Consider the following 55,502-nt stretch of genomic DNA (forward strand, 5'->3'; position numbering starts at 1 on the left):
TCATCTTGACGGGGCGGCCGGTGCGCATGGCGAGCATGGCCATGTGTATCTGCACGGACAGATCCTCGCGGGCGCCGAAGGCGCCGCCGATGCCGGCCATCGACAGGTGGAGGCGTTCGGGTTCGAGGCCCAGGCACGGGGCGATCTGGTCGAGGTCGGAGTGGAGCCACTGGGTGGCGACGTGGAGGACGAGGCCGCCCTCGACGGGGACGGCGACGCCGGACTCGGGGCCGAGGGGCGCCTGGTCCTGCATGCCGACCTCGTATTCGCGGGCGACGACGACGGCGGCTCCGGCGGTGTCGGGGTCGCCGATGCGGACGGGCTGGTAACGGAAGTACTCTCCTGCGGCGGCGGCTTCGTCTGCGTCGCAGCGGGGTTCGAGGACCTCGTAGTCGACGGTGACGAGATCGGCGGCGCGGCGGGCGAGGTCGAGGGTCTCTGCGGCGACGATCGCGACCGGCTCGCCCTGGTAGTTGACCTGGTCGGGGGCGAGGACGGGCTGGTCGGCCTCGATGAGTCCGTAGTGGAGCTTCCCGGGGACGTCGGCGGCGGTGAGCACGGCGGCCACGCCGGGGAGCGCGAGCGCCGCGGCGGTGTCGATCGACCGGATCAGGGCCCTGGGGTGGGGGCTGCGGAGGGTGTTGCCCCAGAGCATGTCGGGGAAGGCGAGGTCGGAGGCGTAGTCGAAGGCGCCGTTGACCTTCGCCTCGGACTCGGGCCGGATCGGGGACTGGCCCACGGTGCCGCTGGGGACGCGTCCGGTGCCGCCGATCAGCCGCCCGGAGCCGCGGGTCGGCCGGACGGCGTCGTGGTCGGGGGCGCTCGATGCGTCCTTTTCGGATTGTGGTGCGCCGTCGCGGATTCGCGCGGCGGTGTCGCTGCGGCCGGGGGCCGGTCCTGCGACCGGCCGATCCTGCGGGCCCGGAGTCGTTGCGGGGTCAGGCATCTCGCGCCTCCCTCAGGTCGGTGCTCGCGGCGGCGAGGTCCTTCGCGAGCGTCTCGGTGTCGGCGGTGCGCAGCTCCCCGTCGGCGACCACCGCGGTCCCCGCGACGGTGAGGAGCCGCAGGGGCGCGGCCGGGCCGAGGACGAGGGCCGCCACGGGGTCGGCGATCCCGGCGTGGCCGAGGCCGGTGAGGTCCCAGAGCGCGACGTCGCCCTGCTTGCCGGCCTCGAGGGACCCGATCTCCGCCTGGCGGCCCAGGACTTCCGCGCCGCCGATCGTGGCGAGGCGCAGCGCGGTGCGGGCGTCCATCGCGTGCGGGCCGTGGAGCTGCCGCGCGGTGTAGACCGCCTGCCGCAGCTCCTCCCCCAGGTGCCCGGCCTCCTGGCTCGCGGCGCCGTCCACACCCAGGCCGACCGGGATGCCGGCGGCGAGCATGCCCGGGACGTCGGCGAGGCCGGTCCCCAAGCGGGCGTTGGAGGACGGGCAGTGCGCGACCCCGGTGCCGGCCGCGCCGAGGCGGGCCCGCGAGCGCTCGTCGAGGTGGACGGCGTGGGCGAGCCACGAGTCCGGCGCGATCCAGCCGACCCGGTCCATGTACTCGACCGGGTCGCAGCCGTGGACCTCGGCGCAGAACTCGGCCTCGTCCACGGTCTCGCACAGGTGCGTGTGGAGCCGGACCCCCTTGTCGCGGGCCAGTGCCGCCGATTCGCGCAGCAGCTCGGTGGAGACGGAGAACGGCGAGCAGGGGGCGACGGCGATGCGGAGCATCGACCCGGGCGAGGGATCGTGGTGGCGGTTGACGGCCGCGGCGGTGGCGTCAAGGGCGGCGTCGAGGGCTTCGACGATGTTGTCGGGCGGCAGGCCGCCGTCGGAGGCGCCGCGGTCCATGGACCCGCGGGCGAGGTGGAGGCGGACGCCGATCCGCGCGGCGGCGGCGACCTGGACCTCCACGAGCTCGGCGGCCCGGCCCTCGGGGTAGACGTAGTGGTGGTCGGCGGCGGTGGTGCAGCCGGAGAGGGCGAGCCAGGCGAGCCCGGCGGTGTTGGCGGCGGCCACGTGGTCGGGCCGGATGCGGCCCCAGGTGGGGTAGAGGTCGACGAGCCATTCGAAGAGCGTGTGGTCGGTGGCGTATCCCCTGGTGGCCCACTGGTAGAGGTGGTGGTGGGTGTTGACCAGGCCGGGGGCGGCGAGGCAGCCGGAGCCGTCGATGCGCTGGGCGCCTTCGACATGCGGGGCGGGGCCGGGGCCGACCGCGGTGATCAGCCCGTCTTCGACCACCACGTGGCCGGTGGGGTGCTCGGTGCCGGCGGTGTCCACCGTGGCCACATGTGCGTTCTCGATCACTATCGCGGTCATACGGCACGCTCCGGGGTCGGATTGTCACACTCGGTGGGCAGGCTTGGCAGCACTGCCGGAACAGGTGCGAGGGGAGGTGAGGCGAAGGAGCGGTTCATCGGGGTTCACCCGCCAGGGTCGCGGCGGCCGTGTGGACGGCGTCGATGATCTTCTCGTAGCCGGTGCAGCGGCACAGGTTCCCCGCGAGTGCTTCCCGGATCTCCGGATCGGAGGGGTCCGGCTCGCGGTCGAGGAGGTCGGCGACGGCGACGAGGAGCCCTGGGGTGCAGAACCCGCACTGGACCGCCCCGCATTGAACGAACGCGTCGCGGACCGGGCGCGGTACCGCGCCGACGACGGTCTTGACTTCGCGGCCTTCGCACTGGGCGGTCGCCACGAGACACGCGCAGACGGGCGCGCCGTCGAGCAGGACCGTGCAGGACCCGCATTCGCCCTGCTCGCAGGCGTTCTTGGAGCCGGTGAGCCCGAGGCGGTCGCGCAAGGTCGAGAGCAGGCTCTCGCCGGGCCTGTCGATCTCGGCGACGGCCTCGGCGCCGTCGATGTGCAGGTTCACGCGCATCGGAACCTCCTGGCAAGGGTGGACGGCCCGGGAGCAGCGACCGGCTCGACCGGTCTCGCGGTCGGGGCGGTTCGGCGGACCTCTGACAAGATTCGGCCCTGCTGCCGGGATGGGTTGGCGTCGGTGGTTCGGTAGCGCCCTGCGGCGGTCGGCCCGGCCGGACTCGCTGTCGGGGCGGATCGGCGGACCTCTGACAAGATTCGGCCCTGCTGCCGGGATGGGTTGGCGTCGGTGGTTCGGTAGCGCCCTGCGGCGGTCGGCTCGACCGGTCTCGCGGTCGGGGCGGTCCGGCGGACCTCTGCCGAGGCTCGGCCCTGCTCCCGGGATGGGTTGGCGACGGTAGTTCGGTAGCGCCCTGCCGCGGTCGGCCCGACCGGTCTCGCGGTCGGGGCAGTCCGGTGGACCTCCGCCGAGGCTCGGCCCTGCTGCCGGGCCGAATTGAGGTTGGTGGTTCGGTAGCGCCCTCCGGCGGTCGGGCGCGGGCGGCGGGGCGCAGTGCGCTGGGCGGGGTTCATCGTCCTGTCCTCTCGTGGGCGGCGGTCCAGACGCGTCGCAGGGCGCGGGCGGCGCAGACGGCGAGGGCGTGGCGGCGGTACTCGGCGGTGCCGCGGACGTCGTCGATGGGGCGCGCGGCGGCGGCGACGCGGCGGCCGAACTCGGCCGCGAGCGTGTTGTCGAAGCGGGCCGGCGTGGACCAGGGCAGTTCGATCGCCTCGGCGTGCGGCGCGGTGAGCGGGACGGGTCCGGCCGAGCCGATGCCGGTGCCGAGGCGGCGGGCCTCCGGGTCGAGCGCCAGCGCGAAGGAGCAGACGGCGATGACCATCGCGTTGCGGGTGCCGACCTTGAGGAACTGCTGCGGGCCGGTCGCCTTGGGCACGGTGACCGCCGTGATGAGCTCGCCCGGCCGGAGCGCGGACCGCTTGGGGCCCAGGTAGAACTCGCTCACGGGCACGTACCGGACGCCCGCGGTGGTGGCGATCTCGACGCTCGCGCCGGTGGCGAGGAGCGGCGGGTGGCCGTCGCCGGCCGGGGAGGCGGTGGCGAGGTTGCCGCCGAGGGTGCCGCGGTTGCGGATCTGCGGCGACCCGACGGTGCGGGCGGCCGCGGCGAGCCCGGGGAGGACCGTGGCGAGTTCGGCGGTGATGCGCGCGTACGGGACGCCGGAGCCGATGCGCACGGCGTCGCCCTCGTCGGACCATTCGCGCAGTTCGGCGAGGCCGGTGAGGTCGAGCATCGCCTCGGGCCGGGCGAGCCGGTAGTTGACGGCGACCATGAGGTCGGTGCCGCCCGCGACCGGGACGGCTTCGGGGTGCTCGGCGAGGAGGCGCACGGCCTCGTCCACCGCCGCCGGGCGATGGAAGCCGAACCGGGCGGGGGCCGCGGCGGTCATGGCGCCTCCCTTCGGACCGCGCCCTCGATGAGCCCGTAGGGCAGGTCTCCCGCCTGGAAGACCACGCCGGGGTTGTCGAGGCCGAAACGCCCGAGGTCTTGCAGGTAGTGGTGCCGGTTCGGCAGGGACAGGCGCACTTCGCGGGCCTCGGGGACCGCCTTCAGTATGCGCTCGCCGAGGGCGTAGAGGGTCTGTTGCAGCGAGAGCGAGTAGGTGCCGGCGAACGCGTCGAGCAGGGCCGCCCGCGCCGCGCCGAAGGCCGCGTCGGCGTCGGCGGGGGCGCTCGCGTAGTCCCAGGCCGCGGTGACGGCGGTGGCGAGGACGCGATCGTCGGTCTCGGGGAGGGTCGTGTACTCGTCGGCGAAGAAGCCGCTGAACTCGGAGTCGGTGGTGTTGAGCAGCAGGAGGTCGCACACGCCCGCAGTGATCGCGGCGTCCCGGCCGTCGTACGCGGCCTCGGCGGTGCGCCGTTCGCCGCCTTCGCCGCTGGCGAAGGAGTGGTCGCCGATGCGGGTCCACGGGTGCTCCTCGATGCGGACCCGGGCGCGGGTGATCGCGGGCGCGGTGTCGACGAAGTGCCTGGCGAGGCGTTCGGCGAAGCCCTCGAGAGTGCCGATGCCGTCGCGGGCGAACGCGTAGACGGTGTTCTTCTGCGTGTCGGTGGGGAGGACGCCGGTGTTGTCGCCGGTGTAGTGGGTGGCGTCGAGGTCGCCGGCGAGCGCGGTGTGCACGGTGAGGTCGCGGATCGTGTGGCGCGGCGTGTCGCGGTCGACGCGCACGAGCCGTACGCCGGACTTGCCGTAGCTGTTGGGCCCCAGGGTGAACCCGGGTGAGGGTGCGGTCATCTAACTGCCTCGGTACGTGGAATAGGCGAAGGGGCTGAGCAGGAGCGGGACGTGGTGGTGGCCGTCGTCGGCGGTGAAGGCGACCTCGACCTCGGGGTAGAACGTGTCGACGCCCTTGGCGGCGAACCAGTCCCCGGTGTCGAAGCGGAGCCGGTGGAGGCCGGGCGCGGTGTTCCAACCGCCGACGCGCCCGTCGGCGTCGGTGAGCCCGGAGTGGACGACGGTGAACGCGCCGTCGGCGTCGAGCCGCGACAGCGTCAGGTGGACCCCGGCGGCGGGCCGGCCCGTGGTCGAGTCCAGGATGTGCGAGGAGACGCTGCTCATCGGTCCTCCCAGGGTGCGGTTGGCGCGGTGGGAGCGGAGGGGGCGCCGCTCGGTCCGGTGGCCTCCGCCCGGGTCGTCTCGGGGGGTTCCGAGGGGGAGGAAGTCCCCGGATCGGCACCGGTCCCGAGCGCAGCCGCAGCCGGGTCGGCGCCGAACGCCTTGTCGAGGCGGAGCGCGACGATCTTGCGGAGTTCGGCGCGGGACTCGGCCCGCTCGGTCGCGTCGTCGTTGCCGAGGCGGCGCCGGGCGGCGGCGAGGATCGCCTCGGCGGTGAGGCCGGTGGCGCAGATGAGGAAGACGCGGTCGAAGCGGCGCTCGTACGCGGCGTTGGCCTCGGCGAGTTCGGCGCGGACCGGCTCGTCGGCGGTCATCGCCCGGGACTGCTCGCCGCGGGACCAGTCGGCCTCCCGGCCGCGCCCCGCAGGGGGTCCCCCGATGCGGGGGTGGGCCGCGACAGCCCCCGCGATCTCGGCCTCGCAGAGGTCGTCGAAGGCCGCCAGCGCGGCGGTCTTCAGGGCCGCGAGCGTGCCGTAAGGCCGTCCGGCGACGAGCTTCTCCGCCCACGCGCGCGAGGCGCAGCAGGCCGTGAGCGCTTCGGCCGCGGTCGCGGGGGCGGCCGTGTCGAACCCTGCGAGCGTCCACATCGGCGCCTCCCGTTCACGTCCGGTTCTCCGCGTCGTCCCCTCAGGGTGGCAGGTTTGCCACCCTCAGGGACAGTGAAGCCGAAACGCGAGGCAGAAGGCATTGTCACCGGCTATGAAACCTTCGTTTCCCGCCCGTTAAATGCTGGAGGATCGTCCAAAGTCGGATCATGCGCGGGGTTATGGTGGCTGTATCCACCGCGTCCCGAACCCGCCTGCGAAGGCCGGACCCCCTGGGGGCCACCATGCGACTCCGAACCCTGCTGCAGATGCCCGGACTGGGCCTGACCCTGGTCTCGGGCGGGCACCATCTGGACCGCGAGGTCCGGTGGGTCGTGCCGACCGACCTGCGCGACCCGCGCCGGTACCTGTCCGGCGGGGAGCTGGTGCTCACCGGGATGATGTGGCGCCGGGCCGAACGGGACTCGGACGCGTTCGTGCGCAACCTGACCGCCGCCGGGGTGACCGCGCTCGGCGCGGGCGACCACCCCGAGTTCCACACGGTCCCCTCGGATCTGGTGGACGCGTGCGCCCGCCACGACCTGCCGCTGTTCGCCGTGGACGCCGAGGTCGCGTTCGCCGAGATCACCGAGCGGATCGTGCAGCGGCTCTCGGTCGGCCGCTCCGGCGACCTCGCCTCGCTCCTGGACCGGCACCGGCGGCTCATCGCCGCCGACGGGATCGGCCAGATCCTCGAACTCATCGACCGGGAACTGGGCATGGAGTGCCTGGTGCTCTCGCCGACCGGGCGCGCCCTGCGCGGGAGCCTGGACCTGGCCGAGGACGAGCGGGCGGCGGTCGTCGCCCGTGCGCACGCCGCGGACCGCCTGCCGCAGAAGGTGACCCTCGACCGGCACCGCGCGTGCTCGGTGTTCGGCATCGGCTCGACCATCCACACCGGACGGTTCCTGGTGATCGGCGACGACCACACCCGGTGGCCGCCGGAGCGCCGGCTCGTCGCCGAGCAGCTGTCGGCCCTGCTCATGCTCGAACTCGACGACCCCTCGCAGCGGCCCGCCCCGCACGTGGAGCTGGTGACCGCGCTGCGCGAGGGCCGCGCCGACGAGCACCTGATGCGCTCGGCGGGCCTGGCCTCCGAGGGCCCGACGACCGTGATCGTGGCGACCGGCGGCCCCGAAGCGCTGCGCGAGGCGGCCGTCGCCGAGACGCTCCAGTTCGACACGTGCGCCGAGGACCCGCTGCGCCCGCCCGCCGCGGCCTGGGCGACCTGCGGGAACGAGACCGTCGCGGTCCTCACCGGCCCCGGCGCCGCCCCCGAGGAGCGCGGACGGCTCGTCGCCTGGGCCCGGCGCTGCGCCGCAGCGCTTCAGGCCGCGCACCCGGGCGGGCCCGGCGCCGTCGGCATCGGCCTCGCCGACCCCGTCCACTCCCCCGCGGGCCTGCACGGCGCGCTGGAGCAGGCCCGGCACACCGCCGCGCTCGCCCAGCCGCGGCCCGGCCGCATCGAGGTCGCCGAACCCGACCACCTCGTCTCGCACCGGATGCTCCTGGCCGCCGTCCCCCCGGACGTGTCCAGGGCCTTCCGTACCCGCGTGCTCGACCCGCTCCTGGAGTACGACGCCCGGCACCGCTCCGACCTGCTGCCGACCCTCCGGCGGTTCCTCGAATGCGACGGCTCCTGGCGCCAGTGCGCCGCGAGCCTCCACGTCCACGTGAACACCGTCCGGTACCGCATGCGCCGCGTCGAAGAACTCACCGGCCGCGACCTGCGCAATCCCCTCGACCGGATGGACCTCGCACTGGCGGTCAGCCTGGACTGACCGCCCCGCCAGCAGGCGGCGCAGGGGGCGCCGCCGCACCTCCCGCCGCGAGGCGGGACCATCGAAGGGGGAGCAAGACCATGGGGAACACCGCGGGGCTCGTGCTCGCCGCAGGCGCCGGAAGGCGCTTCGGCCAGCCCAAGGCCCTCGTCCAGTACGACGGCCGCAGCCTGCTCGACCGGGCCGTGGCCACACTGCGCGACGGGGGCTGCCGCCAAGTGCTCGCCGTCCTCGGCGCGGGAGCCGAGCAGGCGCTCTCGGCGGCCACGGAGGCGTTCACGCCGGTGCTCAACCGGCGCTGGGGGCAGGGGCTGTCCACGTCGCTGAAGGCCGGGCTCGCCGCCGTCCCGGCACGGTACGAAGGGGTCGTCGTGACCCTCGTCGACCAGCCGCGCATCGAGGCCGAGGCGGTCCGGCGGCTGGTCGCCGCAGCCGCCGAGGGGGCCGCGGTCGCGATCGCCACCTACGAGGGCCGGCGCGGCCACCCGATGTACTTCGCGCGCGAGCACCTGGACGCCATCGCCGACGGGGCGACCGGCGACCGCGGGGCCCGCGACTTCATCACCGCGAACCCCGGCCTGGTGCGCGAGGTCGCGTGCCCGGGCGACCCGATCGACGTCGACACCCCGGCCGACCTGGCGGCGATCCAGCACCCGAGCCCCGCGTAGCGCACGGCCCGGACCGCACTGCTGCCAGCGTCGTCAGCGGTGCGTCAACACCTCCGGAAGCGGTGCCCCCGGATCGGGCGGTCTAGAACCAGAGGTCGATCTCGCGCTTCGCGGACTCCTCCGAGTCCGAGGCGTGCACGAGGTTCTGCTGGTTCGACAGCGAGAAGTCGCCGCGGATCGTCCCCGGCTCGGCCTTGCGGCCGTCGGTGGCCCCGGCGAGCTTGCGCACCACCGGGATCGCCTCGTCCCCGGCCACGACCAGGCTCACCAGCGGGCCGGAGGTCATGAAGTCCTTGAGGCCCTCGTAGTAGGGCCGGCCCACGTGCTCGGCGTAATGCGCGTCCGACAGCGCCGCGTCCATGGTGCGCAGCCGCAGCTCCTCGACGCGCAGCCCCTTGCGCTCCAGGCGGGCGAGGACCTCGCCGATGAGCCCGCGCCGGACGGCGTCGGGTTTGATCAACACGAGCGTGCGCTGCTCGGCCACGGGAACTCCTTGAAGGCGTGTGTCGGATTAGTGGCTGCCATCGTAAGCGATGTTGTGTCTGTTGCCTCCCCCACGTACGATTCACATTGAAACCCGGTTACCCAGTTGCGGATGAGGTGTCCCAGATGCCCTCGAGACAGCCACCCCGTCCCGCCCCGCGGCCTACCAAGGCCCCCAGCCGGGGCGGTGCCAAGGGCGGGGCCGCCCGCGGCGGGGCGAAGGGCGCCGCCGTCAAGGGCGGGGCCAAGGGCGCGGCCGGAGTGCGCAAGGCGGCGCCGCTGAAGGCGCAGCCGCGCGGCAACGGGAGGCAGCAGGCCCGGGGCATGACCGCGGAGCAGCTGCGCCAGCAGCGGCTCCTGATGGACCAGCAGCGGCGCCAGAACCAGGCGCGCTGGTGGGCGATCAACCAGCACGCCATGAAGGACCTGCACTCGCGCCAGCACCACGCGGCCGGCGGCGAGGCGATCGGGACGGTCCTCAACGCGGACAGGCGGATGCGGTGGCGCACCTCCCGCGCGATCGGCGCCATCACTTTACTGATCCTGGCGTTCTTCTTCACCTCCATGGCGATCGGCGCGCAGAGCGTCGGCATCGCCGTGCTCGCGTTCCTGTGCCTGGCGGGGACGATCACGTTCTTCACGGTGGAGCACTCGGCCCGGCGCTTCCCGCAGCCGGTCCCGGCCCCGCCGCTGATCGGGCAGCACCGGCTCGAAGACCTCATCGTCGAGGACGACCCGCCGCGCGGCGCGGCGGTGAAGGAGCCCGAGCGCGGTTCCCTTGACGACCTGTTCGAGCCGAACCGGCCCGAGACCGCGCCGCTGGCGACGCCTCCTCCTGCGCCGCAACCGGAACCGTCGCGGCCAGCAGCCGCGGCGCCGATCGCGGTGGTGACGCCCGCGACCGTGATCGACGAACCCCTGGTCGCTGAGCGTGCGCCGCAGGCGGCCCCGGTAGTCGTAACGGCCGCCGCCGAACCGGCCGGCTCCGAAACGGCCGCTGCCGAACCTGCCATCGCCGAGCCTGCCGAACCCGACTTCCCCGTGTCGGAACGCGTCGCCTCGGAGCCGGTGGCGGTCGAGCCGAGCACGCTCGAAAGAGGCACGGTCGAAGCAGGCACGGTCGAAACCGGTACAGCCGAACCCGTCGTCTCCGATCCCGTTGCGGTCGAACCGGTCGAGGAGCATCCGAAGTGCGAGACGGCGCAAGCCGCCGCTGCGGCGGCGCCCCCGCTCGGGGTGGTGCCGGTGGCGTCTGAGGCGCTGAAGGCCGCGTCGCAGCCGCTGAATGAACCGAAGGCGGCCGAGACCTATCCGGTGGAGGAACCGCCCGCCACCGAGACCTACCCGATCGAGGAGCCGTCGCCCACGACCTACGTGGTGGTCGAGACCCAGGCCGCCCGGGAGTCCGCGGTCGAACCGGCCGCCGCCGAGGCGCCCCTGTTCAGATCGGAAGCCCAAGCGGCCGAAGCACCTCCGGTCGCCGACGCGCCCGTGGACTCCGCGTCCTCGGAGTCGGCACCGCTGCCCGCGGACCCGCCCGCCGCGTTCACGCTGCCGAGCGAGCAGATCGGCGGGGCGGCCGTGGTCGCGGGCACGGACGAAAGCTCTGCTGTGCGCGCCAACGAGAACAGCGTCGAGATCGTCGACATGCCGCTCGACGACCCCCTCGACGCACCTCTCGTCACGCCGCTCGCCGCGCCGCCCGCCGAACCGCTCGACGAACCGTCGCCCCCCAAGGGCCCCATCGCCGAAGCCGCGTCGAAGCTCCGCTCGCCGTCCGCGGAGGGGAGCAACCTCGCCCGGGACCTCGCCGAACTGCTCCTCTCGGAGGAGCGCCTGGGCGGCACCGACGTCACCGACGTGGCCGCGACACTCGTGGTCACCGACCTCCAGCGGTCAGTCGAGTTCTACACGGACGCACTGGGTCTGGCGATCTCCGACCGCACCCCCGAAGCGGCCGTGCTCGACGCCGGGTTCGGGAAGATCCTGCTGTGGGAGCGGCCCGACGCGCCCCCCGGCGAGACCGGGATCATGCACCTCACCTTCGAGGTCGGCGACATCGACGCCGCGTTCACGCAGATGAACGAGGCCGGCGTCCAGTTCCTGCACCTCCCCCGCACCGCCCTCCTGGGCCAGAACTACGAGATGCGCGCCGCCGCCTTCCGCGACCCGGACGGCCACGGCCTCGCCATCACCGAGCACCGGGAGCGCGACTAGCAACCGGAACCCGTTCCCGCCCTTGCGAAGAGGAGTGCCCATGCTCATCGTCGGCGAGATCCACACCGCGCTGCTGCCGCATTCGCGGCCGCTGACGCCCGAGGAGGCCCGCGCGGCCCTGTCGCTCGCGGTCGGCGAGACCGTCGTCCAATGGGCGCGGCCGGTCCCGCACACGGCCTCGCCCGTGCTCCTGCACGGCGTCGACTGCAAGCTGCCGCTCGCGCCGAAGCAGGACAACCCGCACGCCGACGACCGGTCCGCGAACGGGTCGGTCCGCGCCGTCGGCACCGTCTGCTCCCGGGCGGTCCTCACCGGCGGGCACCTGCTCCAGGGCTCGGCGTGGACGTCGGTGTCCCCGCCGACCCGGCCGCGGCGCATGCCCTGGTCGTACTACCTGGCCCGGCCCGGGACGCTGGAGACGATCGGGAACTTCGAGGTCGAACGCCTCGCGCGCGCGTTCCTCGTCGCCGAGAACCGGCGCGACCGCACCGAACTGCTCGACACCGCGGCCATCGCCCGCCACTCCATCCACGACGTGCTCGCGCGGCCCGTCCTCGACCAGCGCCCGCCCGTCAAGACCGGGTCCACCCGGCTGCGGTGGGCGGCCATCGCCGACCCCGGCAAGGGCCGGGCCGTCGCGTTCCGCCTGGTCGGCGGCGACCGGCGGCGCATGAGCATGGTGACCGGCGTGGTCGAGCCCGAGCAGATCGCCGCCGCCGCCGAAGACCTCGCCGTCCACGACTGGCTGCTCACGGCCGTCGCCGCGCGGATCGCGCTCGCGAAGATCGGCGAGGACCCGCGGCACACGCTGCGGACCCTCCGCCCGGTCGTCGACCACCTGATGCACCTGTGGGCGGCGGGCGCCCGGACCTCCCGGGACCTGGAGTTCCTGTGGGACTCGCTGGAGCGGCGCCCGGGCCTGTCGCGGCAGTGGGCGACCATGACCGAGCGGGTCAGGTCCCAGATCGACTACGGCGCAGCGGATCTCGCGGCGAAGATGCTCGACATGATGGAGCAGGGCCAGCGCCGGGGCGGCGGCGGCACCGACCACTTCCTCAGGTAGGCCCTAGATCGGGCCCTGGAAGATGTAGGAGAGCCGGTCGACCAGTTCGGCCGGGAGCGCCATGCCCTCGCGTTCGGCGGACTTGCGGATCGACTCGACCGCGCCCGGGTCGGGGCGGATGCTGCCGCAGATGACGCGGACCGCGTGCTCCACCTCCAGGAAGTCCGTCGACAGCACCGACACGGTCCGGTACGCCGGGAACGGGAACGCCTGCGCGTTGAGCTGGAGGATCGGCGGCATCTCCGCCCACCGGTCGGGGAAGCGGCTCGCGGTCCGCCGCCCGGGCGCGTGCCCGTGCTCGGCGGGCACCACGGACTCGACGGGCTCGGGCACGCCGATGCGGCGGCCCTGGTCGCGCAGGACGCCCAGGCGCAGCAGCTGCCAGACCGCGGCGAGCATCGGGCACGACCAGCGCCGTCCCTGCGGGGTGTCGTTCCACAGCTCGACGTCGAGGAACACCGAGTGCTCGCGGCGCGCGTTCTGGCTCGGCGGGACCCACCGCAGCGGCGCGCCCATGGCGATGCCGCGCGGCTTCGGCGTGGGCACGCCGTTGGGGAGCCAGCCGAGGTCGGAGACCGGCGGGCGCGCGCCGGTGGTGCCCGGCGGCGGCTCGAACACGATCCGGTCGGCGACGAGGCCGGCGAGGTCCAAGGGCCCCATGCGGTCGCACGAGGACTCGCGGGCGAGGTAGTCGATGCGCAGGCCCGCGTCGGCGGCGGCCTCGGCGACGGTGTCGATGAGCCGTTCGGGTTCGGGCAGGTCGTGGTGGAAGTAGTCGTCCACGAGGTAGCAGGTGGAGACGCGGGGCGTGCGGCCGCCGAGGCGCCGCGTCAGCGCCTCGGTGGTGCCGTGGACCCACGCGGCCGCCGAGGCCATCTCCTCCTTGAGCGCGTCGGGGCGGGCGAGGTCGTCGGCGTACAGGTGCCCGACCTCGATCGACAGGTGGGACATGCCGAACCGCTCGGTGCGCTGCTTGGCGCTGGTCTCCTCGTAGGTCATTCGATCCCCCGCACGCTCGCTTCGAGTCCGGGCACGAACAGCTCCTCGGCCGAGCGGGCGGCGAGGTCGGCGAAGGCCCGGACGGTCTCCTGGTTCGCGATCCGCAGCGTCACCGTGTCGGCGTCGGTGATGATCTGCTCGCGCCACTGGAGGACCGGGTCGAGGGGGACCGATCCGAGGAGGTTCATGCGGCCGAGCTTGAGGCGGGCGGCCATCTGGTGCAGGTCGGCGTCGATCTTGCGCAGCCACCGGATCTGCGTGGCCTCCAGGCCCGAGAGGTCGGCGCCGTCGGGGTCGACGACCGCGGTGCGCACGTAGCGGATCGAGGCGAGGAGCTTGCGCTGGTAGTCCTCGCCGTACGACTTGGCGGTCTCCACGAGGCCGCGCTCGCCGTAGACGAGGGAGTGGGCGGCGATGACGTGCTGCTTGGTCCAGCGGTGGTAGACGATCCAGCGCCACGGGAGGTTCGCGAGCTCGGGGCGGGCGGTCGCGGCCATGACCATCTCGGTGGCGTGGGAGCGGCCCGCGGAGAGGTCGACGATGACGAGGTCGTATTCGCGCGAGAGCTCCTGCAGGAGTGTGACGCAGCGGTCGACGGTGTGCGCGTCGCCGGGGAACTCGGAGCCGTCCGCGTCGCCGGGGCACAGGACGAGCTCGCCGGCGCCGTCGGGGCGGGCCTGGAGTTCGGCGCGGTCGCTGACGGCCCACACCGAGTGCCGCTCGGTCTCGGAGGCGAGGTCCTGGAGGTACTCGTGGACGCCGCTGCCGTGCGTGCCGTGCTCCAGGTCGTCGATGCCGAAGATCGCACCGGCCGTGGGGGACCCGAAGTCGAAGTCCACATAGCACACGTTCATGCCCTGGACGGCGCGCCGGTACGCGAGGTTGCACGAGGAGACCGACCGGCCCGTGCCGCCCTTGTCCGAGGTCGCGAACAGCAGCATCGTCACACTCCGGTCTCGGCGTCGCGCCCGGCCGAGATGAGCCGGTCGAGGTCGATGAGGGCCTTGACGCCCAGGGAGAACGCGGTGCCCGGACGCTCGTCCACGACCTCCTTGGCGTGGCGGATCGTCAGCCCGACCGAGCGGATCTCCTGCGCCAGCGCCGGTCCGGCGCTCCCCGAGCCGCGCAGCAGCTCCTGGTCGTAGATGTGCTCGGCCTCCACGAGCAGTTCGTGCGCCAGGTCCTCCAGGCTCCGCGAGCGGGCGGGCTCGGACCCGGCGAACTGGGCGGCGAGCACCATCGCCTCGACCACGCGGATCGTGAAGTGCCAGGACGGGTCGGTGAAGACCTTCTCCAGCTCGGTGAAGACCTGCTGCGGCTGGTCCCACAGGCGGGCGGCGCCGCCCTCGCGGATGCGCCTGCGCGCCAGGTGGTCCCACACGAGGTCGGCGACCTGCAGGAGCTGGGCGCGGGCCTCGATGGTGACCAGGAGGCCGGCGGCGTCGTAGATGCGCTTGAGGAGCAGCGGCGCGAAGTCGACCATGTTCCAGATCATGGCCGGGCCGTCGAGCTTCTCGATGCCGGCGAGCTCGGCCGTCACGCCGGGGTAGTGCATCTCGACGGCGCGGTCGCCGACGAGGGGGCGGCGGGTGATGCGGCCGCGGTTGGCGAGTTCGACCAGGACGTTCGCGAGGCGGATGAGGTCGTCGTCGCCGCCGCGCTGGGAGCCGAAGGTCTCGGTGGCGACGGCGCAGACGAGGAGGCTGTAGTAGTCGTACTCCAGGCCGTCGGTGGTGCGCCAGGGGACGTCTTCGAGGGGCCACTTGGAGCCGCCGCCGAAGGAGGCGACCATGGCCCAGTAGCGGCGGGTGACGTCGAGGCGGATCTGGAGCGACTGGGAGAGGCGGCGCTCCTCCTCGGTGAGGAGGTTGCGGCGCATGACGCGGTCGGAGAACAGGGTGGCGATGGCTTCGAGGGCGACCACGGTGAAGTACAGGTAGGGGGCGTCCTCGGCGCGGCCGACGCGCTGGGTGGAGGTGTCGGAGACCTCGGGGATGTCGGGGGCCTTCTCCACGACCGACCAGGACCAGCCGATCTCGAAGAGCTTCGTGGGGGCCTCGACGCCGGCGGTGCCGCCGGAGCCGACAGTGATGGTGCGGAGGGTCGCGATGATCTCCGCGGCCGCCTCCCGGAAGCGGCGCACGATCTTGCGGTCGGGCTGGCCGTCGACGTTGATAAGGGCGATGAGCTGGCGGCCGAAGTCGTCGTCGGCGTCGAAGGTGGAGACGGCGAAGGAGCGCAGGAGGCCGGTGATCGCGCCGAGGAGGCGGCGGTGGACGACGCGCTCGACGTGGTGGAGCTCTTCGACGAGGTCGGCGCGGCCCATGCGGTCGACGGTGGGCGAGAAGTCGGCGAGGAAGGTGAGCGCGGTGAGGCTCAGGGGGATCGCGAGGGCGAAGCCCTCGGTGACGTCGATGGCGCGCTGCTCGGCGGTGGCCTTGCGGTTCTTGTCGACGCGGTGCATGTTGGCGCCGCCGGAGTAGACGGGGACGCCGTCGGCGTCGACGTGCTTCTCCATGTACTCCTTGACGAGCCGCATGATCCGGATGGGGATCTCGACGGCGTCGCCGAGCCCGGAGAGGGCGTCGAGGACGGCGTCGCTGGTGGCGTCGGGGTCGGCGTAGCGCAGGTCGGGGAGTTCCTGGGCGGGGTAGAGCAGGCACAGGAGCTGCTGGGCGTCGCCGACGGCGTCGGAGGGGTTGCGGCCGCCCCAGAACCACTCGCGGCGCCGCGAGCCGTCCTCGGCGGGGCGCCAGCTGAAGGCGATCTGCGCCCGCCAGATGTCGAGGAGCTGCTGCCGAGGCTGCATCTTCACAGGGGACCACCGCCGTACGCTCGGGGACCGAAACGGACAGGTTCACTATGGCATGTCGATGCGACGCAACCGGACTCACAGAACGTGGTTTGTCGGCTACCCGACAGTCACGGAGCGTCCGCGGGCGGTCGCCCGCGCGTCTTACCGGTAGGGCCCGCGGACCGGAGCCACCGGACCGCCCCTGGCACGAGGAGTCCACATGGTCGAGATGATCCTCGCCGGCGTCATCGTCGGCGCGGTCGCCGCGGCGGCCGTCATCACCGGCGCCCGGGACCGGCGCAAGCGCCGCCGCCTGCGCGACGACGACGAGTTCGACGGCGCGAGTCCCGCCCCGATCCCCGGCGGCTGGCACGCCGCCGGAGGCTACAACGTCGGGATCACCAGCGGCATGGACGCGGGCAGCGACTGAGCGCTCAGGCCCGCAGCTCGTAGACGCGGCAGGGGACGTCGAGTCCCGGGACCACGGTCTCGCGTTCGAGGGCCATGCCCAGCTTCTCGGCGACGCGGACCGAGGCCGCGTTCTCGGCGTGGACGCACGAGACGACCCGGTCGAGGCCGAGGTCGCCGAACGCGAAGCCGACCACCGCGCGGGCGGCCTCGGGCGCGTAGCCGCGGCCCCAGCGGCCGCGGGCGATCCGCCACCCGACCTCGGTGGCGGGCAGGATCTCCGGCAGGAACGAGGGCGTCGCGAGGATCCCGAGCCCGACGAGGTCGCCGGTGGCGCGCTCGGACACGGCGAACGCGCCCCAGCCGTGCTCGTCCCAGTGGGCCGCGGCCTTCGCGCACAGGGCCTCGGTCTGCTCCGGGGTGCGCGGCGCGCCGGACCCGATGTAGCGCATGACCTCCGGGTCGGCGTTGATCGCCGCGAGGTCCTTCGCGTCCGACTCGGCGAGCGGACGCAGGGACAGGCGTTCGGTCTTCAGTTCCACGGAGAGGATCCTCATCGTCTGGGAGGCAGGCCGAGCTGGCGCTTGACGTGCCAGCAGTAGCCCCACACGCAGGCGAACACGATCCCCGCGACGCCGAGCGACCAGTGGATCGGCCAGCACGCGATCACCGCGACCTGGAGCACCGCGCCCGCGGGCCAGATCCACGGGCGCTTCGCCATGCCCGCCAGGACGACCGCGGCGAGCACCAGGGCGACGATCGCGATCGTCGCGGGCGCGGGGTCGTCGAGGATGATCCGCATCGGGACGATCGCCAGCAGCAGCGCCAGCGCCTCGAACGCGAGGGCCATCGCCGCGAGGCCGCGCGCGGCGCGGGCCGGGTCGCGCAGGCCCGAGCGGTTCGGGTCCGGCTCCTCCCAGGGGGCCTCGGCGTCCTCGGGCCGCTCCGGGTGCTCGTGGTCGCCGGGGTCAGCCACGGCGGCCCACCAGGATGCGGCGGGCGTCGGCGACGGTGAACACCGAGCCGGTGACGAGGACGCCCCCGCCCGACTCGTACAGGTCGTCGGCCTCCTCGGCGAGCTCGATGCCGCGGGCGATCGCGTCGCGCAGGTGCGGGTACACGTGGACGCGCTCCTCGCCGAAGACCTCCACGGCGAGCTTCGCGAGCGTCGCCGCGGGCATCGCCCGGTCCGAGGACGACTTCGTGATGACGATCTCGTCGAGGACCGGTTCCAGGAGTTCGAGCATGTGGTCGACCTCCTTGTCCGCGAGCATCCCCACGACGCCGACGAGCTTGCGGAAGTTGAACGACTCCTCCACGGCCTTCGCCATGGCCTCCATGCCCGCCGGGTTGTGCGCCGCGTCGAGGACGACCGCGGGCTCGTTGCGCACGACCTCCAGGCGGCCCGGGGAGGCGAACTCCGCGAACGCCTGGCCGACCACCTCGGCGTCGAGGGCCTTCGGCTCGCCCGCGCCGAGGAGCACCTCGACGGCCGCGAGCGCGAGCGCCGCGTTGTGCGCCTGGTACTCGCCGTGCAACGGCAGGAACAGGTCCTGGTAGCGGGCGGCGCGGGTCTCGATCGTGACGAGCTGCCCGCCGACGGCGACCTCGCGGGAGGTCACCTCGAAGCCGCGGCCCTCGGGGACGAGCTTGGCGCCCATCGACTGCGCGCGGCGCAGCAGCGGCTCCATCGCCGAGCGCTCCTGCACGGAGGTGACGAGTGTCGAGCCCTCGTGGACGATCCCGGCCTTCATGGTCGCGATCTCGGCGATGGTCTCGCCGAGCCACTTCGTGTGGTCGATGCCGATCGGGGTGATGACCGCGACCTCGGCGTTGAGGACGTTCGTCGAGTCGGTCTCGCCGCCCAGCCCGACCTCGATGACGCCGACGTCGATCGGGGTGTCGGCGAACGCGCCCATGGCGAGCGCGACGGTCATCTCGAAGTACGTCAGCGACTCGGTGGCCTCGCGGTCGACGAGCTCGGCCAGCGGCGCGATCTCGTAGTACTGCTGGGCGAGCCGCTCGGGGCTGATGGGCTCGCCGTCGACGCAGATTCGCTCGGTCACGTCGTTGAGGTGCGGCGAGGTGAACATGCCCGTGCGCAGGCCGTGCCCGCGCAGCAGCCGCTCGATCATGCGGGTGGTCGACGTCTTGCCGTTGGTGCCGGTGACGTGGACCGACCGGAACGACCGCTGCGGGTCGCCCATGAGGTCGAGGAGCTGCTTGATGCGGTCGAGCGTGAAGTCCCAGCGGGAGAACCCGCGGGATTCAAGCGCCGCTTCGACTTGCGCCAGTTCGGCGTTCAATGTGGTCGTCCCCCAGTTGGAAGGGGAGGCCGGGGCCTCAGAGCCCCGGCCTCCACTCACGTGAGTCGTGCGAGCTGCGCGGTGACGCGCGCGATGTCGGCCTCGGCGGTCGCCTTGCGCGCCTTGATCTTGTCGACCACGGCGTCCGGCGCCTTCGCCAGGAACGCCTCGTTGCCGAGCTTCCCGGTCGTCCCGGCCAGCTCCTTCTCCGCGACCTTCAGGGCCTTCTCCAGGCGCGCCCGCTCGGCCGCCACATCGATGGTCCCCGACGTGTCGAGCCCCACGGTGACCTGGTCGGACACCGCGAGCTCCGCGGTGGGTGCGAAGCCCTCGGCCTCGGCCTCAAGGCGCACCAGCGCGCGCACCAGCGGCTCCTGGTCGGCCAGGCCCGCCGCGGCGAGCCCCGAGATCCGGGCCGGCACCGGCTGGCTCGGCTTCACGCCCTGGTCGGAGCGGAAGCGCCGCACCTCGGTCACCAGGTGCTGGAGGGCGCCCACGAGCCGCTCGGCCTCGTCGTCGGCGCCCGCGGGCCGCGGCCACGCGGCCACCGTCAGCGAGTCGCCCCGGTCTTCGGTGCCGGTGAGCGTGAGCCACAGCTCCTCGGTCACGAACGGGATCACCGGGTGCAGCAGCCGCAGGAGCTGGTCGAACACGTGCCCGATGATCCGGCGCGTGTCCTCGGCGCGCTGCCCGCCCTCGGCGAGCACCGGCTTCGTCAGCTCCAGGTACCAGTCGAAGACGTCGTCCCACGCGAAGTGGTACAGCAGGTCCATCGCCTTCGCGAACTCGTACTGCTCCAGGTGGGCGTCGACGCCCTCCACGGTGCGCGAGAGGCGCGAGAGGATCCACCGGTCGACGAGCGACGGGTCGGACGGCAGGTCGCCCTCCACGGTCGCGCCCGACATGAGCGCGAACCGCGTCCCGTTCCACAGCTTGTTGCAGAAGTTCCGGGCCACCTCGGCCAGCTCGATCGACGCGATCGAGTCCGCGCCCGGGTTCGCGTCCCGCGCGAGCATGAACCGCAGCGCGTCCGCACCGTACTGGTCCACGACCTCCAGCGGGTCGATGCCGTTCCCGGAGGACTTCGACATCTTCTTGCCGTGCTTGTCGCGGATGAGGCCGTGCAGGAACACCTCGCCGAACGGGGCCCTGCCCATGGCGTACGTCCCGAACATCATCATCCGGACCACCCAGAAGAAGATGATGTCCCAGCCGGTGACCAGCACCGCCGTCGGATAGAACTTCTCCAGCGCCTTCGTGTCCTCCGGCCAGCCGAAGGTCGAGAACGGCCAGAGCCCTGAGGAGAACCACGTGTCGAGCACGTCGGGGTCCTGCACGTAGCCCTCCGGGGCGCTCTCGCCCGGGCCCACGCACACCTCCTCGCCGTTCGGGCCGTACCAGATCGGGATCCGGTGCCCCCACCACAGCTGGCGCGAGATGCACCAGTCGAGCAGGTTGTCGACCCACGAGAAGAACCGCTTCTCCATCTCCGGCGGGTGGATCTTCGTCTCGCCCGAGCGCACCGCGTCGCCCGCGGACTTCGCGAGGCGCTCCACCTTCACGAACCACTGCTTCGACAGCCGCGGCTCCACCGTGGTGTCGCAGCGCTCGCAGTGCCCGACCGCGTGCATGTACGGGCGCTTCTCGGCCGTGATGCGGCCCTCGGCGCGCAGCGCGGCCGCGATCGCCGAGCGGGCCTCGAACCGGTCGAGCCCCTGGAACGGGCCGTGCGCGGTGATCACGCCGCGCTCGTCCATGATGAGGATCGACTCCAGGCCGTGGCGCTGGCCGATCGCGAAGTCGTTCGGGTCGTGCGCGGGCGTCACCTTGACGGCGCCGGTCCCGAACTCGGGGTCGACGTGCGAGTCGGCCACGATCGGGATGCGGCGGCCCGTGAACGGCACCTCCACGGTGGTGCCGAGCAGGTGCCGGTAGCGCTCGTCGTCGGGGTGGACGGCCACGGCGGTGTCGCCGAGCATCGTCTCCAGACGGGTCGTGGCCACCACGATCGAGGCGTCGCCCTCGCCGTAGCGCATCGACACGAGCTCGCCCGCGTCCTCCTGGTGCTCCACCTCGATGTCCGAGAGCGCGGTCATGCAGCGCGGGCACCAGTTGATGATGCGCTCGGCGCGGTAGATCATGCCGTCGTCGTACATGCGCTTGAACATGGTCTGCACGGCGGAGGACAGGCCGTCGTCGAGGGTGAACCGCTCGCGGTCCCAGTCGACGCCGTCGCCGATCTTCTTCATCTGCGAGGTGATGCGCTCGTGGTAGACGTCCTTCCACTCCCACACCTTGTCCACGAACGCCTCGCGCCCCAGGTCGTGGCGGGACAGCCCCTCCTTGTCGGCGAGCTGGCGCTCCACCACGTTCTGGGTGGAGATGCCGGCGTGGTCGGTGCCGGGGAGGAACAGGGCCTCCTTGCCGCGCATGCGCTCGCGCCGCACCAGCGTGTCGATCAGGGTGTGGTCGAGCGCGTGCCCGAGGTGGAGCTGCCCCGTCACGTTCGGCGGGGGGATCACGATCGCGTAGGGCTCGCGGTCGGAGTCGTCGGCAGCCTTGAACCGGCCGTCGGCTACCCACTTCGCGTAGCGTCGCGCCTCTACCTCTACGGGCGCGTACGTCTTCGGCAGGTGGGTTTCCGGGGCCGGTGTCTGCTCAACTGCGTCTGTCACCGCTCCAGTCTACGAAGCCGCGCGGTGCGAAGGCGAAGAGGTTTAGCCGGTGTCGCCGAGAACGCTCCGCGCCGCCGACGCCACGTCCGTCTCGCCGCTCGCGACGGCCTCCGCCAGCGCCTCGGTGACCTTGAACCGCTCGCGCAGGGCCGCGTCGACCCGCGCGCGGATCTCGGCGGCGGCCCGGCGGCGGCGCTGGTCGGCGAGCCGGTCGCCCTCGGCGAGCCAGTCGTGGTGCTTCCCGATGGCGGCGATGAGCTCGTCGACGCCCTTCGCCTCGGAGGCGACGGTGGTGCAGACGGGCTGGCGCCACTCCCCGGGCTCGCGGCGGACGAGGCTCATCATGGCCTTGAGGTCGCGGACGGTGCCGTCGGCGCCGGGCCGGTCGGCCTTGTTGACGACGTAGACGTCGGCGATCTCGACCACGCCGGCCTTCACCGCCTGGATGCCGTCGCCCATGCCGGGGGCGAGCAGCAGCAGGGTGGTGTCGGCGAGCGAGGCGATCTCGACCTCGGCCTGGCCGACCCCGACGGTCTCGACGATGACGACGTCGAAGCCGAGCCCTTCGAGGAGCCGCACGCCCGCGCCGGTGGTGGCGGCGAGGCCGCCGAGGTGGCCGCGGGTGGCGATCGAGCGGATGTAGACGCCGGGGTCGAGGGCGTGATCGGCCATGCGGACGCGGTCGCCGAGGATCGCGCCGCCGGAGAAGGGGCTGGAGGGGTCGACGGCGAGCACGCCGACGCGCAGGCCCTGCGCGCGCCAGGCGCCGATGAGCGCCGAGACGAGCGTGGACTTGCCGACGCCGGGCGAGCCGGTGATGCCGACGACCTGGGCCTCGCCCCCCTTGACGAGGCCCGCGAGCGCGGGCGCGGCGGGCGTGTCGTTCTCCAGGACGGTGAGGAGGCGGGCGGTGGCCCGGCGGTCCCCCTTGCGGGCCGCCGCGACGGTGTCCTCCAGAGCGCTGTCCTGCAACGTGGTGCCTCTCCGGGTGCGGTCCTCCGGGGCGCCGCCGCTCGGCGCCCGGTCGTGTCGGCCGCCGCCGTCGGCGGCGCGGTCGTCGAGCGTGCGTTCGCCGGTCGCCATCAGGCTCCCTTGAGGACGATGGCGTCGCCCTGCCCGCCGCCGCCGCACAGGCCGGCGGCGCCGATCGCGCCGGGGGCGAGCTGGCGGGCGAGGGTCTGGGCGAGGCGGGCGCCGGAGGCGCCGATCGGGTGGCCGAGGGCGATCGCGCCGCCGTCGGGGTTGACGCGGGCGAGGTCGACGCCCAGGGTCTCGGCGGAGGCGAGGACGACGGCCGCGAACGCCTCGTTCATCTCGACCACGTCGAGGTCGGCGGCGGTGGCGCCCGCGAGGGCGAGGGCCTTGGCGATCGCGTTGGCGGGCTGGTCGAGCAGGGAGTTGTCGGGTCCGGCGACGGTGGCGTACGCGAGGATCTCGGCGGTCCAGGCCCAGCCGTTGGCCTCGGCCACGGACCTGCGGGTAAGGACGAGCGCGGAGGCGCCGTCGGAGATCTGGGAGGCGGAGGCGGCGGTGATGGTGCCGTTCTCGGTGAAGGCCGGGCGCAGCTGCGCGAGGCCCTCGGGGGTCGACTCGGGGCGCACGCCCTCGTCGGCGTCGACGTAGCCGCGGCGGGTCTCGACGGGGGTGATCTCCTCGGCGAGGCGCTCGGCGGCCTTGGCGGCCTTCTGGTGCGAGTCGGCGGCGAAGGCGTCCTGCTGCTCGCGGGTGATCGAGCGGCCCTTGAGGTGGCGCTCGGTGGACTCGCCCATGGAGATGCCGTCGTAGGCGTCGGTGAGGCCGTCGTGGGCGAGGTGGTCGAGGAGGACCGCGTCGCCGTACTTGAAGCCGCGGCGCGAGCCGGGCAGCAGGTGCGGGGCGCGGCTCATCGACTCCATGCCGCCGGCGACGACCACGTCCGCGGCGCCGCCGCGCAGGAGCTGGTCGGCGAACCCGACGGCGGTGAGCCCGGAGAGGCACACCTTGTTGATCGCGAGCGCGGGCACGCGCATGGGGAGCCCGGCGGCCACGGCGGCCTGGCGGGCGGGGTTCTGGCCGCAGCCCGCGGACAGGACCTGTCCGAGGAGGACCTGGTCGACCAGGTCGGGGGCGACGCCCGCGCGTTCGATGGCGGCTCGGATCGCGGTCCCGGCCAGGTCGGTGGCCGGGGTGTCGGCGAGCGCCCCGTTGAAGCGCCCGGTGGGTGTCCGGGCGGCGGCGAGGATGACGGTCGTGTCGTCAAGGGCCGAGTGGTCGTTCATGGCGGACCTCCGTTGGTCGATTCGCTCGATACGCTCGATCGTATGACGTTCACGGACGGAATCGGATTGCGGCGCATCGATCACATCGGCATCGCGGTGCCCGACCTCGACGCGGCCCTGGAGTGGTACGAGGGCGCGCTCGGCGGCAGAGCGGTGCACCGCGAGGTCAACGAGGCGCAGGGGGTGGTCGAGGTGATGGTCGCGTGGCCCGAGGGCGGCGCGCAGGTGCAGCTGCTCGCGCCGCTGACGCCGGAGTCGACGATCGCGAAGTTCCTGGGGACCAAGGGCCCCGGGCTCCAGCAGCTGGCGTTCACCGTCGCGGACGTGGAGGCCGCCGCGGCGGCGCTGCGCGCGCGGGGCGCGCGGCTGCTGTACGAGGAGGCGCGGGAGGGCACCGCCGGGTCGCGCATCAACTTCGTGCACCCGAAGGACGCGGGCGGGGTCCTGGTCGAACTCGTCCAACCCGCCTAAGGCCCTTCGGAGCCCGGGCGGCGCAGGTCAGGGCCGGTTGTCACCCTGAGTGTCAGATAAACGACGCCATTCGGGTGATACCCGGAGGACACCGAAACTTCACCCCGTTCCACTTCCGTGTCGTTCCAAGGGTTTCGCCCGATTTGCGGCTAGTGTTGCGGGTGATTCGGCGCCCACAAACCCCTGACCTTGCTGTCGACATTCCCATTCGCGTCTGCAAGTATTGGTCCATGTCGCAGCAGCCCTCCAGCAGTACCTTTTTCGACAACGACCAATCGGTGCCGGAATTCCCCGTGCAGTTGCGGGGTTACGACCGGCACCAGGTGGATGAGTTCATCCAGAAGAACCTGGCGAAGCAGAAGCAGACCGAGTCGCAGCGGACAGAGGCCGAGCAGCGGATGACCGACGCGCAGCGTCGTCTGCGCCAGGCCGAGCAGCGCATCCAGGGTCTCGAGCAGCGCCTCGCCGAGCAGCAGAAGCAGCTTGAGGAGAACACGCGCCCGACCCTGTCCGGCCTCGGCACCCGCGTCGAGCAGATCCTGCGCCTGGCCGAAGAGCAGGCCAACGAGCACCGCGCCGAGGCGAAGCGCGAGACCGAGGGGATCCTCTCGGCCGCCCGCCTGGAGTCGCGCGAGATCACCGACGCCGCCCGCGGCGAGGCCGGCTCGCTGAAGCAGAACGCCGAGCGCGAGGCCAACGCCCTGCGCACGCAGGTGGAGCGCGAGGTCGCGGAGCTGCGGACCAACGCCCGCCGCGAATGCGAGACCCTCCGCGCCGACGCCGAGCGCGAGACCAAGCAGCTGCGCACCGCGACCGGCCACGAGGTGGCCGAGCTCAAGGCGTCCGTCGAGCGCGAGGTCGCGACCCTCCGCGCCACGGCGGACCGCGAGATCACCCAGCTGCGCGCCAAGGCCGCCCGCGAGGCGGAGGAGAAGCGCGCCGAGGCCGCGAAGCTCTTCGCCGAGGCGAAGGAGAAGCGCGACAAGGACCTCCAGGCCCTCGACCTCGAACTGGCCGAGCGCAAGGAGAAGGCCGAGCGCGAGGAGTCCGAGCGCCACACCCGTGCGGTCGCCGAGACCCAGAAGCTCGTGTCGGATGCCGAGAACCGCGCCCGCGACGCCGAGGAGCGCGCGAAGTCCGCGGAGACCCGCGGCGAGGAGAAGCGGTCCGAGGCCGACAAGTACGCCGAGGACACCACCGGCAAGGCCAAGAAGGACGCGAACAAGCTCGTGTCCGACGCCAAGTCCGAGGCCGAGCGGCTGCTCGCGGACGCCAAGTCCGACGCCGAGCGCGTCACGCGCGACGCCGAGACGAAGGTCTCCGAGCTCACCGCGAAGCGCGACCAGGTCCAGGAGACCCTGCGGAACCTCAGCGGTCTGGTCAGCGGTGCCCTCGGCGGGGCGCTCGGGCAGCAGGACGGCGACAAGTAGAAAAACCCGACGAACAAGTAAACCTGGCGAATCCGCGTTACCGTCGAAACCTACGACAGTGAAGAATGATCGTAGGCGTAGGTCGACGGTGGAGGAACCACAGCTCGGCCGCGTCCCGTCACATCCGGTCCCTATCCGGAGGTGGCGGGACGCGGCTTACGTGAGGATGAGGGCATGGCGCGTGAAGACAGACTCGACGATTCCGAACTCCTGACCGGCTTCGATGAGGGCGGACCCATCGACCGGGGGTTCGAGACCGCCTTGCGCGGCTACGACAAGCGGCAGGTGGACCGGTACCTCCAGCAGATGCAGCTCCAGATGGACACGCTCGCCGGAGAACGCGCCGAGGCGCTCGCGCAGATCGACCGGCTCGTGGTCCAGATCCAGCAGCTCCAGGCGCAGATCCAGGAGCTGCGGCGCCGCAGCGCCGCCGGCGACAACGCCTCCTACCGGCATCTCGGCGTGCGCATCGAGCACATGCTCACCCTCGCCGAGGAGCAGGCCGAGGAGATCAAGGCCAACGCGCACGCGCAGACCCAGCACCTGCATCAGCGTGCGGACCAGCGCCTCCGCGACGCCGAGGCGCAGATCGAGCAGGCCCGCAAGGACTTCGAGACCACGTTGAAGGCCCGGCGGGCCGCCGCCGAGAAGGCCGAGGCCGACCGGCGCGCGATCATCGACGCCGAGATCAACAAGCGCGCCCGCGAGGCCCAGTCGATGGTGGACCAGGCGAAGGAGCGGGCCGCGTCGCTCGTGGCCGAGGCCGAGCAGGACGCCGAGAACAAGCGGGCCGCCGCCGACGAGCAGACCCGGCAGCTGGTCGCCCACGTCGAGCGGCTGCGCGCCGAGGCGCAGCAGCTCAAGGACGACGCCACCGTGAACGCCGAGCAGGCCGTCGCCGAGGCCCGCGAGAAGGCCGACCGGATCGCGGCCGAGGCCGAGGCCGAGGCCGAGCGCAAGCGCGCCGAGCACGAGGCCGAGCTGCGCGACCTCCGCACCGAGGCGGTCGAGAACCTGGAGCGGTTCAAGCAGGAGACCGAGACGTTCGCGCAGACCGTCCGCACCGAGGCCGAGAACGAGGCCACGCGCCTGCGCGCCGAGGCCGCCGACAGCGCGACCCTGACCCGCACCGAGGCCGCCGACGAGGCCAAGCGGCTCCGCCAGGAGGCCCAGCGCCGTCTGGAGGAGGCCGAGGCCGAGGCGCAGCGCGTCACCGCCGAGACCGAGGCGAAGGTCGCCGCGCTCACCGCCGAGGCCGACGAGGCCGCCCGCGCGCAGCGCGAGACCGCCGAGGCCGAGGCCCTGCGCCTGACCGAGGAGACCGAGCAGGAGACGCAGCGGCTGCGCGACGAGGCCGCCTCCGCGGGCCGCCAGGAGCGCGAGGCCGCCGAGAGCGCCGCGCGCCGGCTCACCGAGGAGACCGCTCAGGAGACCGAGCGCCTCCGCGGCCAGGCCGCGGCCGAGGCCGAGCGGATCACCGCCGACGCGGCCGCCGAGGCGTCCCGCCTCCGCGAGCACGCCGACCAGGCCAAGGTCGAGGCCGAGTCCGACGTCGAGCGGGCCCGCGCCGAGCTCACCGAGATCGAGGCCGAGCGCGAGCGCCTGCTCGCCGAGGCCAAGGCCGAGGCGCAGAGGATCCTGGAGCAGGCCGGCCTCGACGCCGAGCAGATCCGGACCGACCGCGACCAGTACGTGGCCGAGGCCGAGAAGAAGGCCGACAACGCCAAGCGCCGCGCCGAGGAGCTCTCCAAGTCCGCCAAGCAGACCGCGCGGCGCGACTCCGAGGCGATCCTCTCCACCGCGCGCGCCCAGGCGAAGAAGCTCATCGAGGAGGCCCGCGCGGGCCGCACCGAGGAGCCCGCCGCCGAAGGCGCCGTGAACAAGCCCGCGACGACCCGCAAGCGCCCCCAGAACGGCGGCAAGCAGGCCAGCAGCAGCGAGGCGGCCGAGAAGGTCTCGTCCTCGTAGCAGGCGACTGAGAGGCCCCGCACCACACCGGTGCGGGGCCTTCGCGTTTCGTTCCACCTTCGGGTGACACGGCGGCTCGCGGGGCCGGTTTCTGTCGGACCCCGGCGGGAGGATGGCACCTTATGCTTCCCCGGGAGGGTGGGGGGGGTAGGGATGGTTGTACCACTACCCCACCCACCCGCCCTGCGGGCGGCGCACGCCCCGGACCCGACGCGGCAGGGCCCGCACCGGTCGCCCGGTGCGGGCCCTTCGCGTGCCTGCGCTCATCTCCGGCGCAGGCTTCGCCGTGGCTGGGGGCTTCGCGAGCCCCTAACTCGTCGATGCCTTTTCGGGCTCCTTGCCGGAGTCCTTCGCCGCGCGCTTGGCCTCGCCCGAGCCGCCCGGGGTGACCCCCACGAGCGGGACGTTGCCGCCGCCGGTGGCGCGCTTCTTGTTCCACACGTCGAACAGGACCGCCGCGAGGACGACCAGGCCCAGGATGACCTGCACCGTGTCGGTCGCGATGCCCAGGACGGTCATGCCCTGGTTCATGATGCCCATGACCAGACCGCCGATGACGGCGCCGATGATGGTGCCCACGCCGCCGGTCACCGACGCGCCGCCGATGAACGACGAGGCGATGGCGCTCAGCTCCAGGGTCTCGCCCGCGCCCGGCGTCGCCGAGTGCAGGCGGGCGGTCACGATGACGCCGGCGAGGCCGGCCATCGCGCCCATGATCACGAACACCCAGAAGGTCGTCTGCTTGGTCTTCACACCGGAGAGCAGCGCGGCCTTCTCGTTCCCGCCGCCCGCGTAGATGTGGCGGCCGAAGACGGTGCGGTTCGCGATGAACGTGAACAGCAGGACCAGCGCCAGCAGGATCCAGCCGATGATCGGCAGGCCCTTGTAGGAGTAGAACGTGTACGCGGCGACGACGATGACCGCCGCGACGACCACGGTCTTGATGATCCAGCCCGCCTGCGAGGTGCCGACGATGCCGGCCTTCGCCTGGCGGGAGCGGCCGCGCACCTGGAAGAACACCCACAGGACCGCACCCAGGATGCCCAGCACCAGGGTCGGCATCCGCAGTTCCACGCCCGCGACGTCGTACCCGGAGGCGAGGCTGTTGAAGGTGCCGCTGGTGCCGATGGTCTCGGCGTCGAGGACCTTCAGGGTGAGGCCGCGGAAGATGAGCATGCCCGCGAGCGTCACGATGAACGCCGGGATGCGCACGTACGCGATCCAGAACGCCTGCCAGACGCCGATGAGGGCGCCGACGCCGATGGCGAACAGGACCGCCGCCCACCACGGCCAGTCCCAGCGCGAGAGCGCGATCGCCGACATGGCGCCGCTGAACGCCAGGACCGAGCCCACCGACAGGTCGATGTGGCCGTTGACGATCACCAGCATCATGCCGATCGCGAGGATCAGGATGTACGAGTTCTGGAGGATCGCGTTGGTGAGGTTCTGCGCCGTGATGAAGTTCTGGTTCTGCAGGGCGACGTCGAGCACCTGGAACAGGATCATGATCAGCACGAGCGCGATGATCATGCCGTAGGCGCGCAGGTTGATGTTGCGCAGCGCGCCGAGCAGGCTCGGCCGCGGGTTGGTCTGGACGGTGCTCATTGGCGTAGCTCTTCTCCCCCGCTGGCGGTCTCAAGGGTCATGAGACGCATCAGCTCTTCCTGTGTGGCATGTTCCCGGTCCACCTGACCGGTGATGTGCCCGGCGCTCATCGCGTAGATGCGGTCGCACATGCCGAGCAGCTCGGGCAGTTCGGAGGAGATCATGAGGACCCCCTTGCCCTGGTCGACCAGCTTGTGGATCAGCTCGTAGATCTCGTACTTGGCGCCGACGTCGATGCCTCGCGTCGGCTCGTCGAGGATGAGCAGCTCAGGTTCGGTGAAGACCCACTTCCCGAGCACGATCTTCTGCTGGTTGCCGCCGGAGAGGTTCCCGGCGAGCGAGCGGACCGACGGCGCCTTGACCCCGAACTCCTTGCGGAGGCGCTCGGAGACCGTGTCGACGCGGTCCTGGTCGACGACCCCGCGCTTGGACAGCTTGTGGAGGCCGGGGAGGGTGAAGTTCTCGCGCAGGTCGTAGTCGAGGTGCAGGCCGTAGTGCTTGCGGTCCTCGGTGGCGTAGGCCAGGCCGGCTTCGATCGCTTCGGGGACGTTCCGCAGGTGGAGCGCCTTGCCGTCCATGGTCGCGGTGCCGGAGATGTTGGACCCCCAGCTGCGGCCGAACAGGCTCATGGCGAACTCGGTGCGGCCCGCGCCCATGATCCCCGCGAGGCCGACGATCTCGCCGCGGGCGACGTTCAGGGACGCGCCGTTGACGATGACGCGGTGGCGCTGCTCGGGGTGGTGGACCGTCCAGTCCTTCACCTCGAAGAAGACCTTGCCGGTCTTCGGCTCGTGCGGCGGGAACAGGTGCTCCAGGTCGCGGCCGACCATGGCCTTGATGAGCCGGTCCTGGGTGACGGCGTCGGCCTCCGTGTCGAAGGTCTCGATGGACTTGCCGTCCCGCAGCACCGTGATCCGGTCGGCCACGGCCAGCACCTCGCCCAGCTTGTGGGAGATGATGATGCTGGTGACGCCCTCTTCGCGCAGCTGGCGCAGCAGTTCGAGGAGGTTCTCGGAGTCGGTGTCGTTCAGGGCCGCGGTCGGCTCGTCGAGGATGAGCAGCTTGACGCTCTTGGAGAGCGCCTTGGCGATCTCGACGAGCTGCTGCTTGCCGACGCCGATCTTCTCGACCAGCGTGGCCGGGCTGTCGTGGAGGCCGACCTGCGACATCAGGCGGACGGCCTCGGCGTTCGTGCGGTCCCAGGAGATGATGCCGCGCTTCTTCTGCTCGTTGCCGAGGAAGATGTTCTCGGCGATGGACAGCTCGCCGACGAGGGCCAGTTCCTGGTGGATGATCACCACGCCGGAGGCTTCGGAGTCGCGGATGCTGCGGAACTCGGCGGGCTTGCCGTCGAACTCGATCTCACCCTCGAAGTCGCCGTGGGCGTAGACGCCCGACAGGACCTTCATCAGGGTCGACTTGCCGGCGCCGTTCTCGCCGACGAGCGCGTGGATCGTGCCCCGCTTGACCCCCAACTCGACCCCGGACAGTGCGAGCACGCCCGGGAACCGCTTGGTGATCCCCCGCATTCGGAGGATGTCTTCAGACATGGATTCGTCCTATTTGACTGAATGGACTGCTCTGGGGAGAGAGGTTCGGGGGCGCCCGAGGCGGGCGGGGCGCCCCCGAGGAAAGGGTCTTGCGGGTCGGCTAGGCCAGGTCGGCTTCGTCGATGTAGCCCGAGTCGATGAGCTCGACCTGGTAGTTGCTGGCGTCGACGCTCACCGGCTCCAGCAGGTGCGCCGGGACGACGTGGTCGCCGTTGTCGTAGGTGGTGTCGTCGTTGATCTCCGGGTCGTCCCCGTCGAGGACGGCCACGACCATGTCGACGGTGACGTCGGCGAGCGCGCGGGTGTCCTTGTAGACCGTCATGGCCTGCTTGCCGTCGATGATGTACTTCACCGAGTCGACCTCGGCGTCCTGGCCGGTCACGGGCGGCATGGTGGTGTAGCCCTGGCCGTCGAGGGCGGCGATGATGCCGCGGCTGATGCCGTCGTAGGGCGCCAGCACGGCCTGGACCTGCTGCCCGCCGGTGTAGAACGAGGTGAGGATGGTCTCCATGCGGTCCTGGGCGACGGCGCCGTCCCAGTTCTCGGTGGCGACCTGCTCCAGGTCGGTCTGGCCCGACAGGACGACGAGCTGGCCGCCGTCGATGTAGGGCTGGAGGACCTCCATCGCACCGTTGAAGAAGTACTTCGTGTTGTTATCGGTCAACGCGCCGGCGAAGAGCTCGATGTTGAACGGGCCGGCCTCGCCTGCGTCCAGGCCGAGCTTCTCGACGAGGTAGGTGCCCTGCAGGGTGCCGACCTTGGTGTTGTCGAAGCTGGTGTAGTAGTCCACGTCCGGGGTGTCCAGGATGAGCCGGTCGTAGGCGATGACGGTGATGTCCGACTCCTTCGCCTGGGCCAGGACACCGTTCAGGGACTTGTTGTCGATCGCCGCGATGACCAGCACGTTGACGCCCTGGCCGATCATGGTCTCGATCTGGGAGACCTGGTCGGCGGCCACGTCGTTCGCGTACTGGAGCGTGACCTCGTAGCCCTGCTCCTCGAACGAGGCCTGCAGGTTGTCGCCGTCGAAGATCCAGCGCTCGGAGGTCTTCGTCGGCATCGCGATGCCGACCTTCTTGCCGCCGCCGGAGCCCGAGTCTCCGTCCTCGGAGGCGCAGGCGGAAGCGGTGAGAGCCACGGCGGCCGCGCCGACGGTTCCGGTAAGCAGGTGGCGTCGGTTGACGTTCATCTGTTAGTACTCCTTCGTACCGGGCGGTGCCGGGGCATGACCGACGTCGCCCTGGGGTCAAGACGGATTCGATAGTTCAACGTTTTTCCACAACCGTCAACAGCGGATGCGTCTCGTGTCCGAATCGTTGCTTTTCCAGTTCACCGAATTCCGACACTCGATCCCCACAGGGCACATCGGACTGCGATGCGCATTGAGAAAATGACCGTGAGTACCGGCTCGGTCACCTGATCGTGCCACATCCCTACGGCCGACTACCGCTCGACCGATCGGATGGGATAGCCTCACATTTAGTGCCAAATCACGACACCGATCAGATGACCCCCTGAGGAGGTGAGGATGTCGAGCATTACGACCGTCGGCCCCGCGGCCGTGCACCGTTTACTGCACCGGGACGCGGTGTGCAGCGTCTTCAGCGGCACCGTCGCCGCCGACCCCGCCGACCTCCTGTGCGTGACCGTCGCGCACGAGCGCGTCGACGGCTCCCGGCGTGAAGTCTTCCTCGAATGGGCCGCCAAGCTCACGGGCCTCCCCGCCCACCCCCATCTCTCCCGGTGCAGCGCCGTCGGCCTCACCGAGAACGGCCGCCCGTACCTCGCGGTGAGCACCGCCAGGCGCACCCTCGCCGACCTCCTCGCGGAGCAGGGCCCCATGCCCCCCGGCCAGGTGCGCGCCCTCGGCGTGGCCCTGAGCGACGCCGTCACGGTCTACCACCGCGCGGGCCTCATCCACGGCGCCATCCAGCCCTCGCACATCCTGGTGGGCTCCGGGCACCACCTCCAGCTCACCGCCTACGACGTCACCGCCCCTGTCCTGGCCGCCCCCCTCCCACCCTCCCCCTACACCGCCCCCGAGCACCTCGACGCCGCCGTGGCGGGCGAGGTCGCGGCCAGCCCCGCCGGCGACGTCTACGCGCTCGCCACCGTCCTCTACGCCGCCCTCGGCGGGCGGCTGCCGTGGGTGCGCCACGCCCGCGAGGACGCCGCCGACCCGCTCCTGCGCGCCGCCCCCGTGCCGCACGTGCCCGGCGTCGACTCCGACCTGACCGACCTCATCGGCGCCGCCCTCAGCGCCGACCCCCGGCGCCGCCCCACCGCCGACGTCTTCCGCGAGCACCTCACCCGCATCCCCATCGGCGGACCGCTCGCCCCCGGCCCCCGCACCGACTCGGTCGCCGCCGGCCTCCTCCCCCGCCGCGGACTCCGCCCCGTGACCGTGGCGGTCTCGACCGAACTGGCCCCGTACCGGCCCGGCCGCGAGCGGGTCGGCCTGCGGCCGCGGCTGCGGTCCATCGCCACCGCGACCGCGGGCATCGCGCTCACGGGAGCGCTCCTCGGCGGGGCCGCGCTCGCGACCTACGCCGCGACCAATCCCGAGAGCACCGGCACCGTGTGCACCGACCCGGCCGTCCTCGGCGGGCGGATCAGCGAGCAGCTGGACGACGGCGAGATCATCGAGAGCTGGTGCGCCGACGGCGGCGGATACGTGGCGGCCACTGTGGACTATCCGGGCGGCTCAGGCGGTGACGGCGAGGGTTCGACCGAGCGCCGCGTCTGGCGCATCGAGGGCGACGACCTCGTGGCGGTCTCCGGCTGCACCGACGCCGCGATGCCGACCAGCATCCTGGAATTCCTCGGCTGCATCTGAGTGCGAAGGGCCGCAACGCGGCCCCGGGCGCCACAGCCGTGCATGCCGCGGCCAGCGCGCACCCCGGGACTGCGGGCGTCATGGGCGCCATGAGCGGCATCCGCAGCGGCCGTGACTGTAGCGGCGGCCTCAAGTGGGCCTGAAGCCGCACGACCCGCGGCGGCCGTGCCGCCGGCCCGGTCCGCCTCGGACCGGCTCCGGGACTTCAGGTCCCGGGCGGTGGGGCACACGGGCCGGGCGGCTTCATTGCCGTGTTGGGGAATCGGGTTGCCAGAGCGTTCGTGGGCGTCCGCCGTCGTCCGCTCCGCCGGAACCTGCGGTTCGGCGGGCGCGCCTGCCGCGTGTCGGGTCTTCGGGTCCCCGGCGTGCTCGCGGGCGTTCGTCGCCGTCCGCTCCGCCGGAACCTGCGGTTCGGCGGGCGCGCCGGCCCCATGCCGGGGCTTCGGGTCCTTGGTATGTTCGCGAGAGTCCGTCGCTGTCCTCCCCGCCTGCGGTTCGGCGGGTGTCTCCGCCCCGCGTCGGGGCTTCGGGTCCTGGGGGAACTGGCCGGTTTCCATGTCTGCCTCCTCTGGTGCCGCCGGTGTCTCGGCGGGTGTGGAGGCAATGGTGCAGAGGGGAAGCTGAATGGGACCTGAAGCCGCCTGAAGGCGGCTTCAGGTCGATTCCGGAGTCCTATTCCCTTTCGGGCTTGGGCAGAAAGCCGCCGAATGCGGCGACGCTCTTGTTCGCATAGGCGGAAGTGTCGCCGCGCTCCATCGGACCGTCCCAAGTGGTCGGTAGCGGGGCCTTCTCCGGGACGATGCGGGACACGATGCGGTCCAGCGCCTCCTCGGCCTTGCCGACCCACAGGTGCCCGCCGCCCTCGATCTCCTCGACCTCGGCCTGCGGGACCGCGGCGAAGCGCTGCTTCGCCTCCGGGTACTGGAGGTAGTCGTCCTGCTCGGGGATGAGCGCCAGGAGCGGCCGGCCGTCCTCGGCCCACCGTTCGAGGTCCTCCTCCTTGGAGTACCGCAGCGGCGGCGACAGCAGCACCGCGCCTTCGACGCCCGGCTCCAGGCCGTACTTCAGGGTCAGGTCGGTCCCGAAGGACCAGCCGACCAGCCACACCCGCGGCAGCTCCGCGAACTCGGCGTACTCGACCGCGGCGGCGAGGTCGTAGCGCTCGCCCACGCCGTGGTCGAACGCGCCCTGGCTCGTCCCCTGCTGCGACTCGGTGCCGCGCGTGTTGAAGCGCAGCACCGCCATCCCGGCCAGCGCGGGGAGCCGCCAGGCGGCCTTGCGGAAGATGTGCGAGTCCATCATGCCGCCGTGGGTGGGCAGCGGGTGGACGCACACGATGGTCGCCTCGGGCTCGCGGTCGGCGGGCAGGGCGAGTTCGCCGACGAGTTCGAGCCCGTCGGCGGTGTGGAGCGTGAGCGCCTCGCGTCGGGCGGGGAGCATGCTCGCGGATCTGATGACAGCCACGCCGGAATTATCCCCGCCGGCGCGGGTGCGGGGCCACCCGCTGTGTCGCACCACTCGCCGCGGCCGTGCTTCCATCCCCAGCCCCCACCCGCCCGGGGAAAAGGTAGGTCTCAGATTCGCACCCGGGTCCGACAGGAACCGGCCCCCGCCGCCGCGGTGTCACCCGATCGGGTCAGCGCCAGCGGCCGGGGCGGCGCCGGTCGCGGGCGTTCCAGCAGCCGGTGTGCCAGTGGCGGCGGTCGTCGCCGTCGCCGTCGTCGGCCCAGGCGACGACGTGCGGTGTGCCCGGCTGGATCTCGAGGTCGCAGCCGGGGCACCGGTAGCTCTTCTCGGCGCCCGCGCCGGGGATGCGGCGCACGCGGACGGGTCCCCCGGGACCGTCCACGAGGCTCGGGTCCTGGGCGCCGGAGGTCGGCCGCCGGGCTTCGTCCCGGCGGCGGTTCTTTCGGGGCACGGTCGGGCCTAGGTGCGGGGCGCGTCGTCTTCGGTCGCCGCGGCCTCGCGGGCGACCCGTTCGTTGAGCCGCCTGATGTGCTTGTTCATCCCGCGGATCAGGAAGATCGTCACGACGACGAGGAAGACGGTGACGAACAGCCCGAGCGGCCCGGCCATCGCCTGGTCGCGTTCCGGGCCGAACTCTTGTGCCAGGATCTCGATTCCCACGACCCGAGCGTATCCCGGCCGCTCAGCCCTCGTTCAGGGCCGGGAGCCTCCAGTCGACCGGCTCACCGCCCTGCTCGGCGAGGAGCACGTTGACGCGGCTGAAGGGCTTGGAGCCGAAGAAGCCGCGGCGGGCGCTGAGCGGGGAGGGGTGGGCGGACTCGATCGAGGGGATCGGGCCGAGGAGGTCCTTGAGCTTGCGGGCGTCGGCGCCCCAGAGGACGGCGACGGCGGGGCCGCCGCGTTCGGCGAGGGCCTTGATGGCCTGCTCGGTGACGGGCTCCCAGCCCTTGCCGCGGTGGGAGGCGGGGGTGCCGGGGGCGACGCTGAGGGAGCGGTTGAGCAGGAGGACGCCCTGCTGGGCCCAGGGGGTGAGGTCGCCGTTGGCGGGGAGGGGGTGGCCGAGGTCGTCGCGGTACTCGTTGAAGATGTTGACGAGGCTCTTGGGGATGGGGCGCACGTCGGGGGCGACGGCGAAGGACAGGCCGATGGCGTGCCCGGGGGTGGGGTAGGGGTCCTGGCCGACGATGATGACCTTGACGTCGTCGAAGGGCTGCTGGAAGGCGCGGAGGATGTGCTCGGCGGCGGGGAGGTACTTGCGGCCTTCGGCGACTTCGGTGCGGAGGAACTCCCCCATCTTGGCGACGTCGTCGGCGACGGGGGCGAGGGCCTTGGCCCAGCCGGGTTCCATGAGTTCATCAAGCGTTTTGGTCATGCCTCAGATGCTAGGACCCTCCACCGACACGAAGTACCCCGCGTCGCGCAGGGCCGCAACGATTTCGGTCGTGTGTTCGGAACCGCGGGTCTCGATCGAGAGGTCGACGGAGACCTCGCCGACGCTGAGCCGGGGGTCGGAGCGCTGGTGGTAGACGTCGACGATGTTGCCGCCGTAGCGGCCGACGAGGCGCAGGACGGAGGCGAGGGCGCCGGGGCGGTCGGCGCAGCGGAGGCTGGCGCGCATGAAGCGACCGGAGGCGCCGAGGCCGTGTTCGATGAGGCGCATCAGGAGGAGGGGGTCGATGTTGCCGCCGGAGAGGACGGCGACCGCGGGTTCGTCGTAGGCGACGGAGTAGTTGAGGAGGGCGGCGTAGGCGGTGGCGCCGGCGGGTTCGACGACGAGCTTGTTGCGTTCGAGGAGGGACAGGAGCGCGCGGCTGATGTCCTCTTCGGTCACGGTGACGATCTCGTCGACGAGGGTGGCGACGTGGGCGAAGGGGACGTCGCCGGGGCGGCCGACGGCGATGCCGTCGGCGATGGTGTGCATCTTGTCGAGGCGCAGCGGCTTGCCGGCGGCGAGGGAGCTGGGGTAGGAGGCGGCGCCTTCGGCCTGGACGCCGATGATGCGGATGCCGGGCTTGAGCTGCTTGGCCGCGGCGGCGATGCCGGCGATGAGGCCGCCGCCGCCGACGGAGGTGACGATGGTGGCGGTCTCGGGGAGCTGTTCGAGGATCTCGAGGGCGATGGTGCCCTGGCCGGCGACGATGTCGTGGTGGTCGAAGGGGTGGATGAGGACGGCGCCGGTCTCGTCGGCGAAGCGGTGGGCGGATTCGAGGGCGTCGTCGACGGTGAGGCCGCCGAGGATGACGTCGGCGCCGTAGCCCTTGGTGGCGGCGACCTTGGGGAGGGGGGCCGATTCGGGCATGAAGACGGTGGAGCGGATGCCGAGGGTGGAGGCGGCGAGGGCGACGCCTTGGGCATGGTTGCCCGCGGAGGCGGCGACGACGCCGTGGCGGCGCTGGTCGTCGGTGAGTCCGCAGACGCGCATGTAGGCGCCGCGGATCTTGAAGGAGCCGGCGCGCTGGAGGTTCTCGCATTTGAGGTGGACGCCGTCGAGGACGGGGTCGCGGGAGGGTTCCAGCGGGGTGCGGCGGACGATGCCGGAGAGCGAGGTTGCCGCTTCGCGGACGTCGGCGAGTGTCACGAGTTGCGTCACGCCTCGATGGTAGTGCCCGGGGCGGGAGGGGTGTCCGCACGCGGTGGCGGGTCGGGTTCCGGGGTTCTCACGATCGCCCCGATAACGGTTGCCAGCGACCGAAATGTCGACTCCGACGCCCATTGGGAGCAATCTCGCGGGGCCCGAAACCGCAGGTGGCACCTAGGGTGAATTCATGTTCACCTCCTGCGACAGCGGGTGACCCCCGTTACTCAGTGGGACCGGAAGGCTTAAGCTACGAACAGTCATCCCGTAACCATGGCGAAGCTCGCGAGTCACAGCCCGGCAACGCCCGCCCAGCGCCGCCCACACGTCCATACCCTCGAACCCCTGGAGTCAACGGTGACTGCTGTCACGCTGAAGAACGTCTCGAAGGTGTTCCCCGGCGACACCCTGGCCGTGGACTCGCTCAGCATGGAGGTCAACCACGGCGAGTTCCTCGTCCTGCTCGGCCCCTCCGGCTGCGGCAAGTCCACCGTGCTCCGCATGGTCGCCGGCCTCGAGACCCCCTCCGACGGCGAGATCCTCCTGGACGGGGAGTACGCGAACGACCTGCCCCCGCGCGACCGCAACGCCGCCATGATCTTCCAGACGTTCGCGCTCTACCCGCACATGTCCGTCGGCGACAACATCGGCTTCCCGCTCAAGCTCGGGAAGAACAACGGCGCCCAGTCGGTGCCCGACGCCGTCGGCGACATGGCCGGCGCCCTCGGCATCTCCGAGCTCATCGACCGCAAGCCCAGCCAGCTCTCCGGCGGCCAGCAGCAGCGCGTGGCCATGGGCCGGGCCCTGGTGCGGCGCCCGAAGCTGTTCCTCATGGACGAGCCCCTGTCGAACCTCGACGTGGGCCTGCGCGCCGAGCTGCGCACCGAGATCTCCTCGCTGGTGCGCCGCCACGACGCGACGACCCTGTACGTCACGCACGACCAGACCGAGGCCCTGACGATGGCCGACCGGGTCGCGGTCATGCGCAAGGGCGTCCTCCAGGACGTCGGCACCCCCGACGAGGTGTACGAGCGGCCCGCGACCATGTACGTCGCGGCGTTCCTCGGCACCCCGCGCATGAACCTCCTCGAAGCCCGCGTCAACGTGTTCCTCGACCGGTACGTGGCGCTCGACTTCGGCGACCAGGAGCTGCGGCTGCCCTGGCACGACCTGCGCGGCCGGGCCGTCGCCCGCTACCACGGCGAGAACATCGTGGTCGGCATGCGCGCCGAGGCGCTCGCGCCGGTCGCCGAAGGCCACCCGGGCCAGTCGATCCAGGGCCGCGTCCGCTTCTACGAGCACCACGGCCACGAGACCCTCGTGTTCCTCGACATCGGCGCGACCGCGGTCGTCCCCGACGGCATCGGCGACAAGCCCGACCTGGCGCGCGGCGGCTCGAAGCCGCGCCGGCGCCTCGGCGGCCTGTTCTCCGGCTTCGGGCAGGCCCCGGCCGAGCGCCGCGAGGCCGACAGCGGGCCGATCCGCAAGCCCGCCGACCTCGTGTTCCGGCTCCCCCCGCACATCCCCGTGTCCGCCGGGCAGCCGATCACCGTCGCCGTCCACATGGACGCGCTGCACTACTTCGACAAGTACGGCAAGCGCATCGACGTCGGCTGGACCCAGCGGGCCTAGCACCCGCAGCGGCCCGGGACGCGCCGAAGGGGGCCCTCCGCAGAGGGCCCCCTTTCGCACGCCGTGCTAACCGAGGAACTTCTCGGCCTCGACGATCTTCACGGAGATCTCGAGTCCCTTGGGGGTCTTGTAGACGACGGTCTCGCCGATCTTGTGGCCGAGGATCGCGGCGCCCAGCGCCGAGTCGGGGCTGTACACCGTGAGGTCGGTGGTCGCGGCGATCTCGCGCGAGCCCAGGAGGAACTTCTCGGTGTCGTCGGGGTCGCCGTCGAAGGCGATGGTGACGACGGTGCCGATCTGGATCTCGTCGCTCTCCTTCGCCTCCCCCACCTTCGCGTTGCGCAGCAGGTCCTGGAGCTGGCGGATGCGCCCCTCCTGCTTGCCCTGCTCGTCGCGGGCCGCGTGGTAGCCGCCGTTCTCCTTGAGGTCGCCCTCTTCGCGGCGGGCGTTGATCTCAGCGGCCATGAGCGGTCGGTTCGCGACGAGCTCGTCGAGCTCGCCCTTGAGGCGGTCGAATGCCTCCTGCGTGAGCCAGGTGCCCTGGTTGGCGTCGGTAGCCATGTTTCTCAATCCTCCGAATAGTGCGATCCGTAGTGTGGAGGCCCGCCGCGCGTCACGCGCTGCCCCGGATAGCGAAAGGCCCGCCGACCGGGATGCGGTGCGGCGGGCCGATGGTCTCAGTTCAGTCCGCCTGCCAGCACCTCAGTACCTCACCGGTGTTGACGTCGCCCTCCACGGGGAGGACGTAGGTCATCTCCACGCGGGTGGCGTCGTCGGCCGGGACGTCCACCTCCGCGTAGCCGATCTCGGCCCCGGCGAGGTCGCGGGAGCGGACGGCGCACGTGGCACCCTCGCCGGCCGGCTTGTAGACCTCGAAGGTGACCTCGACCTGCCCGGGGACGGAGTCGTCGAAGGCGAGCAGGCGCTCGGAGAGCTCGTCCTGCCCGTACGACTCCATGAGGAGCCAGGCGGTGACGACCCCGGCCGCGATGACGCCGGCGGTGAGGACCGCGGTGGTCCCGGTGCGGCGGCGGGAGGGCTCGCGGCGGCGACCGTAGCGACCGTCGGGGAAGGACACGGAAGCCGCGTCCAGAGGCGCAGCGGGCACGCGTCCATCCGTGGTCTGCGTCTCAGTCATCGGCGCGGCTTTCCTTCGCGATCAGCGGCTTCGCCGCCGGGAGTCCGGATTCCGGGAGGAACCGGGAAGCAATGATTATCGAGTATCGTTGCACAGAATGCCGGAGCCGACAACTACCGCAGTGCGCGAGTCGGTCCGGGCGCCCTGGATCCCTGTCTCTTAGCCAGCGAGGTCGACTGCTGTGACGAACCGAAGCACTCTGCGTCTGATGTGCGTGCACGCCCACCCCGACGACGAGTCGAGCAAGGGCGCCGGGACGATGGCGCGCTATGTGCGCGAAGGCATCGAGGTCCTGGTGGTCACCTGCACCGGAGGCGAGCGCGGCGACGTCCTCAACCCGAAGATGGACCGCCCCGAGGTCCAGGAGAACCTGCCGCGCATCCGCAGCGAGGAGATGGCCCGCGCCCGCGAGATCCTCGGCGTGGGGCAGCACTGGCTCGGCTTCACCGACTCCGGCCTCCCCGACGGGTGGCTCCCCGACTCCGGCATCGACCTCCCCGAGGACGCCTTCTACCTGGTCCCCACCGAGGAGGCCGCCGCGCCGCTGGTCGAGATCATGCGCTCGTTCAAGCCCCACGTGGTGACCACCTACGACGAGGAGGGCGGCTACCCGCACCCCGACCACGTCAAGACCCACGAGATCTCCGTCGCGGCCTTCGACGCCGCCGGCGACCCCACGCTCTACCGCGACCGCGGCGAGCCGTGGCAGCCGCTGAAGCTCTACTACAACCACTCGTTCGGCAAGGCCCGCATCGAGGCCCTGCACTACGCGATGGTCGACGCCGGCCTCGACTCCCCCTACAAGGAGTGGATGGACGCGGGCGACTGGACCCGCGACAAGGGCGAGCGCGTGACCACCCGCGTCGAGTGCGCCGAGTACTTCGAGGTCCGCGACGCGGCCCTGAAGGCCCACGCGACCCAGGTCGACCCCGACGGGTTCTGGTTCGCCGTGCCGCGCGCGATCCAGGAGAAGGCGTGGCCGACCGAGGACTACGAGCTCGTCGAGTCCCGCATCGAGACCCGCCTGCCCGAGGACGACCTCTTCGCCGGACTCCGGTAACCGCGACACCTCGCTTCACATGGGCCCCAGGGGAACCTGGGGCCTCTTGCTCCACTTGCGACGACGCCTTCGACGGCGCATCGTCCCGTTCCGAGCACCCTCCGTGAGGAAACAACTGTCGGGCTCCCGACACCACGGTGTATTTCCCCGGAAAGTGCGAGAACCTTGCTGCAAGCGCGCTCCCGCGGGTTACCGTGCGGGGGAAACCGGGCCGCACCCAGGGCTCCGAGCGATCTCTCGCGGAGGCGGGCGCAGAACGGAGGTGGAGCCATGGTCAGTCGCGAAACATCGCCGGCGCGGACGAAGTCGTTCGTCGGCAGTCTCCTCGTCGCCACGCCTACGCTGCAGGACCCCAACTTCGACCGCACCGTCGTCATCGGCGTCGGCCACGAGTCCGACGGCGTGCTCGGCGTGGTCCTCAACCGCGCCACCGAGCGGAAGGTCGCCCACTACCTCGACCAGTGGGCCGTGCTCGCCGGCCACCCCGCCGTCCTGTTCGAGGGCGGACCGGTCCAGCCGGACGCCGCGATCGGGCTCGGCTGGCGCAAGGCCGACGCGCCGTTCTCCGACGCGTTCCGTCCGGTGCTCGGGCGCCTCGGCACCCTCGACCTGTCCCGCGACCCCGACGAGGTGGCGCCGCTCCTGGAGGGCATGCGCGTCTTCACCGGGTACGCCGGCTGGGCGCCGGGCCAGCTCGAGTCCGAGATCGACGCGGGCGCCTGGATGGTCTTCGACGCGCTCCCCGCGGACCCGTTCTCGGCCAGCCCCGAGGACCTGTGGTCGATGGTGTGGCGGCGCCAGGGCGGCATGCTCTCGGCGGTCGCGCACTACCCGGCCGACCCGGCGATGAACTAAGCCCCTGGCCGCCAGGCCATGAGGACGACCACGGCCGTGTAGAAGACCAGGTTGAGGCCGGAGAGGGCGAGGAGGCGGCCGCGGTGCTGCTCCAGCAGCTCGCCGTCCATGACGCCGTGCGCGTCCTGGAGCTCCTTGCCGATGCGGGCGAGCACGGCCGGGACGACGGCCGCGCCGTTGACGACCGCGACCACGTAGAGCGTCGCGGCGATGATGAGCCAGGCGTCGGCGAACGAGTAGCGGTCGCTGGTGGTCGTCGCGAGCACCCCGAAGAGAGCCGCGACCAGGGTCAGCGCGTTGAAGAGCATGGTGCGGCGCCCCGCGGTGTGCACGCGGTCGCCGTCGCGCTCGCGCAGGGCCCGCTCGCCGAGCCAGGGCAGGAGCATGGCCGGGCCGACGCAGATCACCACCGTCAGCACGTGCAGGATCACCAACAACGTGTGCATAGTGTGATCTTACGGACATACAAGTCATGAAACGGCGGAAACGGCGCGCGGCGCCAGTGTCGGACCGGGCATCGACAGTGCCCTGAGAACAACGACAGGCCGGGACGCTTGCGCGTCCCGGCCTGTCTTCGGTGGAGCTGCAGGGAATCGAACCCTGGTCCTCCGCGGCCTTCGTGAGGCTTCTCCGGGTGCAGTCCGCTGTGCCTTTTATCGAGCCCCACCGATCACACGGACGAGTCGGTGGGACGGGCTCTAATCGCCGAAAGTCTCGGACGACGTCCCAGCGATCAAGACGTCGGCCACAGCATCCTCAGATGATGCCGCTGGTCCAGGGCGGATGCGCCCCTGGAGCGGCAAACTTCACACTCGCTTAGGCAGCGAGGGCGAAGTCAGTGCGTTGCTTTGCGTTGGCACTTGTTGGTTTCCAACATCGGTTTACGAGACGGCGTTGGCTTCCTCGACCCGCTTCCCTCACGTCAACGTACGGAGTCGAAACCGATCAGCCCCTGGATGGGTGCCAGGTGCAACGTCGAGTGAGTGTTCATCACCCTGTTCAGTTGTGCTGTGGAATTCTACCCCGCTGCAACGTGCCGGGGCGAACCGATATTCCCCCCGCGGCGCGGCGGGGGCTAGCGGCCGCGCTTGGCGGCCACGCCCGCGGCGCGCTCGATCTCGCGGTCGGCCTCGCGCTTGGCGATCGCCTGCCGCTTGTCGTAGTTCTTGCGCCCGCGCCCGAGACCGAGCTCCATCTTGGCGTACCCGTTGAGGAAGTACACCGACAGCGGGACCAGCGTCAGGCCGGCCTCGTCGAGCTTCGGGGCGAGCTTGTCCAGCTCCGAGCGGTGGAGCAGGAGCTTGCGGATGCGCCGCGGCGGGTGGTTGGTCCACGTCCCGTAGTCGTACTCGGGGATGTGGAAGTTGTGGACGCGCGCCTCGCCGTTGTGGATCTCGGCGTACGCGTCGACGATGTTCCCCCGGCCCTGCCGGAGCGCCTTGACCTCGGTCCCGGACAGGACCATGCCGGCCTCGTAGGTGTCCAGGATCTCGTAGTCGTGGCGGGCCTTCCGGTTGGTCGTCACCACCGAGCGCTCGGAACCCGAGTGCTTGACCTTCTCCTGCTTCTTCTTGGACACCAGACAAGCTTAACGATCGAACATCTGTATGTCGAAAGCTTATCGGCACAGGCAAGAGGGAAGGTACTTGACGGGATTGACCCTCTCCCCGTGGACGCGGACTTCGAAGTGGAGGTGCGGGCCGGTGCTGTCGCCGGTGGTGCCGACCGCGCCGATCTCCTCGTCGCGGTCGACGCGTTCGCCGTAGTCGACCCAGATGCTCGACTGGTGCGCGTAGCAGGACGTGACGCCGCCGCCGTGCGCGATGCAGGTGAGCTTGCCGTAGCCGGAGCTCCAGCCCGCGTAGACCACCTTGCCCGATGCCGCGGCGTGGATCGTGGTGCCCGAGCCGGCGGCGAAGTCGGTGCCGCCGTGGAGGCGGGCGTACCCGAAGATCGGGTGCATCCGCCAGCCGAAGTCCGAGGACTTCCAGCCGTCGACGGGCACCACCCAGCCGCCGCCCCCCGACGAGGAGCCGCCGCCGGAGTCCCCGCCGCCGTGGTCGTCGTCGTTGTCGTCCTCGCGGCGCAGGGCGTCGGCGAGCCGCTCGGACTCGGCCTCGAGGTCGTCGTAGTCGGCCTGGGCCTCGTCGCGGGACGCCTCGGCGACGGCGAGTGCGGCCTGCTGGTCGGCCTGGAGCTGCTGCACCGCGAGCTGCGCGGCCTCGGCCTCGGCGACGCGCACCTGGGCGTCGGCGAGGGCCTGCGCTGCCGCGGCCTCGGCGGCGACGGCCTCGGCTTCGGCGGTGGTCGCGGTGTTCTCGGCGTTGGCGGCCTCGCGGCGGGCGAGGGTGACCTCGTCGACCGCCTGGTCCTTGCCGTCCATGAGGAACTCGAGGTAGGTGAGGCCGTCGATGGCCTCGGCAGGGCTGTCGGAGGCGAGGATCGCGTCGACGGTGAGCAGTTCGGCGCCGCGCGCGGTGGCGTTGAACAGGTCGGCGCGGGCCTCGCGAGCCTCCTCGACGACCGCGGCGGCGGCCTCGTAGGCGGCTTCGGCGGCGGCCAGGGCCGCGCGGGCGGCGTCGGCGTCGCGCTGCGCCTGGGCGGCCTCGGACTCGGCGGCGGCCACCCGGCCCTGGGCCGCGTCGACCTCGTGCTGGGCGTCGGGGAGGCGGGCCTGGGTCTCGGCGAGCACGCCGCCGGCGGCGCGGACCTCGTCGGAGGCGTCCTCCAGTTCGGCGGCCATCTGGGCCTTCTCGCGCTCGACCTCGTCGAGGTCGGACTGGGAGACCCCGAACGCGGGGCTGCTCGCGGTCCCTGCCAACAGCAGGGCCGCGAGCAGCCATCCGATGCGCCTCATAGCGCCCGAATCTAGTCCATCTGCGACGGATCTTCAGGGCATTCGGGACACGCCGCCCCGAACGGGTGACCTTAGACCTTGATGTTGAACCGCAGGGTGATCCAGGCGGTGATCGCGGAGATCACGGCGGAGATGCCGGTGAGGATCGGCAGCAGCAGCAGGATCGACTGCATCTGGATCGGCGGCATCAGGCTGAAGAGGTCCGCGAACTCGCCGTCGATGACGAGGAACTTCGCGGCGATGAGCGTCGCGAACGCGAAGATCGCGCCGATGACGCCGGCGAAGACCGCCTCCAGGACGAACGGCGCCTGGACGAACCAGTTCGGGGCGCCGACGAGCTTCATGATCGCGACCTCGCGGCGCCGCGAGTAGGCGGCGACCTGGATCGTGTTGGCCACCAGCATCAGGGCCGCGATGCCCTGCACGAGCGCGACGATCAGGGTGAGGCGCTGGGCGCCGCCGAGGATGTCGAACACCTGCTGGAGGATGTCGCGCTGGTTGGTGACCTGGTAGACGCCCTCGCGCTCGGAGAAGTCGGCGATGAGCTTGTCCGCGTCGTTGATGTCGTTCATCTTGATACGGAAGGCGGCCGGGAGGACCTCGGCCTCGACGGCGTTGACGAGGTCCTCGGACTCCTCGAAGGTGTCCTTGAAGCGCTCGAACGCCTCTTCCTTGGACTCGTACTGGACCTGGGCGGCGTAGCCGCTGTCCTCCAGCTCGGCCTTGATCTGGTCGGTCATCTCCGGGGTGATGTCGCGGTCGAGGTAGACCACCACCTCGAGGTTCGTCTGGTAGTACTCCTCGATCACGTCGACCTGGTTGTACAGCAGCAGGCCCGCGCCGAGCATCGTCAGCGAGACGGCCATGGTGATGATCATGGCGACGGTCATGGAGATGTTGCGCCACAGTCCGAGGAAGACCTCGGACATCACGTACTTCGCGCGCATTAGCTCTGGTTCTGCCTTTCGCTCAGCCGTAGACGCCGCGCGCCTGGTCGCGGACGATCTGGCCGTTCTCGATCTCGATGACGCGGCGACGCATCTGGTTCACGATGTTGGAGTCGTGGGTGACCATGAGGATGGTGGTGCCGGTGCGGCTGATCCGGTCGAGGAGCCGCATGATCTCGATCGAGGTGTCGGGGTCGAGGTTTCCGGTCGGCTCGTCGGCCAGCAGGAGCAGGGGGCGGTTGACGAAGGCGCGGGCCACGGCCACGCGCTGCTGCTCGCCGCCGGAGAGCTCGTGCGGGTAGCGGTGCTCCTTGCCGCCGAGGCCGACCAGCTCCAGGACCTCGGGCACGACGCGGCGGGCCACGGACTTGGGCTTGCCGATGACCTCGAGCGCGAACGCCACGTTCTCGGCGGCGGTGCGGTTGGGCAGCAGCCGGAAGTCCTGGAACACGCAGCCGATGCTGCGCCGGTACGCGGGGGTCTTCCAGCGGCGCAGGCGCGTCACGTCGATGTCCCCGACGCTGATCTTGCCCTTGTCGGGGACCTCTTCGCGCAGCAGGAGCTTGATGATCGTCGACTTCCCCGCACCGGTGGGGCCGATGAAGAACACGAACTCCCCCTTGTCGATGAAGACGTTCATGTCCTCCACCGAGGGGCGGTTCGACCGGGGGTAGTGCTTGGTTACACCCTCAAGCTGAATCACGAGGCGGAGTCTATCCGCCGATTCCCGAAGCCGTGGCGGCGGCTCCAGTACAAGCGTGGCATATTCCGTCGTTTCGGACCCATATGTCACGACCGCCCGGGGGTAACGACGTGATTTCGCCCGAACGGGGGAAGCATGTGTGGTCAGGAGGCCCATGCGGGGGCCGCGAAGGGTCACCGGGCCGCGACGGGGGGTCCACAGCGGATCGTAGATCCTATAGGAAACAGGACCTACGATCCGGTGCTAGCTCGTCGACTTCTCGCCGCTCTTGCGCCAGCGGATGCCGGCCTCCAGGAACCCGTCGATGTTGCCGTCGTAGACGCCCTTGACGTCGGCGGTCTCGAAGCCGGTCCGCAGGTCCTTGACCATCTGGTACGGGTGCTCGACGTAGGAGCGCATCTGGTCGCCCCACGAGGCGGTGGCCGAGCCGCGCAGCTCGTCGACCTTGGCCCGCTCCTCGTCGCGGGTGCGCTGGAGGAGCTTGGCCTTGAGGACGGCCATGGCGGTGGCCTTGTTCTGGAGCTGCGAGCGCTCGTTCTGGCAGGAGACGACGATCCCGGTCGGGAGGTGGGTCAGGCGCACCGCCGAGTCGGTGGTGTTGACGCCCTGGCCGCCGGGGCCCGAGGAGCGGTAGACGTCCACGCGGATCTCGTCCTCGGGGATCTCGTCGATCTCGTCGGTCTGCTCCAGGGCCGGGACCACCTCGACCGCGGCGAACCCGGTCTGGCGGCGGCCCTGGTTGTCGTACTTCGAGATGCGCACGACGCGGTGCGTGCCCTGCTCGACCGAGAGGTGGCCGTAGGCGTACGGGCCCTTGACGGCGAAGGTCGCCGAGCGGATGCCGGCCTCCTCCGCGTACGAGACGTCGTACACCTCGGTGCCGAAGCCGTGCGGCTCCGACCAGCGCAGGTACATGCGCATGAGCTGCTCGGCGAAGTCGCACGCGTCGGCACCGCCGGCGCCGGAGCGCACGGTCACGACGCAGTCGCGCTCGTCGTACTCCCCCGACAGGAGGGTGCGGACCTCGAGCTCGTCGACGGCCTTGCGGATCGAGGCGAGCTCGGCGCCGGCCTCGGCCGCCGCGCTCGGGTCGTCCTCGGCGTCGGCCAGCTCGAACAGGACCTCGACGTCGTCCATGCGCCCGTGGAGCGAGGCGAGCTTCTTGAGCTCGGCCTGCACGTAGGAGAGGCGGGAGGTGAGCTGCTGGGCGTGATCGGGGTCGTCCCACAGCCCGGGGTCGGCGGCCGCGGCCTCCAGCTCGGCCAGCTCGCGCCGGAGCGCGGGGAGGTCGAGGACGGCCTCGACGCTGGCGAGCGTCGCCTTGAGTTCGCGGAGATCGGCTGAAACATCGACACTGGTCACAACAGATCAGGGTACGCCTGTATTCGGGCTCATACGAAACGGGACGCGAGCCCCGTCTGGGGCCGCGTCCCGCTCCGTGCTTGAGGTCGTGCGACCGGCGTCGGCGCCGGGTCTAGTCCACTACTACCGCTTCTTCAGCCAGCTCAGGGCCGAGCGGTGGTAGCCGATCGCGAACTCCATCGCGATCGCCGCGTTCGGGTCCTCGTCCGCGTAGTCCTTCGCGGCGGCACGGGCCTCTGCCAAGGCCTCCTGGTGCTGCTCCACCGCGTCGGAGAACATCTCGTCGGCGGTGTCCTTCGAGAGGTAGTCGAGGAAGGCCGTGCGCAGCGCGACGGGGTCGCGCAGCTGGCCGATGCGGGCCGGCTCGTTGAGCCAGCGGGTGAACGCCCGCTTGCCGTTGGCGCTGATCGTGTAGGGCACCGAGGCGCGGGGCCCGGGCTTCCCGACGCGGACGAGGCCCGCCTCGGCCAGCGCCGGGAGTTCACGGTAGACCTGCGAGCGCGTCATGGTCCAGTACGGACCGAGGCGACGGGTCGCCTCCGCCATGAGTTGTCCGCCGGTCATCGGTCCTTCGTGCAGCAAGCCCAGCAATGCTGCTGAGGTCGCGTTGAGTTCTTTTCCTGCCATAGCCGACAGGATGCCATGTGGATGCCGCCCTGACAAGTGGACAGCTCCAATGTGTCGATTGAACGCGGCCGATGGTTCATGCTGCGTGACCATGGAAAGCACTGCGAGCCTTGTGATTCCACCGGAGGGCGATACGGGATTGCAACGCCTGATCGGAGAATTCCAAACGTGTGATCCCCATCGCCCTCATCGGTTCGGGTGACGCGGCGTCACTCGGCGCGCATGGATCATTATCGACTGTCGCGGCCGATTTCACTTGTCGGCATGGGCGAACCGATGAGGTCCGATCCGGGCGACTCGGCGTCGCCACCGCCCTCAGTGGAGTCCTCGGTCGCTTCTTCCGATCCGGACATACCAGGCGATTCCCCCTCTTCGTCGGGGCCTTCCGTCTCCGCCCCTTCAGGACTGGACGCCTCCTCGTCCGGCGTGGCGGACTCGCTCGGTCCCGCTTCCGTTGGGTCCGCAGAGGACTCGACAGCGGACGTAGCGGCCTCTTCGGACGGATCGGCCGCATCCTCCGCATTCGGGACGTCAGGGCCGGTCAGGGTCGCCACGGCCCAGACCGCCGCGGCCGCGACGGCCACGAGGGCCAGTGCGGCCATGAGGAAGCGGGCGCGGCGGGGGTTCTCGGCGGGCCCGGACTCGGCGGTCATGAGCGCGGCGATCCCCTGCGCCTCGGGGGCGTGCGGGGTGACGGGGTCGTAGGAGAAGGCCCGGGTCGTGTCCCGTTCGCGCAGTTCGGGTTCGATCGGCGCGGTGGCCTGGCGGGAGAGCCGCGGTGCGAGGCGGCGCAGCTCGGCGGCGATCGCGTCGAGGTCGCCGCGGGCGCGCGGGTCGAGCGAGAGCAGCGTCTCCACGACCTGCCACAGGTCGCGGTCGACGGCGGCGGGCTTGACGGGGATGCGGGTGAGGTGGCGCTCGACCACGTCGGTGATGGACCCGCCCCGGTAGGCGCTGTGGGCGGTCAGGGCCTCGTAGAGGACCAGGCCGAGCGCGTAGTTGTCGACCCCGGTGCTCGCGGAGTCGCCGGAGGCGACTTCGGGGGCGATGTACTCGGGGGTGCCGTGGGAGGGGGCGGTGCGGGAGGCGGCGGCCCGGGCGATGCCGAAGTCGACGAACTTGACGCCCTCGGTGCCGTGGAGCATGAGGTTGCCGGGCTTGACGTCGGAGTGGCGGTACCCGAAGCGGTGGATCGCGGCCAGGGTCTCGGCGGCGCTCGCGCACCGCAGGGCGGCCTCGGCGGCGGGGAGGGGCCCGTGGCGGCGCAGGTGCTCGCGCAGGTCGAGGCCCTCGATGAACTCCAGGACGACCGCGCAGACCGTCTCGGTGACGATGAAGTCCTTGACGGCGACCACGCCCGGGTGGTCGATAGTGCGCAGGATCTCGGCCTCGGCCCGGAAGGACTCGAAGATCTCGGCCTCGCCGCGCAGCTCCTCGCGGAGCACCTTGACCGCCGTCCACTCGCCGGTGATCCGGTCGAAGGCCCGCCAGACCACGCCGACCGCACCGCGCGCGATCTCCTGCTCCAGGACGTAGCGGTCGGCCAGCACGGTCTTCATGGCAGCTCCCGGGGGTGGGTGGCGAAGCGGGCTGAATCCACTGTAATCGGGACGTCACCGCAGCTCAGCGGCGGGTTGGCAGGCTGGCACGATCGGGGGATACAGCTCCGGGCCGCGCCGTCGCGCGAACGGGGGTTCAACGGTCGCGTGCTGTGAGTGCGGGACCACTACACTTGCGCCCATGTCCCTCGTACGGCCAAGCTTTGAACAGACTGCCGAAACTCAGTGCCGAATCAGTGGTGATCGCCTGTGACCGAATTGCGATGGCGCTACGGCGCCGCCACCGACGTGGGCAAAGTCCGCGACCTGAACGAGGACTCCCACCTCGCGTCGCGGCGGCTGCTCGCGGTGGCCGACGGCGTGGGCGGCGCCGCCGCCGGCGAGGTCGCCAGCGGCGTGACGATCGCCGAGGTGACCCGCCTCGCGCGCCGCTCCCCCGCCGACGCCCACGCGGAGCTGGGCGAGGTCGTGGAGGCCGCCCGCGACCGCATCCGCGCCGCCGTGGCCGAGAACCCCGAGTCCGAGGGCATGGCGACCACGCTGACGGGCCTGTGGCTCGGCGACGACGCGGTCGACATCGTCCACATCGGCGACTCCCGGGCGTACCAGGTCCGCGGCGAGGACTTCGTCCAGGTGACCGTGGACGACTCGTACGTGCAGCACCTGGTCGACGAGGGCGCCATCACCCCCGCCGAGGCCCAGGACCACCCCTACAAGTCCGTGGTCACGCGCGTGCTCCAGGCGAACCCCGCGCCGGCGCACTTCGAGACCCGGCCCGCCCTGGTCGGCGACCGGTACATGCTGTGCTCCGACGGGCTCAGCGACGTGGTGGACGACGCCGTGATCGAGAACGTCCTGCGCGACTTCGCCGACCCCCAGGCGGCCGCGGACGAGCTGGTGCGCCTGGCCCTGGAGGGCGGCGGCCCCGACAACGTGACCGTGGTCGTCGGCGACGTGTCGGAGCACCGCGCGCGGCGGCGCTGGCCGTGGGTCCTCGGCGCGGTGGCCGCGGTCCTGGTCGTGGCCGCGATCGCCTTGGGCCTGTACTTCTTCTGACGCCGGCGCCTCCGCTGGGGGAGGTGCCGCAGGGGCTTCGCCGAGGGCCGTCCGGATCACCGGGCGGCCCTCGGCGCGTCCGCGGTCACGCGCGGGTGTGGACGTAGGTCGCGCCGTCGGGGTAGGTCACCGCGAGGGTGTCGGCCCCGGCGTCGTACGCGAGCTCCAGGACGATCGCCTCGCCGGTCTCGGGCTCGGTGCCCTCGAAGCGGTGCGGGTCGGCGTCGCCGAGGACGATCGCGCCCGCGTAGGAGCCGTGCTGGTTGGCGAACGAGGCGAGTTCGGCGGTGCCGTCCTCGGCGACGGCGAGGGTCGAGCCGTGGGGCCCGACCTCCTCCTCGTCGGCCTCCCAGGTGCCGACCAGGACCTCCAGGCGCGGGTCGGCCCCGGGCTCGGTGGCCGATGCGGTGGCGGTCGGCTCGGCCGTGGCGCTGGCGGAGGCGGTGGGTTCGGCGGTGGCCGAGGCGGCGGTCTCGGTCGGGTCGCCGGAGCCGCAGGCCGCGAGCGCGGCGGCCGTCGCGGCGATCGCGGCGGCGGTGGCGAGGTGGCGGTGGAGGGGGTGGCGTCGCATGGGGGTGCTCCTTGTCGTTGCGGTGAGTGGTCCTCACTGACATGACGCGCGAGCGCCGCCTCCGTCTCTCACGGTTTCGTGCCGTTCACGCTCAGTCGAAGTCGAGGCCGAGGTTCGCGCCCTCGGCACGGGCGCAGTACTCGAAGAACGCGTCGTCGTCGGCGGTCACGTTGGCGAGGTGGCCGTGGAGTTCGTAGCCGATGATCCCGACGAGGCGGTTCCAGGCGAGGATGAGCCGCGCGGTGTCCTCGACGGTGAAGTTCCCGTCCTCCAGGAGGACGAGCATGGCGGGCTCGATCGCGGCGGGGTCGCAGATCGGGCCGGTGCGGGGGCGCAGGCCGCGGTCGCGCTTGACGTCGGCGACGATGCGCGCCAGCGTGAGCGGCATGCGGGCGGCGATCTCGGTGGTGAGGTGCGGGGCGGCGTAGCCGGGCACGGGGGTGCCGAAGAGGAGCGCGTACTCGTGGCGGTTGGCCAGGGACCAGTTCCGGACGCCGCGCCAGACGCCGAGCCAGCGGATCTCGGGGACGGCCTTGGGGCGGTCGGACCGCTCGGCGGCCTCGCCGACCTCGTTGTAGCACTCGATGAGGAGGGCGGTCAGGAGTTCGTCGCGGCTCGCGAAGTAGCGGTACACGGCCGAGGAGGCCATGCCGAGGTCGCGGGCGACCGAGCGCAGGGACAGGCCCGGCGCGCCGACCTCGCCGAGCTGGCGGCGGGAGGAGGCCAGGATCTCCTTGGTGAGCTCGGCTCGGGCGCGTGCTCTGGCGGTTCTCGGCGCGTTCATGAGGCCAGTGTACAGAAACGAGAGCACCGCTCTTGCGTTGTCGGGGAGCTTGTGCAATCATTGCTCGCAACAGAGAGCGCCGCTCTCGACAATGAGCGGTGAAACCCCAAGGAGCCCCCGTGCCAGTCCCCCAAGCCCCCGACTCCCGTGCCCGCACCGGCGCCGTCGCGTTCGGCCTCGCCGGCGTCCTCTTCGTCCTCTACGAGGCCGTCGCCCCGCGCGCCGACCAGACGACCCTCGAAGGCGCCGAGTCCTGGACGACCGCCGGCTGGGCCGTCGCCCACCTCGCCGCGATCGTCGCGCTCATCCTCTTCCCCCTCGCCTACGGCGCCCTCCGCGGCCACCTCGAAGGCACCCGCAACGAGAAGACCGCGTTCCTCGCCGCCACGACCGGCTACATCGGATCGGCGCTGACCATCTCCTACTACGGCGCCGAGGTCTACGGCCTCCGGGCGATCGGCGAGCGCGCCGTGGCCGACGGCGACGCGACCCTGACCGAGGTCGCCGACGCCTTCCGACTCGACTCGGTCGCCATGAGCGTCTTCGCGATCGGCCTGGTGCTCATCGCCGTCGCGGCCGTGATCGCGGCGGTCGCGGTGTGGCGTTCGGGCACCCTGAACCGGTGGAGCGGTGTCCCGTTCGCCGCCCTCATGGCGACGTTCCTGCCGCAGTTCTTCCTCCCCCACGCGGGCCGGATCGCCTGGGGCGCTTTGGTGGCCGTCGCGGCGCTGTGGCTCGCGGCCGAGATGTGGAGGGCCGCCGCCAAGGCCCCGGCGACGGATCCGCAAGCGGCGTAAGCGAACACGGCGAGGGCCCCGCGACCACCGGTCGCGGGGCCCTCCTTGCTTGCGCGACCATCGGCCGCACGAACGGTCCTAAGCGGACAGTGCGATGCCGTCGAGGATGTCGTGCTCGCTGATGAGGACCGCGTCGATTCCGCTGCGCTCCATGACGGTCCGCAGCACCAGCGCGCCGCCGGCGATGACGTCGGCGCGGCCCGGGTGCATCACCGGGATCGCCAGGCGCGCGGCGTGGTCGGCCGCGGCCAGGTCGGCGGTGGTCTTCGCGACCTGCTCGTAGGTGAGCCGCGTGCCGTCGATCGCGACCGGGTCGTAGGCCGGCAGGCCCAGCGCGATCCCGGCGATCGTCGTCGCGGTCCCGGCGACGGCCACGAGCTCGGTCGCCTCCCGGTCGGGGTCGGCGACGGCGAGCGCGCCGTCGACGATGCCGGTGATGTCGGCGACCGCGGCGTCGATCTCCCCGGGAAGCGGCGGGTCGGAGCGGAGGTGGCGCTCGGTCATGCGGACGCAGCCGACGTCGACCGAGACCGCGGCGGTGACCAGCGCGCCGGTGCCGCGCACGAACTCGGTGGAGCCGCCGCCGATGTCGATGAGCAGGCGCTGGCCCGCGTGGGCGGGGAGGGTGGCGACGGCGCCGGTGAAGGACAGTCGGGCCTCCTCGTCGCCGGTGATGACCTCGGGGGCGCGGCCCAGCGTGGCCTCGACCATGGCGGTGAAGTCGGCGGCGTTGGCGGCGTCGCGGCTGGCGGAGGTGGCGACCATGCGGACCGCCTCGGCGGCGTGCTCGCGGATCTCCGCGGTGTAGCCGGCGAGGGCGACGCGGGTGCGTTCGATGGCGGCCTCGGAGAGGCGGCCGGTGCGGTCGACGCCTTCGCCGAGGCGCACGACCTCCATGCGGCGCACGACGTCGCGGAGGCGCCCGTCCTCGCCGATGTCGGCGATGAGGAGGCGGATGGAGTTGGTGCCGCAGTCGATGCCGGCGACGCGTCGGGTGATCATTCGGTGTCCTCGCGGTGGGCGCAGCTGGAGTTCCGCCACCACTCGGGCAGCAGGTCGAGGGCCTCGTCGCCCATGGGGCTGACGCCGGGGCCGGCGGCCAGGGCGTGGCCGACGAGGGCGTGGAGGCACTTGACGCGGTCGGGGAGGCCGCCGGCGGAGACGCCGGCGATCTCGGGGACGTCGCCGAGGCGGGCGCGGCGCGCGAGGTAGTCCTCGTGGGCGCGCCGATGGTGCTCGGCGAGTTCGGGGTCGGCGCCGAGGCGTTCGTTCATGTCCTTCATGACGCCGCCGCCTTCGAGGCGCCCGATCGCGGAGGCGGCCTTGGGGCAGGTGAGGTAGTACGTGGTGGGGAACGGCGTCCCGTCGGGCAGGCGCGGCTCGGTCTCGATCACCGCGGGCTGGCCGCAGGGGCAGCGCCAGGCGACGGCGTGCGCGCCGCGGATGGGGCGTCCGAGCTGTGCGGAGACGGCGGCCGCGTCGGCCTCGGTGACTTCTTGAGGCGCTTGGGGCCACGCTTCCGGCTTCACTGGATCACTCCGCTGGTTCCTCGGTTTCCTCTGGGTCGAGCTGGTCGGCGTCTTCAAAGGTAGCGGCGAGCTCCTCGTACCAGGACGCGTCGGCCCCGGTCTCGTCGTCGGCGCCGCCGGTGTGCTTGGGGTCGTCCTCGTCGATGACGATGACGAGGTCCTCGCCGGGGGGCACGAGGAGGAGGCTGGAGCGGATCTGCGCCTGGACGTACTCGGGGTCGTCCCATTTGAGGCGCTCGGCCTCCAGCTCCTCGATGCGGTCCTCCTGGGCGGACTGCTCGGCTTCGAGGCGGTTGATCTCGATGCGCTGCTCGACGTAGGTGCGCAGCGGGTAGGCGTACGCGAGGGCGAGCGCGGAGAGGACGAGCGCGAGGACGGCGGCGCGGCGGGAGACCTTGCGGGCGGGGCGGTA

At 71.8% G+C, this 55,502-nt stretch carries 54 protein-coding genes and 1 other RNA gene (2 of these 55 cut by a window edge); 14 read left to right on the forward strand and 41 right to left on the reverse strand.

Annotated elements, in window-relative coordinates; all coding sequences use genetic code 11:
* The 7 genes from BLS99_RS21055 to uraD form a co-directional block, all read right to left on the reverse strand.
* Positions 1 to 946, reverse strand: partial view of a molybdopterin cofactor-binding domain-containing protein gene (locus BLS99_RS21055; RefSeq protein ID WP_176953467.1) — the beginning only. Its footprint begins 1,439 nt before the window's first position; only the first 946 of its 2,385 coding nucleotides appear in the window; its start codon is at positions 944 to 946; its stop codon lies off the left edge, out of view.
* The gene (locus tag BLS99_RS21060) at positions 939 to 2,300 is read right to left on the reverse strand and encodes an 8-oxoguanine deaminase (RefSeq protein WP_091053693.1); all 1,362 of its coding nucleotides are present in this window, start codon (positions 2,298 to 2,300) and stop codon (positions 939 to 941) included. Before BLS99_RS21060 ends, BLS99_RS21055 begins: the two co-directional genes overlap by 8 nt.
* 94 nt (positions 2,301 to 2,394) lie before the next feature.
* Positions 2,395 to 2,859, reverse strand: coding sequence for a (2Fe-2S)-binding protein (locus tag BLS99_RS21065; protein ID WP_091053694.1), 465 nt, complete (start codon positions 2,857 to 2,859; stop codon positions 2,395 to 2,397).
* A gap of 511 nt (positions 2,860 to 3,370) precedes the next feature.
* Entirely contained in the window at positions 3,371 to 4,249 is an 879-nt protein-coding gene (locus BLS99_RS21070) for an FAD binding domain-containing protein (RefSeq protein ID WP_091053695.1), read from the reverse strand.
* Positions 4,246 to 5,094 (reverse strand): factor-independent urate hydroxylase, encoded by an 849-nt coding sequence (pucL, locus tag BLS99_RS21075; protein ID WP_091053696.1) that lies wholly within the window; start codon positions 5,092 to 5,094, stop codon positions 4,246 to 4,248. The genes BLS99_RS21070 and pucL overlap by 4 nt, the downstream gene beginning before the upstream one ends.
* Entirely contained in the window at positions 5,095 to 5,418 is a 324-nt protein-coding gene (gene uraH / locus BLS99_RS21080; RefSeq protein ID WP_091053697.1) for a hydroxyisourate hydrolase, read from the reverse strand.
* A complete protein-coding gene (gene uraD / locus BLS99_RS21085; protein ID WP_091053698.1) occupies positions 5,415 to 6,062 on the reverse strand; it encodes a 2-oxo-4-hydroxy-4-carboxy-5-ureidoimidazoline decarboxylase in 648 nt (215 codons plus the stop codon). Before uraD ends, uraH begins: the two co-directional genes overlap by 4 nt.
* A 242-nt stretch (positions 6,063 to 6,304) precedes the next feature.
* Here uraD and BLS99_RS21090 point away from each other — a divergent pair, with 242 nt between their 5' ends.
* Both BLS99_RS21090 and BLS99_RS21095 read left to right on the forward strand, forming a co-directional pair.
* On the forward strand, positions 6,305 to 7,840 hold the full coding sequence (locus BLS99_RS21090; protein ID WP_176953468.1) for a PucR family transcriptional regulator: 1,536 nt from the start codon (positions 6,305 to 6,307) through the stop codon (positions 7,838 to 7,840).
* A gap of 80 nt (positions 7,841 to 7,920) precedes the next feature.
* Complete coding sequence (locus BLS99_RS21095; RefSeq protein ID WP_091053700.1) at positions 7,921 to 8,508, forward strand: nucleotidyltransferase family protein; 588 nt, start codon at positions 7,921 to 7,923, stop codon at positions 8,506 to 8,508.
* A gap of 82 nt (positions 8,509 to 8,590) precedes the next feature.
* Here BLS99_RS21095 and ndk read toward each other — a convergent pair whose 3' ends face one another.
* Positions 8,591 to 8,992: a nucleoside-diphosphate kinase gene (gene ndk, locus BLS99_RS21100; RefSeq protein WP_091053701.1), complete on the reverse strand. Its 402-nt coding sequence runs from the start codon at positions 8,990 to 8,992 to the stop codon at positions 8,591 to 8,593.
* 125 nt (positions 8,993 to 9,117) lie between these two features.
* On the opposite strand from ndk, the gene BLS99_RS21105 reads away from it, so the two are divergent.
* The gene (locus BLS99_RS21105) at positions 9,118 to 11,208 is read left to right on the forward strand and encodes a VOC family protein (RefSeq protein ID WP_091053702.1); all 2,091 of its coding nucleotides are present in this window, start codon (positions 9,118 to 9,120) and stop codon (positions 11,206 to 11,208) included.
* Positions 11,209 to 11,248: 40 nt separating this feature from the next.
* Complete coding sequence (locus BLS99_RS21110; RefSeq protein ID WP_091053703.1) at positions 11,249 to 12,271, forward strand: SCO2521 family protein; 1,023 nt, start codon at positions 11,249 to 11,251, stop codon at positions 12,269 to 12,271.
* 3 nt (positions 12,272 to 12,274) lie between these two features.
* Here the strand turns inward: BLS99_RS21110 and BLS99_RS21115 are convergent, their stop codons facing one another.
* Genes BLS99_RS21115 through BLS99_RS21125 form a run of 3 tightly spaced genes read right to left on the reverse strand, consistent with a single transcriptional unit; the run spans position 12,275 to position 16,079 of the window.
* Positions 12,275 to 13,270, reverse strand: coding sequence for an SCO2522 family protein (locus tag BLS99_RS21115; RefSeq protein WP_091053704.1), 996 nt, complete (start codon positions 13,268 to 13,270; stop codon positions 12,275 to 12,277).
* Positions 13,267 to 14,211: an SCO2523 family variant P-loop protein gene (locus tag BLS99_RS21120; RefSeq protein ID WP_091053705.1), complete on the reverse strand. Its 945-nt coding sequence runs from the start codon at positions 14,209 to 14,211 to the stop codon at positions 13,267 to 13,269. The genes BLS99_RS21115 and BLS99_RS21120 overlap by 4 nt, the downstream gene beginning before the upstream one ends.
* A 2-nt stretch (positions 14,212 to 14,213) precedes the next feature.
* Positions 14,214 to 16,079 (reverse strand): SCO2524 family protein, encoded by a 1,866-nt coding sequence (locus BLS99_RS21125; RefSeq protein ID WP_143034894.1) that lies wholly within the window; start codon positions 16,077 to 16,079, stop codon positions 14,214 to 14,216.
* A gap of 205 nt (positions 16,080 to 16,284) precedes the next feature.
* Here BLS99_RS21125 and BLS99_RS21130 point away from each other — a divergent pair, with 205 nt between their 5' ends.
* Positions 16,285 to 16,494, forward strand: a complete 210-nt coding sequence (locus tag BLS99_RS21130) for a hypothetical protein (RefSeq protein ID WP_091053707.1) — start codon at positions 16,285 to 16,287, stop codon at positions 16,492 to 16,494.
* Between the two features lie 4 nt (positions 16,495 to 16,498).
* On the opposite strand, the gene BLS99_RS21135 is transcribed toward BLS99_RS21130, so the two are convergent.
* Genes BLS99_RS21135 through BLS99_RS21160 form a run of 6 tightly spaced genes read right to left on the reverse strand, consistent with a single transcriptional unit; the run spans position 16,499 to position 23,711 of the window.
* On the reverse strand, positions 16,499 to 17,014 hold the full coding sequence (locus BLS99_RS21135; protein WP_218126764.1) for a GNAT family N-acetyltransferase: 516 nt from the start codon (positions 17,012 to 17,014) through the stop codon (positions 16,499 to 16,501).
* An 11-nt stretch (positions 17,015 to 17,025) separates the two neighbouring features.
* Positions 17,026 to 17,448, reverse strand: a complete 423-nt coding sequence (locus BLS99_RS21140; protein ID WP_218126765.1) for a DUF4233 domain-containing protein — start codon at positions 17,446 to 17,448, stop codon at positions 17,026 to 17,028.
* The gene (locus tag BLS99_RS21145; protein WP_091053709.1) at positions 17,441 to 18,778 is read right to left on the reverse strand and encodes a bifunctional folylpolyglutamate synthase/dihydrofolate synthase; all 1,338 of its coding nucleotides are present in this window, start codon (positions 18,776 to 18,778) and stop codon (positions 17,441 to 17,443) included. Before BLS99_RS21145 ends, BLS99_RS21140 begins: the two co-directional genes overlap by 8 nt.
* A 56-nt stretch (positions 18,779 to 18,834) precedes the next feature.
* Positions 18,835 to 21,453 (reverse strand): valine--tRNA ligase, encoded by a 2,619-nt coding sequence (locus BLS99_RS21150; protein WP_091053710.1) that lies wholly within the window; start codon positions 21,451 to 21,453, stop codon positions 18,835 to 18,837.
* A gap of 42 nt (positions 21,454 to 21,495) precedes the next feature.
* The gene (gene meaB / locus BLS99_RS21155; protein WP_091053711.1) at positions 21,496 to 22,536 is read right to left on the reverse strand and encodes a methylmalonyl Co-A mutase-associated GTPase MeaB; all 1,041 of its coding nucleotides are present in this window, start codon (positions 22,534 to 22,536) and stop codon (positions 21,496 to 21,498) included.
* Entirely contained in the window at positions 22,536 to 23,711 is a 1,176-nt protein-coding gene (locus BLS99_RS21160) for an acetyl-CoA C-acyltransferase (RefSeq protein WP_091053712.1), read from the reverse strand. Before BLS99_RS21160 ends, meaB begins: the two co-directional genes overlap by 1 nt.
* A gap of 42 nt (positions 23,712 to 23,753) precedes the next feature.
* Here BLS99_RS21160 and mce point away from each other — a divergent pair, with 42 nt between their 5' ends.
* From mce to BLS99_RS21175, 3 genes are all read left to right on the forward strand, one after another.
* Positions 23,754 to 24,182 (forward strand): methylmalonyl-CoA epimerase, encoded by a 429-nt coding sequence (mce, locus tag BLS99_RS21165; protein WP_091053713.1) that lies wholly within the window; start codon positions 23,754 to 23,756, stop codon positions 24,180 to 24,182.
* Between the two features lie 230 nt (positions 24,183 to 24,412).
* On the forward strand, positions 24,413 to 25,612 hold the full coding sequence (locus tag BLS99_RS21170) for a coiled-coil domain-containing protein (protein ID WP_091053714.1): 1,200 nt from the start codon (positions 24,413 to 24,415) through the stop codon (positions 25,610 to 25,612).
* Positions 25,613 to 25,786: 174 nt separating this feature from the next.
* On the forward strand, positions 25,787 to 27,580 hold the full coding sequence (locus BLS99_RS21175) for a DivIVA domain-containing protein (RefSeq protein WP_091053715.1): 1,794 nt from the start codon (positions 25,787 to 25,789) through the stop codon (positions 27,578 to 27,580).
* 309 nt (positions 27,581 to 27,889) lie between these two features.
* On the opposite strand, the gene mmsB is transcribed toward BLS99_RS21175, so the two are convergent.
* The 3 genes from mmsB to chvE all read right to left on the reverse strand — a co-directional run bounded on the left by mmsB (position 27,890) and on the right by chvE (position 31,924).
* Complete coding sequence (mmsB, locus tag BLS99_RS21180) at positions 27,890 to 29,185, reverse strand: multiple monosaccharide ABC transporter permease (protein ID WP_091053716.1); 1,296 nt, start codon at positions 29,183 to 29,185, stop codon at positions 27,890 to 27,892.
* Positions 29,182 to 30,735, reverse strand: coding sequence for a multiple monosaccharide ABC transporter ATP-binding protein (gene mmsA / locus BLS99_RS21185; RefSeq protein ID WP_091053717.1), 1,554 nt, complete (start codon positions 30,733 to 30,735; stop codon positions 29,182 to 29,184). The genes mmsB and mmsA overlap by 4 nt, the downstream gene beginning before the upstream one ends.
* A 100-nt stretch (positions 30,736 to 30,835) precedes the next feature.
* Positions 30,836 to 31,924, reverse strand: a complete 1,089-nt coding sequence (chvE, locus tag BLS99_RS21190) for a multiple monosaccharide ABC transporter substrate-binding protein (RefSeq protein WP_091053718.1) — start codon at positions 31,922 to 31,924, stop codon at positions 30,836 to 30,838.
* 339 nt (positions 31,925 to 32,263) lie between these two features.
* Between chvE and BLS99_RS21195 the strand changes: the two genes are divergently transcribed.
* A complete protein-coding gene (locus tag BLS99_RS21195) occupies positions 32,264 to 33,571 on the forward strand; it encodes a protein kinase domain-containing protein (RefSeq protein ID WP_091053719.1) in 1,308 nt (435 codons plus the stop codon).
* Positions 33,572 to 34,243: 672 nt separating this feature from the next.
* Here BLS99_RS21195 and BLS99_RS21200 read toward each other — a convergent pair.
* From BLS99_RS21200 to ilvA, 5 genes are all read right to left on the reverse strand, one after another.
* Positions 34,244 to 35,011: an alpha/beta hydrolase gene (locus tag BLS99_RS21200; RefSeq protein WP_091053720.1), complete on the reverse strand. Its 768-nt coding sequence runs from the start codon at positions 35,009 to 35,011 to the stop codon at positions 34,244 to 34,246.
* A gap of 196 nt (positions 35,012 to 35,207) precedes the next feature.
* Positions 35,208 to 35,489 (reverse strand): hypothetical protein, encoded by a 282-nt coding sequence (locus BLS99_RS21205; RefSeq protein WP_091053721.1) that lies wholly within the window; start codon positions 35,487 to 35,489, stop codon positions 35,208 to 35,210.
* 8 nt (positions 35,490 to 35,497) lie between these two features.
* Positions 35,498 to 35,698: a hypothetical protein gene (locus BLS99_RS21210; protein ID WP_091053722.1), complete on the reverse strand. Its 201-nt coding sequence runs from the start codon at positions 35,696 to 35,698 to the stop codon at positions 35,498 to 35,500.
* Between the two features lie 22 nt (positions 35,699 to 35,720).
* Complete coding sequence (locus BLS99_RS21215; protein WP_091053723.1) at positions 35,721 to 36,410, reverse strand: uracil-DNA glycosylase; 690 nt, start codon at positions 36,408 to 36,410, stop codon at positions 35,721 to 35,723.
* A 3-nt stretch (positions 36,411 to 36,413) separates the two neighbouring features.
* Positions 36,414 to 37,628, reverse strand: coding sequence for a threonine ammonia-lyase (gene ilvA / locus BLS99_RS21220; protein ID WP_091053724.1), 1,215 nt, complete (start codon positions 37,626 to 37,628; stop codon positions 36,414 to 36,416).
* A 342-nt stretch (positions 37,629 to 37,970) separates the two neighbouring features.
* Here ilvA and BLS99_RS21225 point away from each other — a divergent pair, with 342 nt between their 5' ends.
* On the forward strand, positions 37,971 to 39,245 hold the full coding sequence (locus tag BLS99_RS21225; RefSeq protein ID WP_091053725.1) for an ABC transporter ATP-binding protein: 1,275 nt from the start codon (positions 37,971 to 37,973) through the stop codon (positions 39,243 to 39,245).
* A 66-nt stretch (positions 39,246 to 39,311) separates the two neighbouring features.
* On the opposite strand, the gene greA is transcribed toward BLS99_RS21225, so the two are convergent.
* Entirely contained in the window at positions 39,312 to 39,806 is a 495-nt protein-coding gene (greA, locus tag BLS99_RS21230; protein WP_091053726.1) for a transcription elongation factor GreA, read from the reverse strand.
* Between the two features lie 121 nt (positions 39,807 to 39,927).
* On the reverse strand, positions 39,928 to 40,353 hold the full coding sequence (locus tag BLS99_RS21235) for a DUF4307 domain-containing protein (protein WP_176953469.1): 426 nt from the start codon (positions 40,351 to 40,353) through the stop codon (positions 39,928 to 39,930).
* A gap of 238 nt (positions 40,354 to 40,591) precedes the next feature.
* On the opposite strand from BLS99_RS21235, the gene mca reads away from it, so the two are divergent.
* Together mca and BLS99_RS21245 are read left to right on the forward strand one after the other, a co-directional pair.
* Complete coding sequence (gene mca / locus BLS99_RS21240; protein WP_091053728.1) at positions 40,592 to 41,443, forward strand: mycothiol conjugate amidase Mca; 852 nt, start codon at positions 40,592 to 40,594, stop codon at positions 41,441 to 41,443.
* A 270-nt stretch (positions 41,444 to 41,713) separates the two neighbouring features.
* Positions 41,714 to 42,298: a YqgE/AlgH family protein gene (locus BLS99_RS21245; protein ID WP_091053729.1), complete on the forward strand. Its 585-nt coding sequence runs from the start codon at positions 41,714 to 41,716 to the stop codon at positions 42,296 to 42,298.
* Here the strand turns inward: BLS99_RS21245 and BLS99_RS21250 are convergent.
* From BLS99_RS21250 to BLS99_RS21290, 9 genes are all read right to left on the reverse strand, one after another.
* The gene (locus BLS99_RS21250) at positions 42,295 to 42,744 is read right to left on the reverse strand and encodes a DUF2269 family protein (RefSeq protein WP_091053730.1); all 450 of its coding nucleotides are present in this window, start codon (positions 42,742 to 42,744) and stop codon (positions 42,295 to 42,297) included. The two genes, BLS99_RS21245 and BLS99_RS21250, sit on opposite strands and share 4 nt — an antisense overlap.
* Positions 42,745 to 42,873: 129 nt before the next feature.
* Positions 42,874 to 43,251: a transfer-messenger RNA gene (ssrA, locus tag BLS99_RS21255) on the reverse strand.
* 122 nt (positions 43,252 to 43,373) lie between these two features.
* A complete protein-coding gene (gene smpB, locus BLS99_RS21260) occupies positions 43,374 to 43,877 on the reverse strand; it encodes an SsrA-binding protein SmpB (protein WP_091053731.1) in 504 nt (167 codons plus the stop codon).
* 39 nt (positions 43,878 to 43,916) lie between these two features.
* Complete coding sequence (locus BLS99_RS21265; RefSeq protein ID WP_091053732.1) at positions 43,917 to 45,155, reverse strand: M23 family metallopeptidase; 1,239 nt, start codon at positions 45,153 to 45,155, stop codon at positions 43,917 to 43,919.
* Positions 45,156 to 45,226: 71 nt separating this feature from the next.
* The gene (gene ftsX / locus BLS99_RS21270; RefSeq protein ID WP_091053733.1) at positions 45,227 to 46,102 is read right to left on the reverse strand and encodes a permease-like cell division protein FtsX; all 876 of its coding nucleotides are present in this window, start codon (positions 46,100 to 46,102) and stop codon (positions 45,227 to 45,229) included.
* A 22-nt stretch (positions 46,103 to 46,124) separates the two neighbouring features.
* Positions 46,125 to 46,805: a cell division ATP-binding protein FtsE gene (locus BLS99_RS21275; protein ID WP_091053734.1), complete on the reverse strand. Its 681-nt coding sequence runs from the start codon at positions 46,803 to 46,805 to the stop codon at positions 46,125 to 46,127.
* Between the two features lie 243 nt (positions 46,806 to 47,048).
* On the reverse strand, positions 47,049 to 48,167 hold the full coding sequence (gene prfB, locus BLS99_RS21280) for a peptide chain release factor 2 (protein WP_091053735.1): 1,119 nt from the start codon (positions 48,165 to 48,167) through the stop codon (positions 47,049 to 47,051).
* Positions 48,168 to 48,290: 123 nt separating this feature from the next.
* Positions 48,291 to 48,794, reverse strand: coding sequence for a PadR family transcriptional regulator (locus BLS99_RS21285; protein WP_091053736.1), 504 nt, complete (start codon positions 48,792 to 48,794; stop codon positions 48,291 to 48,293).
* Between the two features lie 230 nt (positions 48,795 to 49,024).
* Entirely contained in the window at positions 49,025 to 50,353 is a 1,329-nt protein-coding gene (locus BLS99_RS21290) for a protein kinase domain-containing protein (RefSeq protein ID WP_091053737.1), read from the reverse strand.
* Between the two features lie 249 nt (positions 50,354 to 50,602).
* On the opposite strand from BLS99_RS21290, the gene BLS99_RS21295 reads away from it, so the two are divergent.
* Complete coding sequence (locus BLS99_RS21295; RefSeq protein ID WP_091053738.1) at positions 50,603 to 51,409, forward strand: PP2C family protein-serine/threonine phosphatase; 807 nt, start codon at positions 50,603 to 50,605, stop codon at positions 51,407 to 51,409.
* Between the two features lie 85 nt (positions 51,410 to 51,494).
* Here the strand turns inward: BLS99_RS21295 and BLS99_RS27490 are convergent, their stop codons facing one another.
* Complete coding sequence (locus BLS99_RS27490; RefSeq protein ID WP_091053739.1) at positions 51,495 to 51,980, reverse strand: hypothetical protein; 486 nt, start codon at positions 51,978 to 51,980, stop codon at positions 51,495 to 51,497.
* Between the two features lie 91 nt (positions 51,981 to 52,071).
* A complete protein-coding gene (locus tag BLS99_RS21305) occupies positions 52,072 to 52,764 on the reverse strand; it encodes a TetR/AcrR family transcriptional regulator (RefSeq protein WP_091053841.1) in 693 nt (230 codons plus the stop codon).
* A gap of 119 nt (positions 52,765 to 52,883) precedes the next feature.
* Here BLS99_RS21305 and BLS99_RS21310 point away from each other — a divergent pair, with 119 nt between their 5' ends.
* Entirely contained in the window at positions 52,884 to 53,561 is a 678-nt protein-coding gene (locus BLS99_RS21310; protein ID WP_091053740.1) for a hypothetical protein, read from the forward strand.
* A 78-nt stretch (positions 53,562 to 53,639) separates the two neighbouring features.
* Here BLS99_RS21310 and BLS99_RS21315 read toward each other — a convergent pair whose 3' ends face one another.
* The 3 genes in view from BLS99_RS21315 to BLS99_RS27495 are tightly spaced (at most 4 nt apart) and all read right to left on the reverse strand, a layout consistent with a single transcriptional unit that may run on beyond the window.
* Complete coding sequence (locus tag BLS99_RS21315) at positions 53,640 to 54,563, reverse strand: Ppx/GppA phosphatase family protein (RefSeq protein ID WP_176953470.1); 924 nt, start codon at positions 54,561 to 54,563, stop codon at positions 53,640 to 53,642.
* The gene (locus BLS99_RS21320; protein ID WP_091053741.1) at positions 54,560 to 55,090 is read right to left on the reverse strand and encodes a DUF501 domain-containing protein; all 531 of its coding nucleotides are present in this window, start codon (positions 55,088 to 55,090) and stop codon (positions 54,560 to 54,562) included. Before BLS99_RS21320 ends, BLS99_RS21315 begins: the two co-directional genes overlap by 4 nt.
* Positions 55,091 to 55,094: 4 nt before the next feature.
* Positions 55,095 to 55,502, reverse strand: partial view of an FtsB family cell division protein gene (locus BLS99_RS27495; RefSeq protein ID WP_091053742.1) — the 3' portion only. It continues 120 nt past the right edge of the window; the window shows 408 of its 528 coding nt (coding positions 121-528); its start codon lies beyond the right edge, outside the window — the gene reads right to left on this strand; the stop codon is at positions 55,095 to 55,097.

It is taken from the genome of Glycomyces sambucus, from assembly GCF_900102815.1.
Lineage (GTDB): Bacteria > Actinomycetota > Actinomycetes > Mycobacteriales > Micromonosporaceae > Glycomyces > Glycomyces sambucus.

Excerpts from the sequence above, each read along its gene's own strand:
- BLS99_RS21060 (WP_091053693.1), bottom strand. The coding sequence starts at position 2,300 with ATGACCGCGATAGTGATCGAGAACGCACATGTGGCCACGGTGGACACC.
- BLS99_RS21065 (WP_091053694.1), bottom strand. The coding sequence starts at position 2,859 with ATGCGCGTGAACCTGCACATCGACGGCGCCGAGGCCGTCGCCGAGATC.
- BLS99_RS21070 (WP_091053695.1), bottom strand. The coding sequence starts at position 4,249 with ATGACCGCCGCGGCCCCCGCCCGGTTCGGCTTCCATCGCCCGGCGGCG.
- pucL (WP_091053696.1), bottom strand. The coding sequence starts at position 5,094 with ATGACCGCACCCTCACCCGGGTTCACCCTGGGGCCCAACAGCTACGGC.
- uraH (WP_091053697.1), bottom strand. The coding sequence starts at position 5,418 with ATGAGCAGCGTCTCCTCGCACATCCTGGACTCGACCACGGGCCGGCCC.
- uraD (WP_091053698.1), bottom strand. The coding sequence starts at position 6,062 with ATGTGGACGCTCGCAGGGTTCGACACGGCCGCCCCCGCGACCGCGGCC.
- BLS99_RS21090 (WP_176953468.1), top strand. The coding sequence starts at position 6,305 with ATGCGACTCCGAACCCTGCTGCAGATGCCCGGACTGGGCCTGACCCTG.
- BLS99_RS21095 (WP_091053700.1), top strand. The coding sequence starts at position 7,921 with ATGGGGAACACCGCGGGGCTCGTGCTCGCCGCAGGCGCCGGAAGGCGC.
- BLS99_RS21105 (WP_091053702.1), top strand. The coding sequence starts at position 9,118 with ATGCCCTCGAGACAGCCACCCCGTCCCGCCCCGCGGCCTACCAAGGCC.
- BLS99_RS21110 (WP_091053703.1), top strand. The coding sequence starts at position 11,249 with ATGCTCATCGTCGGCGAGATCCACACCGCGCTGCTGCCGCATTCGCGG.
- BLS99_RS21115 (WP_091053704.1), bottom strand. The coding sequence starts at position 13,270 with ATGACCTACGAGGAGACCAGCGCCAAGCAGCGCACCGAGCGGTTCGGC.
- BLS99_RS21120 (WP_091053705.1), bottom strand. The coding sequence starts at position 14,211 with ATGCTGCTGTTCGCGACCTCGGACAAGGGCGGCACGGGCCGGTCGGTC.
- BLS99_RS21125 (WP_143034894.1), bottom strand. The coding sequence starts at position 16,079 with ATGCAGCCTCGGCAGCAGCTCCTCGACATCTGGCGGGCGCAGATCGCC.
- BLS99_RS21130 (WP_091053707.1), top strand. The coding sequence starts at position 16,285 with ATGGTCGAGATGATCCTCGCCGGCGTCATCGTCGGCGCGGTCGCCGCG.
- meaB (WP_091053711.1), bottom strand. The coding sequence starts at position 22,536 with ATGGCGACCGGCGAACGCACGCTCGACGACCGCGCCGCCGACGGCGGC.
- BLS99_RS21160 (WP_091053712.1), bottom strand. The coding sequence starts at position 23,711 with ATGAACGACCACTCGGCCCTTGACGACACGACCGTCATCCTCGCCGCC.
- mce (WP_091053713.1), top strand. The coding sequence starts at position 23,754 with ATGACGTTCACGGACGGAATCGGATTGCGGCGCATCGATCACATCGGC.
- BLS99_RS21170 (WP_091053714.1), top strand. The coding sequence starts at position 24,413 with ATGTCGCAGCAGCCCTCCAGCAGTACCTTTTTCGACAACGACCAATCG.
- BLS99_RS21175 (WP_091053715.1), top strand. The coding sequence starts at position 25,787 with ATGGCGCGTGAAGACAGACTCGACGATTCCGAACTCCTGACCGGCTTC.
- mmsB (WP_091053716.1), bottom strand. The coding sequence starts at position 29,185 with ATGAGCACCGTCCAGACCAACCCGCGGCCGAGCCTGCTCGGCGCGCTG.
- mmsA (WP_091053717.1), bottom strand. The coding sequence starts at position 30,735 with ATGTCTGAAGACATCCTCCGAATGCGGGGGATCACCAAGCGGTTCCCG.
- chvE (WP_091053718.1), bottom strand. The coding sequence starts at position 31,924 with ATGAACGTCAACCGACGCCACCTGCTTACCGGAACCGTCGGCGCGGCC.
- BLS99_RS21195 (WP_091053719.1), top strand. The coding sequence starts at position 32,264 with ATGTCGAGCATTACGACCGTCGGCCCCGCGGCCGTGCACCGTTTACTG.
- BLS99_RS21200 (WP_091053720.1), bottom strand. The coding sequence starts at position 35,011 with ATGCTCCCCGCCCGACGCGAGGCGCTCACGCTCCACACCGCCGACGGG.
- BLS99_RS21215 (WP_091053723.1), bottom strand. The coding sequence starts at position 36,410 with ATGACCAAAACGCTTGATGAACTCATGGAACCCGGCTGGGCCAAGGCC.
- greA (WP_091053726.1), bottom strand. The coding sequence starts at position 39,806 with ATGGCTACCGACGCCAACCAGGGCACCTGGCTCACGCAGGAGGCATTC.
- mca (WP_091053728.1), top strand. The coding sequence starts at position 40,592 with ATGTGCGTGCACGCCCACCCCGACGACGAGTCGAGCAAGGGCGCCGGG.
- BLS99_RS21245 (WP_091053729.1), top strand. The coding sequence starts at position 41,714 with ATGGTCAGTCGCGAAACATCGCCGGCGCGGACGAAGTCGTTCGTCGGC.
- BLS99_RS21250 (WP_091053730.1), bottom strand. The coding sequence starts at position 42,744 with ATGCACACGTTGTTGGTGATCCTGCACGTGCTGACGGTGGTGATCTGC.
- BLS99_RS21265 (WP_091053732.1), bottom strand. The coding sequence starts at position 45,155 with ATGAGGCGCATCGGATGGCTGCTCGCGGCCCTGCTGTTGGCAGGGACC.
- ftsX (WP_091053733.1), bottom strand. The coding sequence starts at position 46,102 with ATGCGCGCGAAGTACGTGATGTCCGAGGTCTTCCTCGGACTGTGGCGC.
- BLS99_RS21285 (WP_091053736.1), bottom strand. The coding sequence starts at position 48,794 with ATGGCAGGAAAAGAACTCAACGCGACCTCAGCAGCATTGCTGGGCTTG.
- BLS99_RS21290 (WP_091053737.1), bottom strand. The coding sequence starts at position 50,353 with ATGAAGACCGTGCTGGCCGACCGCTACGTCCTGGAGCAGGAGATCGCG.
- BLS99_RS27490 (WP_091053739.1), bottom strand. The coding sequence starts at position 51,980 with ATGCGACGCCACCCCCTCCACCGCCACCTCGCCACCGCCGCCGCGATC.
- BLS99_RS21305 (WP_091053841.1), bottom strand. The coding sequence starts at position 52,764 with ATGAACGCGCCGAGAACCGCCAGAGCACGCGCCCGAGCCGAGCTCACC.
- BLS99_RS21315 (WP_176953470.1), bottom strand. The coding sequence starts at position 54,563 with ATGATCACCCGACGCGTCGCCGGCATCGACTGCGGCACCAACTCCATC.